We start from the raw sequence: 57671 nt of genomic DNA on the forward strand, positions 1-57671 counted from the left end.
ATAAAAAAACACCCCCTAGTTGAATTTTAGGTATCTAAACCCGAATTCAATCGAAGATGCTTTTTTTATTTGTCTATATTTTTGGGGTCAGTCCCATTAGAGCAAATGCTTTTTATTATTTTGATTCCTGTTCATTTTTTAGGTAATACCACATCAAATTCGCGATTTCGATGGATTCAGCAACATTGGGCGTTTCAGCTAATGAATTACGGAAACCTTTGAGTAATGTTTCGATTACTGCAATGCGCAAGTTTTCCCGTTTAAACTCGTCCAGTAAACTTTCAGTAAATTGCACACCAATACAATCAGCATTTTCATACATTAATCCTTCATGAAAACTCATGAGCTTATCTATTATTTCTTCTATTGGAATCGATTTGCGCTCCACTCGGGATTCGATTAAATACCATAAATCTTGCGTCAATAAAATTTCTTCACTATTCATCACTGGTAAGATTGCTTTAATATTTCTAAAAGCAATCTTCACAATTTTATCTGCTTCAATGGCAATACCGTGCGACGACCGATAAGTCATCGACAAATGCTGAATGATTCCGAAAAATGTAATGGTCAATTCGAACGTAAAGGGCCTTGCCTCTTCGCCAAATACATCAACGAATCGGTTGGATACCCATTCCACTTCATAGAGACGATAACGCGCTAACATGGATCGTAATTCCGTATCATTAGATTGGAAAACCCCTTCAAATAATGGAATTAAATTTTGTTCCTTATTTATTTTCATTAAGACAATAATCTGTTCAATTAATACTTGTTCATCCGCGACATCTTTACCGAGTAGTATTTCATGTCGGCGTAAATTTGCTTCGTAACGGTTTTGCTCTAAGATGGCCATGAAACATTCATTTTTTGAAGAAAAATAATTATAAAATGTCCCTTTTGAAATTTTGGCACGGTCTAAAATTTCTTGAATCGATGTGTTGTGAAAACCTTTTTCGATAAATAGCTGCAAGGCCGAATCAATCACTTGTTTTTTTCGTGGGTTCATAATAACCTCCCGATTGAATAATACGTTAATTTTACTTCTCATATATTAAAATAGCAATCACTTTGGACTTCGCGGTCTAAAAAGTTGATTTTTTTGGACTGTGAGTATAATATAGTCCAAGGATAGTTAATTAAGTGGATAGAAGGAAGGAATAGACAATGGCACAAACAGCACAAACAACTCAGGTTAAAAAGCCACCTTATTTAATGATAGCAATATTATTCGTAGGGGCATTCGTAGCATTTTTAAACAACACGTTATTAAACGTTGCACTCCCAACAATTATGAAATCTTTTAATATTGAAGATTTTTCAACAGTACAGTGGTTATCTACAGGGTACATGCTTGTTGGTGGTGTTTTAGTTCCCGCTTCAGCATACTTAATAACAAAATTTAAAACAAAACCATTATTTATAGTTTCAATGTCAATCTTCGTCGTTGGTACAGCAGTGGCAGCATTTGCGCCAACCTTTGAAATTTTACTTGCTGGGCGTATGGTTCAAGCGGCAGGAGCATCTGCAATTGCACCAATTTTAATGAATGTAATGTTAGTTAGCTTCCCAATAGAGAAACGTGGTTCAGCAATGGGTATTTTCGGTTTAGTTATGGTGTTAGCACCAGCAATTGGACCAACATTATCAGGGTGGATCGTGGAACATTACGACTGGAGCGTACTGTTCAAAATGATTTTACCATTCGCCATCATTGCACTATTATTGGCGATTTGGAAATTAGAAAACGTATTACCAAACCGACCAGCAAGAATTGATATTCTTTCAGTTGTTTTATCAACGATTGGATTCGGTGGATTATTATATGGATTTAGTACAGCGAGTACAGCTGGATGGGGAGCAGTTGAAGTTTGGGGAACAATTTTAGTTGGCGTAATCGGAATCATTTGGTTCGTTGTTCGTCAGCTAAGATTAGAAGAACCTTTACTAGATTTACGAATTTACTCTTATCCAGCTTATGCATTAGCATCGGTAATTTCAATGGTATTATCAGTAGCGATGTTTTCAGGAATGATTTTAACACCTGCATATGTACAAAATGTCCGTGAGATTAGTCCGTTTGACGCGGGATTAATGATGTTACCAGGAGCAATTGTCATGGGGATCATGTCTCCGATAACAGGGAAGTTATTTGATAAATTTGGACCGCGTACCATTGCGCTCGTCGGGTTATTTGTTACAACGGTTTCAACGTTCGGACTCGGTTATTTATCACTAGACTCTTCTTATTTATATATTATTACAGTGTATACAATTCGTATGTTTGGTATTTCATTAGTAATGATGCCGATTATGACGAACGGCTTGAACGCTTTACCGAACCGTCTAAATCCGCATGGTACAGCGATGAACAATACAGCACAGCAAGTGGCGGGGGCAATTGGTACAGCTGTTTTAGTAACAATCTTTAACTCGCACACAAAAACACGTGCAGCGGAAATTGCAGGAGAAATGCAGGCAAATGGAACTGATGCGCAGTTAACAGCTAGTCAAATTGGGCAACAGGCCATGCTTGACGGCATTACGTATTCATTCATGGTTTCTGCAGGAGTAACTGTTGTCGCATTAATTTTGACGATATTTGTAAAACGGGTAGATGTTACAAAACGTGAAGATTTTATGGGTAAGGTAAAAGAAAAATAATAAAAAAGCTGCACCCCAATTGTTAGATGTGTCTATCAATTGGGGTGCATTTCATTTTTCTGTATTTCGTAAAATAAGGCTTTGTTATTTACGAAGAGATTCTTCCAAGAAATCCTTTAAATAAGTAACATCTGTAATTTTTTTATTGCATTCACTACTATTAGTACAAATCAGGTTGCCAATGGATTTATAATAATCGGGATTATTTAGCTTTTTAGCTTTTGTAATAGTAGAAAAATGAGTAACTTCTGCGTGGCTATGGCAAATGGAACAAATATTTTTCTTTGTAGATGGTAAAAATGTACATTCAATTCCAACTAATTGGCCCTCAAGCTCATAAAGTATATGCTTTTTATTGGAGCGACTATCATTCCAACTTAAGTAAGTTACGCGTGTTAAGTCTACATTTGATAAATCAGGTAGCTTTAACTTTTTACTTTTTGGAAATAACTTTCTTAGTTGCTGTTCGTTAATGGTTGGGAAGGGAATCAAATAGTTAGCAAGTTGCTCAAGCTTTTGTTCATACGCTTCAACCGTTATTAGTTTAGAAAAATCCAGGATGTCCTTTTGCTCAGCTGTTAAATTTGGAATACAGTTTAGGATTTTTTCATTGGATAAATCGCACACAGTAGCTAACACATTAGCGGGTAAATGTTGCTTCGTACTATCTTTAATCCAAGCCACCTGTTTGCTAATAAAGTTGAACTGCTCGTTTTTAATAAATCTTTCGGTCATCATATATCGCTCCTAAATTTCTGCAATTGTTTTGGTACACTTATTTTAATAGAAAAAAGGATGTACTACTAGGACGAGAATCATTTAGAACCATTTGATACATAAAACACCCCATGCAACATTTACATGGGGCGGTCAATACTAAGTTTTATTTTTATGTGAATAGACAATTTTTTTGATTGTTTCAACGGAGAGATAATATTCCTGAGCTAGTTTTTCAATAGGAATCCCTTTTGTGAAAGCATCTCGAATAGCAGCATTGCGGTGATCTAAGCGCTGCCTACTGCCACTAGACGTTCCCCATTTTTGATAATTGGTTTCAGGTTTAGGAATATATAGTGTTTCCCCTTGTATATATTTTTGAATTTCTGAGATTAGCTTTTCAGGTAAAACCTTTTGTGCGTTAATATACTTCAATTTTGCTCGCTCCTTATTGTAAATTCGAATAAGTGAGCAAAGCCAATTGTTTAGAAAAGCTTTTTTAGCGATAAAATTAAATTTTTACGCCCCATGCAAAGTATCGCCTTTCTTAATTACTGGCTTTGCATGAGTGTGTGAAGTATCAGACAATCGCATAAGATTCTCCAACTGTAAGCACCTCCCTTAAACTGAAATCTATATGTTGGTAGTACCTTCTTTATTAGTGAAATCTATACTAGACCCGACAGGTAGAGTGTATATTCATTTAGCGCAGGAAAGACGTAACATGTAAATTCTCCATTCTAGTTAACACTATACAGGCTAGTTGCTTGCCTTTCAATGAAAGAGAAGTGTGACGAAGGGGGGATTGTTATGTTTATGAAAGAAGAAACATTATTGGCGCTAATTGATATTCAAGTGAAGCTCACCAAAATTGTTGATCACCACAAACATGCAGGAGTGGCAATTAATATACCAACATAGTTTTGCACTAAGTATAACCTTTCACAACACGCGTGACTAATATAAGTGGCGCCCATAATAACCTGAAAATAGATTAAATAAAGCCTTCTCAATAGCAAATTTGCTCATGCCATTTTTTTTATGTATAGTAGGGAATAATTAGAGAATTAGAAAGGAAGAGCTACATGATTGAACAATTAGGACAAGTAATGCTTTATGTTGATAATCAGGAGCAAGCCAAAACGTTTTGGACAGAAAAAATGGGGTTTGTTGTTATTTCTGACGAGGACAATGGTATGCGAATGATTACGATTGCACCGACAGAAGAGGCTCAAACAAGCATCGTGTTACACGACAAACAGTTAATTGGTAAAATGCAGCCGGAGCTCAATTTAAAAGCGCCTTCGTTATTATTTTATTCAAGCCAATTGGATGAACTGTATGAAAAGGTAAAAGGCTTAAATGTAACGGTTGGTGAAATGGTGTCAATGCCACTTGGAAAAGTATTCAACTTTGCGGATGATGAAGGAAATTACTTCGCTATCGTTGAAAAATAATTCGAAAGGCTGCGAACTTATTTTATTCGCAGCCTTTTTATAATTTATTTAGTTCGAGCGCTTCTTTTGTAAGAGCGTTCTTGCCTTTTCTGTATTAGCAAAATGCCATTTCGTCATGGAACGTAATGTGTCCTCACCGAACTTTAGCCAAATTTTAGCGGCCATTTGGTCCACTTTTCCACTTGCACCTTTTTGAATCGGAAAGCCAACGATTTCTGCTAAACGGTCCATTTCGTTTAAAAAGGCATAGCGCGCTAAAATGGACGCTGTTGCAACTGCGACATGTAAATTTTCGGCCTTTGTTGAAAATAGCACTTGTTCACGAATAATCTCTTTTTCATTTTTGAGGTAATTATAATAAATGCCACGCTCTGCAAATTGATCGATTAAAATATATTCCGGCTTTTCCGGAGCAATTTTATTTAATACATGCTTTAAAGCTTGGTTGTGTAAAAGGGCTTTTATTTTCCCTTGTGAATTGCCCTTCGCTTGAATTTCATTATATTTGTCATTGCGCAAAGTTAAAATGCTGTACGTGCAAACCTTCATTAAATCCGGAGCAATTTTCCTCATATATTCATCTGTTAATTGTTTAGAATCTTTTACGCCAAGCTCTTGAACTAATTCAATCTTATCCGCTGGTACATAAACTGCAGCGACGGTAACAGGTCCAAAATAATCACCTGTCCCTGTTTCATCAGAGCCAATAACGGAAAGGGAAGCGAAATCTTTCGGTAACGTATCGCCTTTTGTATTCGAGCTTTTTTTTGCCGTTGCTGAAACAGTTCCCCATTTTGCTGCTTCGCGTGTAGCACCCGCCCCTTGAAACATCACTTTGCCCGATTTGTAAGCTGTAATGGCTGTATCCGTTAGCTTAATCCCAAAAAGAATACCTGGACCATTCCGATCAATAAGCGATTTGTTATAGAATGTTTTTATTTTTTGTTGTTCTTCACTCGTTAACTGCAATACAATATTTGTCATAATAAACCCTTTCTTAAAAAAACTAATTAATAATTAGTATAACGGGTCGAAGGAAAAAGTGGAAATTTCATTGAAATATCATGTTTCGTCGTGACAAAACGGTGATTGTGTTGCTATGTTTAAATTGGAAATGGTATGATATACAATAAGAAAAAATGTGAAATTAATTAATCAGAATCGGACTGCGTTTTGAAAAGAATGGGAATGCTACTAGTTAAAGGGATGCTGTTTATATTCTTTCTGGAGGGATTATTTTGACTGCACAAGAGAAGAATCGAATTTCAGTAGAAATCTACGGTCATACATATAAAATGGTGGGAACAGAGTCGACAGGACATATGCGGCTGGTCGCTTCAATAGTGGATGAGAAAATGCGTGAAATTAATTCACATAACCCATCATTAGACAGTGCAAAACTTGCAGTGTTGACAGCTGTTAATTCGATTCATGAATTTTTATTATTAAAAGAGCAATGTGAGAAATTAGAAGAACAATTGAAACAATTGAAGGGTTGAAATAAATGTTAGATTTACTTATTTTTATAATACTTATTATTAGTTTGATTATTGGTGCGAAGCGTGGATTCATAGTAGAATTAATTCATATAGGCAGTATTATTATTGCACTACTTCTTGCTGTTTCTTACTACAAGCAACTTGCGGATAAATTCGTTTTGTGGATTCCTTATCCTGGATTTACTGACAATGCAACGGTTGCACTTGCACTGGATTCCTTGGATGTGGACCGTACATTTTATCGCGTCTTTGCTTTTGCGATTATCTTTTTTGTTGCAAAGATTGCATTACAGATTATCGGGTCTATGTTTGATTTTTTAGCATATTTACCTGTGTTTAATTCCTTGAACTTCCTTTTAGGTGCCGTACTATGCTTTATAGAAGCGTATATTGTCATATTTATCGGTCTATATGTAGTAGCACTTATCCCATTAGAGTCGATTCAAAAAATTGTGGATAATTCCATCATAACGGGCATTATGCTCGAACATACACCAGTCATTACGAAATTGTTCCAAAACTGGTGGTATATTTACATGAAATAATTGAAAATCAATGTGAAGCACTTCTCTCGATTTTCGGGGGAAGTTTTTTTCGCTAATTAGGGGGCTTCTATTTACAATGAACAAAAAAATAATCATCCGTACATTAGAGAAAATTGCGCTATATATGGAATTACAAGCAGAAAATCCATTTAAAATTTCGGCATTTCGTAAGGCTGCGGCTGCACTAGAAGCCGATGAGCGCAGTTTAAGTGAAATAGAAGATGTAACTGCGATAAAAGGCATTGGCAAGGGGACAGCAGCGGTTATTTTAGAACTGATCGAAACGGGACAGTCCAGCGTATTAATCGAGCTCGAAACAGTTGTACCAAAGGGCTTGATTCCACTGATGAAATTACCAGGGCTAGGTGGAAAAAAATTAGCGAAACTTTATCAAGAACTACAAATTACGGATGCGGAAACGCTGAAAGTAGCTTGTGAGGAAGGAAAAGTTCGTGAACTCGCAGGCTTTGCTGCCAAAACAGAAGAAAAGATTTTAAAGGAATTAGAAAACTTCGGAAGTCGTGCAGAACGTTTACCGATATGGCAATTAGAGCCGGTAGTCGTTGAAATCAATGAATTGTTGTCGAGTTTACCAGAAGTAGAAAAGTTTTCGGTTGCAGGAAGCTTCCGTCGTGTTGCAGAAACGAGTAAGGATGTTGATTTTATCGTTGCAACTGAAGCGCATGAACTTGTGCGTGACGCGATTTTATCTAAGTTAGTGATTTTAGAAATGGTAGCTGCTGGGGACACGAAGATTTCGGTTATTTTAGACAGAGATGAGCCAGTTAGTGTCGATTTTAGATTGGTGAAACGCTCAGAATATGCAACGGCACTTCATCATTTTACAGGCTCTAAAGATCATAATATCCGCATGCGCCAACTCGCAAAATCGATGGGCAAGAAAATAAGCGAATATGGTGTGGAGCAAGAAGATGGGTCGGTAGTAACATTCGAAACTGAAGAGCAGTTTTTTGCGCACTTCAATTTGCCATTTATACCGCCAACTGTTCGAGAAAGTGGCAAAGAGTTGGATCGTTTAGATGAACTAGATCAGCTTGTCCAGCTTTCAGATATTGTTTCAGATTTACACATGCATACAACTTGGTCAGATGGGGCGCATTCTGTGGCGGAAATGGGAGAAGCTTTAATCGCTCATGGCTATACACATGGTGTCATTACCGACCATTCCCAATATTTAAAAGTAGCAAATGGGTTAACACCAGAACGACTAGACAAGCAAAAGTTAGAAATTATCGCATTCAATGAAGCACATCCGAATTTCCGTTTATACCATGGGACAGAGATGGATATTTTACCTGATGGCTCATTAGATTTTGATGAGGATGTCATGAAGCAATTAGATTTTGTAATTGCATCGATTCACTCTAGCTTTACGCAATCACAAGATAAAATTATGGCCCGTTTAAAAACGGCGATCGAAAATCCGTATGTCCACATGATTGCCCATCCAACAGGGCGCATAGTTGGACAGCGCGGTGGCTATGATCCAGATATTCCATTACTTATTGAATGGGCCGCACAGCATGGCAAAATTTTAGAGCTAAATGCTAATCCATATCGTTTAGATTTATGTGTGGAACATTTGCAATTGGCGATGGAGAAAAACGTCCCGATTGCGATTAATACCGATGCCCATGCGATTGATCAACTACGCTTCATGGATATTGGGACAAAATATGCACAAAAAGCTTGGTTGAAAAAAAGTTTAATCGTCAACACATGGTCAAAAGAGCAGTTTGATACATTTATAAATAAAAATAAAAATTAACTTTAAGTAACAGGAGGTGTTCTCATGATCGAAAAACGAGTACTGAAAACACTAGAATTTGATAAAGTCCGAGAGCAGGTAGCTGCATTTTGTACAAATTCAATTGGTAAAAATGCAATTGATGAATTAGTACCAGAAACGAATTTTGAAACGGTCGTAGAATTACTAGAGGAAATGGATGAAGGTTTAGCCATTTTACGTGTCAAAGGTAGTGCACCAATGGGCGGTATTTTTGATGTACGTCTCCATGCAAGACGTGCTCAAATTGGTGGTACGTTAAGTCCAATCGAACTAATGGAAATCGCCAGTACGATACGAGCAAGCCGAATTTTACGTAATTTTATTGAAGATATTGAATCAGAAAATACGATTACGATTCCACATTTTATTGAACGAAAAGAACAAATGCCTGTATTAACAGCGTTGCAGCATGAAATAAATGACTGCATTGATGATAATGGCGGGGTTTTAGATTCAGCGAGCCCAGCATTACGATCGATTCGTCAAAGTTTACGTGCGGAAGAATCAAAAGTTCGCCAAAAATTAGAAAGTTTAACACGCGGTTCAAATGCGACGAAAATGTTATCTGATACGATTATTACAATTCGTAATGACCGTTTCGTTATCCCGGTAAAACAAGAATATCGTTCGCATTATGGCGGGATTATTCATGATCAATCCGCTTCAGGACAGACGTTATTTATCGAACCGGATGCCGTTGTACAAGCAAATAATGAAGTACAGCGCTTAAAAATGAAGGAAAAGGTTGAAATCGAACGTATTTTATCAGCATTAACAGCAATGGTAGAAGAAGTAGGACATGATTTATTTGTCCTTGTACAGCTACTTGGAGAAATTGATGTGATTTTAGCAAAAGGAAAATACGGACAGGCGAATAAATGCACGATGCCGAAAATGAATAAAGAAGGCTTTACGCGCTTAGTTCGTGCTAGACATCCTTTATTACCAATCGAAAAAGCGGTACCAAACACGATTGAATTTGGCCGTGATATTACAGCGATTGTTATTACAGGCCCAAATACAGGTGGTAAAACCGTTACGTTAAAAACAGTAGGTCTCTGTACAATAATGGCGCAATGTGGTTTACCAGTACCTGCATTAGATGGTTCGGAATTAGCTGTTTTCGATCAAATTTTCACAGATATTGGGGATGAACAGTCCATTGAACAATCGTTATCAACGTTCTCTTCTCACATGGTAAACATTGTTGATATTTTAAGTAAGTTCGATGAAAATTCCCTTGTCCTTTTTGATGAGCTTGGCGCAGGGACAGACCCACAAGAAGGTGCGGCACTAGCCATTTCGATTTTGGATGAGGTGGTTGGTAAAGGCGCGCGTATTATGGCAACAACGCATTACCCTGAATTAAAAGCATACGGCTATAATCGACCATCTGTTGTCAATGCAAGCGTAGAATTTGATGTGGAAACACTGAGCCCAACGTATCGTCTATTAATCGGTGTGCCAGGACGTTCGAATGCATTTGAAATTTCGAAACGACTGGGATTAAATAATGAAGTCATCGACCGTGCGAAATCATTTACGGGAACTGATCGCCATGAAGTAGAGTCAATGATTGCTTCATTAGAAGAAAGTCGATTACGTTCGGAGCGTGAAGCAGACGAGGCGCATGTTTTACTAGAAGATGCACAAAAAATTCGTGCGGACCTTGAAGCGCGCTTAAGAGCATACGATGAAAAGAAAGATAGCTTAGAAAAGAAAGCAAAAGATAAAGCGCATAAAATTGTCGATGAGGCGAAAAAAGAAGCTGAAAAGGTTATTGCAGAATTGCGTGAAATGAAAAAAAATGCTGCCATGTCTGTTAAAGAACATGAAATCATTGATGCGAAAAAACGTTTAGATGAAGCTGCACCAAGGGACAATAAAGTGTTACAAAAGGCTGTTGCTGCACGTGATCGCATTCAAAACCTTCAAGTGGGCGATGAAGTAAAAGTATTAAGTTACGGTCAAAAAGGGGCATTACTTCAAAAAGTAAGTGCAAAAGAATGGGTCGTTCAAATTGGTATATTAAAAATGAAGCTACCAGAAGCGGACTTAGAATATATTAAGCCTGAAAAAGAGCAAGTAACAAGAACGATGACGAATATTAAAAACCGCAATACCATTGTGAAGCTGGAACTTGATTTGCGCGGGGAACGCTATGAAGATGCATTAATCCTTACAGAAAAATATTTAGATGATGCGATTTTAGCCAATTATCCACGTGTTTCTATTATCCACGGCAAAGGAACGGGCGCGCTAAGACAAGGCATTCAGAGCTTTTTAAAGAAAGATAAGCGTATAAAAACATTCCGCTACGGCGAAGCAGGCGAGGGTGGCTTTGGCGTCACTGTGGTAGAATTAAAATAAAGCGTTGCTCCTTTAAGAAATAGAGAAGTTAATTTAGAAGGGGTTGAATGAATTGCTAAGTTCAATTTTTTGGCAACATCCTCTCGTTGAAACAGCAGGTTATTTTAGTGTGGTCGTCCTTTGTCTGTTTGTTTCAATGATTATATTTGAAATCGTAACGAAATACAAAAATTGGGAAGAGATTAAAAAGGGAAATGTTGCAGTTGCTTTAGCGACAGGAGGTAAGATCCTCGGGGTGTGTAATATTTTCCGTTATTCTATTGAGAAACACACTTCGTTGCTTGAAATGTTAGGTTGGGGCTTATTTGGTTTTAGTCTATTAATTTTTGCGTATATATTATTTGAATTTTTAACACCAAAATTTAAAGTAGATGAAGAAATTGCTGCAGATAATCGTTCAGTTGGATTTATTTCGTGTACGATTTCTGTTGGCTTGTCATTCGTAATTGGTGCAAGTATATCTTAGGAGAATATGATGGAAACCTTATCAAAAGTGTTAATTGTCGTCTGTGTGTTGTTCCTGATCGTAGGCGTATACTACATGCTAACGGTGTAAATGTTAAAAACTATCAACCTAGAAATTTTCTAGTTTGATAGTTTTTTTAGTTATGTATTCATTTCAACACCAAAAAAATTTGCAAACGAAAAATATTATTCTTAAAAAGTATATTTGGAAGGGAATGTATATTTTATTGTGCAAACGAATATAAGTATTATTATGAAAAACATAATTTTTTTCAGAAAAAACCCGCACAAAATAGAATATTTGGAAAAATCAAATAAAAATAGTTTGAAAGAAATTCCTTTTTTAATTATAATAAATACAAGTGAATGAAGCTTTTGCAAAGGGGGAGAAGTTTAATGACAGAAAAAGTATGGTTTGCGAGTTACCCAAAGGAAGTTCCGCATACGTTGGATATTCCTGAAATTCCTGTTCAGCAATTTTTAATACAGGCAAATAATGAAGTTCCGTCAAATGTAGCGGTTCATTTTATGGGGAAAGAACTTACTTTCAAGGAACTTTATGAGTCTTCTTTAAAATTTGCAAATTATTTACGTTCTCTAGGAGTAGAAAAAGGGGATCGTGTAGCGGTTATGCTACCGAACTGTCCGCAAGCAGTAATTGCGTACTACGGGATATTGTTTACAGGGGGCATTGTTGTTCAAACAAACCCATTGTATACAGAGCGTGAGTTGCAATATCAAATGGCGGATGCAGGCGTAAAAGTTATTTTAGTAATGGATATATTGTATCCGCGCGCGATGAAAATATTAAAAGAAACGAATATTGAAAATGTCATTGTGACAGGCATTAAAGATTATTTACCATTCCCAAAAAATTTAGTGTATCCATTTATACAAAAGAAGCAATATGGCTTTAGTGTAAAGGTTGAGCACAGTGGGATGAATCACTTATTCACTGAAATTATGCGCACTGAATCTGCAACGCCGATTGAAATCGAATTTGATTTCGAGAATGATTTAGCATTGTTGCAATATACTGGTGGTACGACGGGCTATCCAAAGGGTGTTATGTTAACGCATAAAAATTTAGTGGCGAATACCTCTATGTGTGATGCTTGGATGTATCGTTGTAAAAAACGTGAAGAAATCATTTTAGGTGTTTTACCATTCTTCCATGTATACGGCATGACGACCGTTTTAGTATTATCGGTCATGCAACAGGCTAAAATGGTGTTATTGCCAAAGTTTGATGTGGAGCAAACTTTAAAAACAATCGATAAGCAAAAACCAACATTGTTCCCAGGTGCACCAACAATGTATATTGGTATTTTAAATCATCCAGACTTATCGAAATATGATCTCTCATCCATTAAGGCGTGTATGAGTGGTTCTGCACCGTTGCCAATAGAATTACAGGAAAAGTTTGAAGAGATAACAGGTGGGCGGATTGTAGAAGGATATGGCTTAACAGAAACGTCACCGGTAACACATGTGAACCCGATTTGGGAGAAACGAATTAACGGTTCGGTTGGCTTGCCATGGCCGAATACAGATGCCGCCATCTTACGTTCAGGGGATACTGAACTATTACCTCCAGGGGAAATTGGTGAAATTGCGATTAAAGGTCCACAAGTGATGAAAGGCTATTGGAACCGTCCAGAAGATACGGCCATGACATTTGCTGATGGTTGGTTTTTAACAGGGGATTTAGGTTATATGGATGAAGAAGGCTACTTTTATGTTGTTGACCGTAAGAAGGACATGATTATTGCGGGTGGTTTTAATATTTATCCACGTGAAGTTGAAGAAGTGCTATATGAACATGAAGCAATTCAAGAATGTGTCGTTGCGGGAATACCTGATCCATATCGTGGTGAAACCGTAAAAGCTTATATCGTGTTAAAAGAAGGAAAATCTGTGACGGAAAACGAATTAAATACGTATTGCCGTCAAAATCTAGCAGCCTATAAAGTGCCGCGCTTTTATGATTTCCGTGATGAGCTACCAAAAACGGCAGTAGGTAAAATATTACGTCGCACATTAATTGAAGAAGAAAAGCTAAAAATGGAAGAACAAGAAGCAAAATAATTCAGCAGTAAACTATTGACAGAAACTTCGATAAATTATAAGATAAAAACATGAATGAATGGTCATTCATGTTTTTATCTTTTTTAATGCAAATAAGAGATCTTAGTTTTCTTTATTGCAAAAGTAAGGACATCTTTTTACGCTTTTCGGCAAAAAAATGTGTCATTTAATTGGTGGTGAACAACTTGAAACGAAATAAACCCAAGTATATGCAAATAGTGGATGCAGCTGTAATTGCAATCGCAGAAAATGGCTATCATCAAGCGCAGGTAGCTAAAATTGCCAAACAGGCTGGGGTAGCAGACGGTACCATTTATTTATACTTCAAAAACAAAGAAGATATATTAATCTCGGTATTTAACGAAAAAATGGGTATATTTGTAGAGAACTTACAGGATATAATAAAAAATGGAAACACTTCTTCAGAAAAGTTATGTAGTATGATCGAGAATCACTTAAGTGTCCTTTCGAGCGATCGTCATTTAGCGACGGTTACACAGCTTGAATTGAGACAGTCGAATAGAGAACTCCGATTGAAGATTAATTCTATCTTAAAAGAATACTTGGCATTACTTGATCAAATTTTGGTTGAAGGCATGGTAAGTGGAGAATTTAATCCAACGATGGATGTTCGGATTGCCCGCCAAATGGTGTTTGGTACAATCGATGAAATTTCGACAACTTGGGTGATGTCAGATTATCGTTATAACTTATTGGAGCAGTCTCCAAAAATTCAACAATTGCTGTTGAATGCACTAAAAGCATAAAAAAGGATGTGGGGAAATGGAGTTTCTTAGTTGGCAAGTAGAAGAAGGCGTAGCGGTTGTTACAATTTCGAGACCACCAGCAAATGCTTTATCACAAGGGTTAATTAAAGATGTAAATTCCTTTTTAGATGCAGTGGAGCAAGACGAGGCGGTACGTGTCATTGTCTTACATGGTGATGGACGATTCTTCTCTGCGGGTGCGGACATTAAAGAATTTACGAGCGTTCAAACGGGTGAAGAATTTACTGTCCTTGCACAAAATGGACAGCAAGTTTTTGAACGATTAGAAAATTTCTCGAAACCCGTCATTGCGGCCATTCATGGTGCAGCATTAGGTGGTGGATTGGAGCTAGCAATGGGCTGCCATATTCGTTATGTGACAGAATCAGCAAAGTTAGGATTGCCTGAACTATCATTAGGACTAATCCCTGGTTTTGCAGGTACACAGCGCTTACCACGTTATGTCGGTGTGGCAAAAGCAGCTGAAATGATGTTTACAAGCGAGCCGATTTCTGGCACAGAAGCTGTTCAGTGGGGATTAGCAAATCGTGCTTTTTCAGAGGACGAACTGTTGCCAAAAACACTGGAATTGGCAAAGAAAATGGCAAAGAAAAGTCCGATTGCGTTAAGAGCGACGATTCAAATGCTCAATCATTCTAAAACACCATCTTTTTATGAAGGTGTGCTAGCAGAGGCGACAAGCTTTGGTGAAGTTTTTGTCTCAGAAGATGCAAAAGAAGGTATTCAAGCATTTATTGAAAAACGTGAACCAATGTTTACTGGCAAATAAAAAATAGAAGCTTTTAGGAGGTCTGAATAATGAATATTTTTGTATTAGTAAAACGTACTTTTGACACGGAAGAAAAGATCGTCATTTCTGGCGGTAAAATTCAAGAGGATGGTGCAGAATTCATCATCAATCCATACGATGAATATGCGATTGAAGAAGCCATTCAAAAACGCGACGCTTTAGGTGGTAAAGTTACAGTTTTAACAATCGGCGGTGAGGATGCTGAAAAGCAACTTCGTACAGCACTTGCAATGGGTGCAGATGAAGCCGTATTAATTAATACAGAAGATGATCTAGATGAGTTAGATCAATATTCTGCAGCTTACATATTGGCTGAATATTTAAAAGACAAAGAAGCGGATTTAATTATAGCTGGTAATGTTGCCATTGATGGAGGGTCTGGTCAAGTAGGTCCTCGTTTAGCAGACTTATTAGGAATCAATTACGTAACAACAATTACAAGTCTTGAAATTGAAGGGACGACAGCAAAAATCGTTCGTGATATTGAAGGGGACGCTGAAATATTAGAAACTTCATTACCATTATTAGTAACGGCACAGCAAGGTTTAAATGAACCACGCTATCCATCTTTACCGGGAATTATGAAGGCGAAAAAGAAGCCACTTGCTGAGCTTGAGTTAGATGATTTAGATATCGATGAAGATGATGTGGCAGTGAAAATCGAGACAATCGAAATTTATTTACCACCTCAAAAAGCAGCAGGTCGCGTTTTAGCTGGCGATCTTTCTGATCAAGTTAAAGAGCTAGTAAGCTTACTTCATAACGAAGCAAAAGTAGTTTAACTTGATTCAGCAGATGTCCCCTACTTCTATAAGTTGGGGATGAATGCTAAATATGCAATTCTATTAGGGGTTCAACCCCAGGCTTAATCAAGTTAATGCCCCGGCGGATGTCACAGATTTTTTAGGGGAGTTTTTCGAGAGAGCTCGAAAAAAATCTGGACGCAATTACGCCGAGGCGTAATTGATATGGTAAACAATAATTTTACGAAGATGGTAATGGAGGGATATACATGTCAAAGAAAGTATTAGTATTAGGTGAAGTTCGTGAAGGAAGCTTACGTAACGTTTCATTTGAGGCAATTGCTGCAGGTACACAAATTGCTGATGGTGGCGAAGTAGTAGGTCTTATCGTAGGAGATTCAGTTGCTGGGGTAGCATCTGAATTAGTTGAGTACGGTGCAAACCGTGTTGTAACGGTGGAACATCCACATTTAAAAACATATACTTCTGATGGGTATAGCCAAGCCATTTTAGCGGTTATTGAGCAAGAAAAACCAGATGCTATTGTATTTGGTCATACATCTTTAGGTAAAGATTTATCACCTAAAATTGCATCTCGCTTAAATGCTGGTTTAGTATCAGATGTAACAGAAATTCAAGGTGCTGGAGACGATGTTGTGTTCATTCGTCCTATCTATTCTGGAAAAGCTTTCGAAAAAGTGAAGGTAAAAGAAGGCGTTATTTTCGCAACAATTCGTCCAAATAACATCGCACCACTTGCAAAAGCAGCAGGTCGCGCGGGTGATGTATCTTCAGTGTCGGTGGACATTACAAATTTACGTACAATCATTAAAGAAGTTGTTCGTAAATCAACGGAAGGCGTCGATTTATCTGAGGCAAAAGTAGTTGTAGCAGGAGGGCGTGGTGTAAAATCTGAAGACGGCTTCGCACCATTATATGAGCTTGCTAAATTACTAGGTGGTGCAGTTGGTGCTTCTCGTGGTGCATGTGATGCAGATTACTGTGACTACTCATTACAAATCGGACAAACAGGTAAAGTAGTAACACCTGATCTTTATATCGCAGCAGGTATTTCGGGGGCAATCCAGCATGTAGCGGGGATGTCGAACTCGAAAGTAATTGTTGCAATTAACAAAGATCCAGAAGCGAATATTTTCAAAATAGCAGACTACGGAATTGTGGGCGATTTATTCGAAGTTATTCCGATGCTAATTGAAGAGTTTAAAGCGTTAAAAGTAGGAGCATAATAACGACAGCTTCCTCACCTTATTATGAGGGAGCTGTTATTTTTTCTATGTTCAAGGGATTTTTTTACGTAAATATACCTCCCCGAGCATATTATTTTTAGCCAATTGGCAAATCATGCTATACTACAAACAGATGTTAGATAAGGAGGCTATTTAATTATGGCAATTGTACACGGTACAGATCAAACTTTTGGGCAAGAAATTTCAAATGGTGTCGTTTTAGTAGACTTTTGGGCTGCATGGTGTGGTCCATGTAAAATGATCGCTCCAGTTCTTGAAGAGCTAGATACAGAAATCGGTAACGATGTGAAAATCGTGAAGGTAGACGTTGATAACAACCAAGGAACAGCGGCTGAATACCAAATCATGTCGATTCCATCATTATTATTATTCGTTGATGGCGAGCTAAAAGCAAAAACTGCTGGCTTCATGCCAAAAGAAGCGTTAATCGATTTCATTAACGACAACAAATAATCCAATTCAAAAAGTCGTATGCCCGTAGCGGGTGTACGACTTTTTTTCGTCTATATAAGTTTAATCAAAGAATCTATTCTTATGATATAAGTGTTCTAATAAAGTATTTGCTATTTTGGGCTGGCTAAGCACATGAGGCGCACAGCTTTGTTGCACAAATCTATACGACTCATCTCTGTGCTTTGTGCAAGGCCAGCCTTTAAAACATTTTGCCTACTGAAACTTTCTGGATTTATTGCGCCGCTTCCGTGGGAGGCGGCGTTATCCTCAATCGATTTTTATTCCATTAGGAAAAATCTATCCTATTTTTTTGCTATTGAAGAGCAAAAATCATACAACCTTTGTGCAAAGCTGAACCTTTTAAGTGGAAAAATACTCCATGAAAGTGGGAGACAACGGCATGTTTTGCAGTCTCGACGGATTTTATTGTGGGGCTCATCTCATATTTCAATAAAAATATTGAGTAACTGAAACTAACTTCATATCCCAAAAAATGATTAGAATTTGTATTAGGACAAACTTGAATAGAAGGATTTGATTGGAATGAAGGGGAGGCGACTCCAGCGGGAACAGCACGTGCGGAAAATCCACTTGTTTCGAGATGTATCGAGAAACAAGTTAGTTGGAGCCGTGCCCGCGGAAAGCGTCCGACCCGGAATGGAAATCAACTCCCCCCTTTTTAGAATGGCTATTAATTATATTGAAACGAATAAAGCACTAGCTCTTGCCTTTCAAAATCACCTGAACTTAGGGTAAACTAAAGGGAAACGACGGAAATTTAAGGTGATGGAATGAATGCAAATATTAAGGCGAAACTAGAAATTTTACCGGGTGATCCAGGTTGTTATTTGATGAAAGATCACCAAGGGACGATTATTTATGTTGGGAAGGCCAAATCATTAAAAAATCGGGTACGTTCATATTTTACAAGTAGCCATGATGGGAAGACCGCCCGCTTAGTAAGTGAAATTGTGGACCTCGAATATATCGTGACTTCAAGTGATTTAGAAGCGCTAATTTTAGAACTGAATTTAATTAAGCTTCATGATCCGAAATATAATATTAAACTAACGGATGATAAAACATATCCATATATAAAAATAACAAATGAAAAGTATCCGCGTATTTTAACGACACGCAAAATTAAAAAAGATAAGGCCAAATACTTCGGTCCGTATCCGAATTCGTTCGCAGCAAATGAAACAAGAAAATTATTAGACCGACTTTACCCATTGAGGAAATGTGCCGTTATTCCGAAGCAAGTATGCCTTTATTATCATTTAGATCAATGCTTGGCACCATGTGTGAAGGAAATTGACAACGAAGTGTATCGCGAAATGGTCGATGAAATTGCGAAGTTTTTAAATGGTGGCTATGAAGAAGTAAAGCAGGATTTAGAACAAAAAATGTTGGATGCAGCTGAAAAATTAGAATTTGAACGAGCGAAAGAATATCGAGATTTAATGGCGCATATCGAAAAGATTATGCAAAAGCAAAAAATGGTGACAGGTGATTTAAGCAATCGCGATGTATTCGGTTATGCTGTGGAAAAAGGCTGGATGTGTGTGCAAGTTTTCTTTGTACGACAAGGAAAGTTAATCGAACGAGATGTTTCCGTTTTTCCGATATATAATGAACCAGAAGAAGAGTTTTTAACATTTGTCGGGCGTTTTTATGAAGAACCAAACCATATGCTGCCAAAAGAAATTTTCATTCCTACACAGGTGGATGGCGCTTTATTAGAAGAGCTTTTGAAGGTGAAAATTGTTATTCCTAAAAAAGGTTCGAAAAAGGAATTAGTTGATTTAGCTACGAAAAATGCAGATATTGCGATTCATGAGAAATTCCAACTAATTGAGCGGCAAGAGGAACGTACGATTGGTGCGTGTGAAGCATTAGGTGAGGCAATGAATATTCCCGTTCCGATGCGCATTGAAGCATTTGATAATAGTCATATGCACGGCACGGATCCGGTTTCAGCAATGGTTGTTTTTGTGGACGGCAAGCCACTGAAAAAAGAGTATCGTAAATATAAAACGAAGGAAGCCGCGAAACATGATGATTACGGCGCGATGCAAGAAGTCATTCGACGTCGATACACACGTGTGTTGCGAGAAAATTTACCGCTTCCCGATTTAATCGTTATTGATGGTGGGAAAGGGCAAATGGAAGTTGCGCGTGAAGTCATTGAAGATGAGTTAGGTCTTTATATTCCGATTGCTGGATTAGCAAAAGATGATAAGCATAATACGTCTCAATTATTATTCGGTGACCCAGTAGAGCCTATTTCACTAAAAAGAACGAGTGATGCGTTTTATTTATTGCAGCGTATTCAAGACGAGGTACACCGTTTTGCGATTACATTTTTACGACAGCAGCGACAGGCGAATACGATTGTTTCGGCGTTGGACGGTATTGAAGGTATTGGTCCGAAGCGTAAACAACAGCTCATGAAGCATTTTGGTTCAGTGAAAAAAATACGTGAAGCATCCGTTGTCCAGTTGATTGAGGCGGGCATATCACAGAAACTTGCTGAAACGATTCATCACCATTTTCAGGAACAATCATTGAAAAAGGATTTATAGTGTGCTAGAGTGAAACATAATTGAATAATTCAATCGATAGAGGCGCAGTAGTCAAAAGTAAGATGCATGAGGAAGGACAATTCCGTTGAATGCATTTGAAAGGGGAAACTGCCGAAGTGAATTGTGTATTGTTCGCACAAATTGCTGGTTTTGCATTTAAGAGATGTAAAATTGTCAGAGCGCATGTTCTGGAGAGCTATCCAAAGAGCACATCTAACTTTTATTATTTGTCTTGACGGCGACTTTCCCTATACGTGGAAGGTCGTTTTTTTTCGTGTATGACAAAACTGAAATTTTGTTTTTGAGTGCTAATATAAAGGGGTTGCAAACAATGGGGAATAATTTAACGGTGCGCGAGGTATTTTATGAAGCGGATGTCATTCGACTAACAATTGGCTATGATTTTTATGAAACAGCATCACTTTCGGAAGTATTTAGTATTTTAGCAGAAAATAATATCAATGTGGATATGATTGTGCAGTCGGTAATGGATGGTGTCAAACCAACCGTGTCATTTACAATTACGAAGGAGAAATTTGCTGAAAGCTTACGAATATTGGAGTCGAGTAAAGTTGCTTTAGGTTTTCGATTTGCTGATTTTGAAGTAGGGTTGGCTAAAATTTCGATTACGGGATCAGGTATGATTTTTGGTCCAGGCGTAGCAGCACGAATCTTTGCGCGGTTAGGGAAGGGGCATATTCCTGTTAAAATGGTCAGTGCATCGGAAGTTAAAGTATCGGTTATTGTGCCACAAGACGAGATGATGCAAGCAGCTAATATGTTGCATGACGAGTTTGCCTTAATTCAGTAAAATCATTCATTTCTATAAAAAGGCGAGGTGCTACGGATTGTAGGCTTCCTAAATGAATAAAAGCCTCAAGCTACTTTCTAAAGTAGCTTGAAGCTTTATCAATAGATGGTGAATAATTAACTGGTTGGCTCTTTTAAATCCCATTTTAAAGTGAATTTAACATAATTGTGCTTCACATTTTTTTCCTCGTAACATTCCGTTAAATAGCCAAACGTTTTTTGTTTTTGCTCTGCTAGAAATCCAGCTTCTAATCGAAAACAGCGCTGCTCAATATTGAGAGTGTCAGGATCTTCGGTAGTGAGTATGTAATGTATCTCATCTTTCAGCTCTTTTTCTAAAGTGAGTTGTCCCCAACCCGCCTCCATGAAAAATGATGATGCTTCTTCCATTGAAAATAATGGGAATTGACGAGCGACTTCTTTACCACCCCAATAAAGGACATCTGCTTCATGTTTTCCTAAAATGGATGAAAGTAAATGATCGCGAACGATTTCATAGCCAAAAGTTGGAATCGTTTTCATTTTATGCGGTTCCATTGAAAAAAACCTCTTTCCTAAATTTTCTTGTAATTTAATTCGATATATAGAAAGTCGAACTATAAGTAGAATAATAGTGACTTTAAACAGCGTAATACCGTCTTTAAAAGGGGTATGAAATGTTCGATGTTATCTTGACGCTAGTATCTGTGGAGAGTACAATGGACATGTCATAATATTGTACCATGATGAGATACGCAGTCAATAATCAACATTTACAAAATGGTGACTTTATAGATGCGAATTTCAAGTACTTAAGGGGGGTAACAGTTTTGTCGAAAGATCGTGAATTTTTATGGCGCCGCTTACATTCGTTATTAGGTGTAGTTCCAGTAGGATTGTTCTTGGCGTTCCACTTATCTTTAAACTTCACTGCTGTAGGCGGTGAAGAGTCTTACAATACCGCAACAGGAATGATGGAATTAGTTCCGCATTCATTATTGTTAGCAATGGAATGGATTATTATCTATATTCCACTTATGTTCCATGCATTCTACGGAGTGTATATTGCATTTACTGCTACGAACAACGTAAAACGCTTCAGCACATTCCGTAACTGGATGTTCGCATTACAACGCTTTACAGGTATATTCCTTGTAATCTTTATTGCATGGCATATTTTCCAAACACGTGTTCAAAAAGCGTTCGGTGAAGAAGTTAACTTTGATATGATGGCTGAAATCGTAGCGAATCCAGTAATGTTAGGATTCTACATCGTAGGTATCTTATCTGCAACTTTCCACTTAGCGAACGGCTTATGGTCATTCCTAGTAAGCTGGGGTATTACGCAATCTAAAAAGTCTCAACAAATCGCAACTTATATTACATTATTAGTATTTGTAATTTTAAGTATTATGGGTGTTGCGGCAATCTTAGCATTCGTTTAATTTTTCAAACTGTAACACTGATACAAAGTAAGAAATTGATGATGAATGAATTGTGAGTAAAAGTAATTAGCAATTATATATGAGGAGTAAGAAATTGATGATGAATGAATTGTGAGTAAAAGTAATTAGCAATTATATATGAGGAGTGAGAAATAATCATGGCGAAAAGTAAAATCATCGTCGTTGGCGGCGGTCTTGCTGGCTTAATGGCTACGATTAAAGCAGCTGAAGAAGGCACAGCAGTTGAATTATTCTCGTTAGTTCCTGTTAAACGTTCACACTCTGTATGTGCACAAGGCGGAATTAATGGCGCAGTAAATACAAAAGGTGAAGGGGATTCTCCATGGATCCACTTTGACGATACAGTATACGGTGGGGATTTCTTAGCAAACCAACCACCAGTTAAGGGTATGTGTGATGCAGCCCCTGGAATTATCCACTTAATGGACCGTATGGGTGTAATGTTCAACCGTACGCCAGAAGGATTACTTGATTTCCGTCGTTTCGGTGGTACATTAATGCACCGTACAGCATTCTCAGGTGCAACTACGGGTCAACAATTATTATACGCACTAGATGAGCAAGTTCGTGCACACGAAGTAGCTGGTTTAGTTACAAAATTCGAACACTGGGAATTCCTTGGTGCGGTTCTGGATGACGAAGGCGTATGCCGCGGTATCGTAGGACAAGACTTACGCACTGAAGAAATTAAATCATTCCGTTCTGATGCTGTGATTATGGCAACAGGTGGTCCTGGTATTATCTTTGGTAAAACAACGAACTCTGTTATCAATACAGGTTCTGCGGCATCAATTGTTTATCAACAAGGTGCTACATATTCAAACGGTGAAATGATTCAAATTCACCCAACAGCGATTCCTGGAGACGACAAAAACCGTCTAATGTCAGAATCTGCTCGTGGTGAAGGTGGACGTGTATGGACTTATAAAGACGGTAAGCCTTGGTACTTCCTAGAAGAAAAATACCCAGCTTACGGTAACCTAGTACCACGTGATATCGCAACACGCGAAATTTTCGACGTATGTGTAAACCAAAAGCTTGGTATTAACGGCGAAAACATGGTATACCTAGATCTTTCTCATAAAGATCCACATGAATTAGACATCAAATTAGGTGGTATTATCGAAATCTACGAAAAATTCGTAGGGGATGACCCACGTAAATTACCAATGAAAATTTTCCCAGCAGTTCACTACTCAATGGGTGGATTATGGGTTGACTATGACCAAATGACTGAAATTCCAGGCTTATTTGCTGCAGGTGAATGTGATTTCTCACAACACGGAGCAAACCGCTTAGGAGCGAACTCATTATTATCTGCTATTTATGGTGGTATGATTGCTGGTCCAAACGCAGTAGCATACGCAAAATCGCTTAAAAAGCACGCAGAAGACTTACCAGAAGATATTTTCACAGCTCGTGAAGAGGAAGAAAAAGCGAAATGGGAAGCAATCCTTTCTATGGATGGCACAGAAAACGCTTACTTACTACACAAAGAGCTTGGTGAATGGATGACTGACAATATGACGGTAGTACGTCATAATGACCGTCTAGAAAAAACATATGATAAATTAAATGAATTGCTAGAGCGTTGGGAAAAAATTAACATCAATGACACACAAAAATGGTCAAACCAAGGTGCTCACTTTACGCGTCAATTAAAAAATATGTTATACCTAGCTAAAGTAATGACAAAGGGTGCATTATTACGTGATGAATCTCGTGGTGCTCACTATAAACCAGATTTCCCAGAACGTGATGATGAGAAATTCTTAAAAACGACAATGGCGAAGTTTGATCCAGCAACTGGTGAACCAATTATTACCTATGGAGAAGTCGACGTTTCGTTAATTCCACCACGTAAACGTGACTACTCGGCCTAAGGGGGGAAATAAACAATGGAAACAGTAAATACTGGAAGAACAGTTAAGTTAGAAATCGTTCGTCAAGATACAGAAAATGGCTCAACACGCGTTGAAAAATTCGAAGTACCTTACCGTCCAGGTATGAACGTTATCTCGGCATTAATGCATATTCAAAAATATCCTGTAACTGCTGAAGGTCAAAATACGACGCCAGTATCTTGGGATATGAGTTGTTTAGAGGAAGTTTGTGGTGCTTGTTCGATGGTCATCAATGGCCGTCCACAACAATCATGTTCAGCATTAGTTGACAAACTAACTCAACCAATTCGCTTAGAGCCAATGAAAACTTTCCCAGTTGTACGTGACTTACAGGTTGACCGTAGCCGTATGTTCAATGCACTGAAGAAAGTAAAAGCATGGGTTCCAATCGATGGTACGTACGATTTAGGTGAAGGTCCTCGTATGCCAGAGCGCAAACGTCAATGGGCTTATGAATTATCTAAATGTATGACTTGTGGTGTATGTATGGAAGCATGTCCAAACGTGTCTGAATCAGCTTCATTCATGGGACCAGCACCATTATCACAAGTACGTTTATTCAACACTCACCCAACTGGTGCGATGAACAAAGATGAGCGTTTAGCTGCAATTATGGGCGACGGTGGTCTTGCGAACTGTGGTAACTCACAAAACTGTGTAGCTGCTTGTCCAAAAGGGATTCCTTTAACAACTTCTATCGCTGCGCTTAACCGTGCAACAACAGTTCAAATGTTCAAGAACTTCTTCGGTTCTGACCACATGGTTGACTAATAATAAATTTAGGGGCCCTCACATTTGTGGGGGCCTTTTTTATGGGGAAGAATCCTCTCTGTAAATTATTATTACCCAAGTTTTTTTATGTTTTCGGGTTAATTGAAAATAAAATCATGATATAATGAATGGGCATTCATTATATCAATGGGGAATTTTCAGTGAAAAGGGAGGAATTGTGATGCGTGCTACATATATTCAGGATGTACAACAATGGGTTGCGGGTTTTAATTTTTCGACAGAGGTGCAGGTTCGTTTTTCGGAAACAGATATGTATGGTCATGTGAACAATACGAAGGTACTGACTTATTTTGAATATGCTCGAATCGAATATTTAAAGGCGTTAGGATTTCAATTTAATCCAGCATCAGGTAGTAAGAACATGCTTGTCGTAGCAGACATACAATGTGATTATTTGAAAGAAGCGTTTTTTGATGAAGTGTTGACCGTTTTTGTGAAAACAGCCTCGATTGGTACGTCATCTATGGATATACATTATTTAGTGAAAAATGCGAAGGGTGAAAATTGTTATACTGGACGCGGTACGTTAGTGCAGTTAAATTCTGAGACGGGTAAAGGTGCCCCGATTTTAGAAGAGCAGAAAAAAATATTAATGGAGAAATAGTTAAATGCCCTCACCCGCTTTGGAGTATTGACATACTTTACAAAGAAGAGGATAGGAGGGTGTTGCAAAATGACGAGTTCGCAGCATCGTTCGCTGTTAACAAAGCGAGAACGAGAAATTTTTGAACTATTGATAAAAGACTATTCGACGCGAGATATTTCAAATAAACTTGGCATTAGCGAAAAAACGGTTCGTAACCATATTTCAAATACAATTCAAAAACTAGGGGTTTCCAGTAGAACACAAGCATTAATCGAATTACTGCGATTGCAAGAATTATCTATAAACTAAGTGTATACTTGCTATTTTACGCAAAAAACTTCAAAATAGGGTTATGAAAAGTTTTGGGGAGTGAATGAACTAGATGACAGGTCAAAGCAGACATAGTTCTGAATCTGTAGCAATCCTAGAAAAAGAATTAAGATATATTTCACACTTAATTAAGCAAAAAGGTCGCGAAATTTTAAGTAATTATACAATTACACCTCCACAGTTTGTTGCGCTTCAATGGTTACATGAGTCAGGTGATATGACGATTGGAGATTTGTCGACAAAGATGTATTTAGCGTTTAGCACGACAACGGATTTAGTTGATCGTATGGAAAAGAATGAGTTAGTGCAACGTGTTCGTGACGAAAAGGATCGCCGAGTTGTACGTATTCACCTTTTACCAGAAGGAGAACGCATTATTGCAGAGGTAATATTGAAACGACAAAATTATTTACATGATATTATGGGTGAATTTGATGAAGCGGAATTTGAACAATTATCAAAGAACTTACAAAAGTTACATTTATTAATGAAATAGGATAGAGGCGGTAGTAGTGAATGCCCCAATTGGTGTAATCGATTCTGGAGTTGGCGGGTTAACAGTTGCAAAAGCGATAATGGAGCTTTTGCCGAACGAAACAATTTATTATATTGGTGATACAGCACGTTGTCCATACGGGCCACGTACGATACAAGAAGTACGAAATTTTACTTGGCAAATGGCAAAGGCACTTGAAAAAATGAATATTAAACTGCTTGTCATTGCTTGCAATACAGCGACAGCAGTAGCGTTAGAAAGTTTACAAAAACATATGCCATTTCCGGTTATAGGTGTCATAAATGCAGGGGCAAGAGCTGCAGTTAAAAAGACAAAACGCAATGAAATCGTCGTATTAGCAACAGAGGGTACGATAAAAAGTGGAGCATATGAGGAAGCGTTAAATTCGCTTGCAACAAAGGCGAAGGTTATTTCGCTTGCATGTCCTACGTTTGTTCCACTTGTCGAAAGTGGCGAATATGAAGGCAAGTTTTCGTATGATTTAGTTGCAAATGGTTTAAATCCATTGGAAAATGAACGTTTTGATACGGTTATTTTAGGCTGTACTCATTATCCGATTTTACAAAAACAAATCGAGGCCGCAGTTGGTACGGGGGTTAATGTATTATCCTCTGCTGAAGAAACGGCCAAGGATGTTGAAGCGATTTTAAGCTTTAAAAATCAGTTGCGTACAGACAAAGAATCACCGCAACATATTTTTCATGCATCGGGTTCAGTACCGATTTTCAGGTCTATTGCTGAACGCTGGCTGGATCAAGGTGAATTAACAATTCGACGTATTTCGTTTTAAAACGATAAAATAAAACAAAAAGCTTAAGTAGATGTATTATTGTCTATTTGAGTCTTTTTGTGTTTTTTAGAAGCTATGCAAAAAATGATTTGTACGTAGCTAAGGGGCAAACTTAAGCTAAAGTGAAATGGATTGTTGTAATGTAATTTCAAGTAATCCGGCATTAATCCTTTAGGCAGTAAAAGAAGTATGTTAAAATTAGTGCGCGAATCTATTTAGGAGGTCAAACATGACTAGACATGACTTACGAGCTGTGAATGAATTACGCCCAGTTCGAATTGAAAATAATTATTTAATGCACCCAGAAGGCTCTGTATTAATTGAAGTAGGGAATACAAAAGTAATTTGTACGGCAACGATTGAAGAGAAAGTACCAGGCTTTTTACGTGGACAAGGAAAAGGGTGGATTACTGCAGAGTATTCGATGCTACCACGCGCTACAGAGCAACGTACACGCCGTGAATCATCAGCAGGTAAGGTGACAGGTCGTACAATGGAAATCCAACGCCTAATTGGACGTGCTTTACGTGCGGTTGTCGATTTGGAGGCACTAGGAGAAAAAACGATTTGGATCGATTGTGATGTCATTCAAGCGGATGGCGGCACGCGTACAGCATCGATTACAGGAGCATTTGTTGCGATGACACAAGCAATCGCAAAATTAGCTGCGGACAAACCATTTGAGAAATTCCCAGTGACAGATTATTTAGCAGCGACAAGTGTAGGAAAGCTTTCAGAAATCGGTGCTGTTTTAGATTTAAACTATATAGAAGATTCTTCTGCGGATGTGGATATGAACGTGATCATGACAGGTGCAGGTCAATTTGTCGAACTACAAGGTACTGGCGAAGAAGCGACATTTTCACGTGCAGAGTTAAATGAATTATTGGATTTAGGGGAAGTAGGAATTGCCCAATTAATCGATATTCAAAAAGCTGCACTAGGCGAGTTAGCAAGCTATGTTGGAAAGGTAGATGCTGAATGAAACAAGTAGTCATTGCCACGAAAAACAAAGGTAAGGCAAAGGATTTTGAAGCATTATTTCAACCATTTGGCTTTGAAGTTGTAACAATGTTTGATGTAGCACCTGATTTAGAAATTGAAGAAACGGGTACTACATTTGAAGAAAATGCGATTTTAAAGGCAGAAACATTAGCCAATTTACTTGGCAAAATCGTCATTGCAGATGATAGTGGTTTAGCGATTGATGCGTTAAACGGCGAACCAGGCGTCTATTCAGCGCGCTATGCAGGCGATCATGATGATGAAGCGAACATGGTGAAAGTGTTAGCGAACATGAAAGATGTCCCAGAAGAAGAGCGTACAGCCCGTTTTTGCTGTGCACTAGCGATTGCAGGTCCAAATATGGAAACAAAAACGGTATTTGGTACATGTGAAGGGGTTATTGCAGAGCAAAAGCGCGGAACAAATGGCTTTGGATATGATCCAATTTTCTACGTGCCAGCTTTGCAACGTCATATGGCCGAACTAACAGCAGATGAAAAAGGCGCCATTTCACACCGCGGTAACGCCATTCGTGAATTAGCCTTCCAGTTAGCTGAAATTTTAAAATAAAATCAATTGTGGGGTGATGGTAATGAAACTAGTCGTAATGAGTGATACACATGGCGATGCGGAGGTAATTGAACGGGTAAAAAACTATCATACGGATGCACAAACGGTCATTCATTGCGGAGACAGTGAGTTACCATTCGCCCATCCTTATTTACAAGGTATCGAGCGGGTGAAAGGTAATTGTGATGCAGATCCGAACTTTTTAAATGAGCTAATATTTCAAGTAGCAGACGAGCGCATTTATGTGACGCATGGCCATTTATATGATGTGAAAAATTCACCGATGAAGCTCGTATACCGTGCAAAGGAAGTCGGGGCGACAATCGTATGCTTCGGTCACTCTCACGTGTTAGGCGCGGAAATGATTGACGATATTCTATTTGTGAATCCAGGAAGTCTTTTAAAGCCACGCCGTCTGAAAGAAAAAACATTCATGACGATTACGATTTCTGAAATGCATTATACTGTTGATTGCTATGAGGACAATAATACTTTGTTGGAGCAAATGGTTTTGAAAAATCAAAAGTGGAGTAGTTATATTCGATGAACTATTAACGTATATTAATAGGAGATTCATAATGTAGGGGCTATTTGTAGGGAATTGAAATAAAAAATAACTTTTTTTGAATATCGTGTTGACTTTCTATTATTTGTAGCCTATAATAAAAAATGTCGCAATTACCAAATGGTGATTAAAACATGTCTCAGTAGCTCAGCTGGATAGAGCAACGCCCTTCTAAGGCGTCGGTCGGGGGTTCGAATCCCTCCTGGGACGTACAGTTTTATAGCGTTATACTTAGAGAAATAAGCACTTTCGCTTATGATTCAATTTTACAGTACTCGGTCAGTCGAGTTTTTGTACTAATGAATTGTAGGAGGAGGTGCTTTTTTCTTTGTCTAAAAAGAAAGGGATATTCTATATTCAAATTGAACAACCGCTATTTCAAGTTAGAAAGCATGAAGAAAAACGAAATGATTTAACAAATAAAAAAGCGTTATCTGTAATATCAAATGACTTACTGTTGGACTCAAAGGCATTAGGACATAATGATTTGTCGGTGACTACAAAGTATTTACATACAGAATTAACTGATATAGCAGATAAGTTGAAAGATTATTTTTAGTGATAAGCTACAGCACTTTGCATTAAGTTATTGTAAGGCAATTTTTTAGATATTACATAGGTAAGGTTTACCAATGGATAAAGTTGGTTTTTAATGGTTTAATATTCAGTATATTCAAACGAAAAGGGGTGTTGTTATTGGAGACTTATGATTCATTACCACTTGAAATTTTAGTGGAGTTTTATTATTACATAATCAAAAACATAGAAGAAGGAATTCTTTCTCACGCCATGTATTACGAATTGAATCTTATTAAACAAGTAGCCGAGAAAAAGGGGATCTCATTGATTTACTTATATAATCAAGGTTCACGTATGAAATGATATACATAAAGATACTGCATCAGTCTCTCACATACATACACATAGCACATGCTGAGATGACTCACATGTCTATACAGTGCCATATTGCAGGGGAGTATGGAGTATGGAAAGGTAAAAGTAAGATAAGGTCACAGTGCACCTGGTACTCGCTGAAGCTATCACAACCCATCATTTATGCAAGCGACTTAGCGGGATGATAACTCCAGGCTTAATTGACTCGCATAACTCACTAATATAGAGGTACCGTACCTGGAAAATTGAAACAGATGAAAAAGAAACGAAACAAACGGGCGGATGCAACAGGAATCTTTCTTGATAAATGTCCTTGGAGGGTATGGAGAGGAGATGGCCTAATTGCGGGGATCGTCTACCCAATTATTTGTACGCGTAGTAGTTTGAAAATACGACTTACAATAAATACCGATATGCATATAAAGTCAATAGTACCATCGGATTAGAGAACTCTCAAACGCAGTGAAATTTGATTAGGTGTAACGGGTATCATCTAATTAACCTCAATGAGGTTTTAAGGGAAGGGGTGGTTACAGATTTCAATAATTAGTGGCAGCTGTTTCAGAAAATTAATTTTTCGGCGGAAATTTCTCTAACTTTTCTGCCCACCAATAAAGGAAGGAATAGTTACTCAACGATGCTTTGGGTGCATTTGTTAGTGATGAAATTAGTATAAGAAGGGGGAAGGAAAAAATGATGATTATGGTTTTCCTTTTAAGCGGTTGGATATTGAGTTGGTTTAAGTTTGATAGGTTGTTTATTCAGGCATTTAAAGAGCTATTTAACAAGGAAATAACAATTGCAAGTTATTATTTTATTTTCTTTTGCGTTGGTACAATAGGTGATTTAGTTTTATTTTTTAATGGAGAATATATAAATCGCTTATTCAGCTAGCGGGCGCGATTGTTTAATAAGAGTTTTTATTTTTATTAAATTCCAGATTACTTTAGTTAATTAAAGATTTATAAAGTATACAAAATAAACGTTAATAACGTACCCAAATGCAAGTTTGGGGAGACTCCATTAAGCCACAAGTGTTGTTTTTGGCGGGTGATTATTTTCATAGTTTTTGTCTATTATTTGTAGGCATCTCTTCGGTGTGGTAGTGATTTTTCGTTAATCTCACTATAACAAAAAAGAGGTGTCTTTTTTGCTTATTAAATTGACAATGAATCTATTAAATAAGTCGAAAAGGTGGTACGGGCAACTGATTACCCTGTTATATTGGATGCGAAAGTGGAATCATTAGTTAATCTTATTCTTAAATAGTTTTAAAGGTACATATTATAATATTGGTTATTTTGATAATTTTCCGAAAAAACAGAAGACATTGTTTTTTAATTGTGCTAATATTATCAATTAACGGAAGGTTAAAGGTTAATAGCCTTAAATAATGAATGTCAGCTTAAAATCAATTAGTAGTATGTGATTGTAAAATGCTCGATATGGAAAGGGGAAATTTGGGGAGGATTCTATCAGTCACTGTAAGCGCTTCAATCTCTACAGGGGTGTGAGAATTACATGAAAACTTAACTAGTGAGTTCATTAGAAAAATTGAATAATCTAGTAATCAATTTAGAAAGAGGGTGCTGTCACTTGTATTTTGTTAAACGCTTTTTGGCAATGTTTTTAACCGTTTGGATTATTGCAACGCTAACTTTTATAGTCATGAAATTTATTCCTGGAGATCCTTTTGCTACAGATGCAGACGTGTTTCCGGAGGAAGTCCTGGAAAATCTAAGAGCTGCTTATAATTTAGATAAGCCAGTACCAGTTCAATATTTTTTGTATATGAAGGATTTAGTTACGTTTGATTTGGGAACTTCGATTGTTTCGAATACTCGCTCAGTGAATCAAATTATCGGTGATGGTCTACCTGCATCGGCAATACTAGGTTTCTTGTCGATGGCGATTGCAATATTCTTCGGAGTGATATTGGGAGTAATTGCTGCTCTTAATCATAATAAAGCGATTGATCACATTTCAATGGTTATTGCGATTATTGGTATTTCAATACCTAACTTTATATTAGCACCACTTCTTATTAAGTACTTTGCGGTCGATTGGCGAATATTGCCGGTCGCGTCATGGGGAACTTGGCAACATACGATTCTGCCAGCACTTGCGCTATCAACAACTCCTCTTGCTGTTGTGGCACGTTATATGCGCTCTAGTATGTTGGATGTGATGAATCAAAACTATATGAAAACAGCGGAGGCCAAAGGGCTATCTACATATAGACTCGTTGTTCAACATGGTATTCGAAACGCGATTCTACCAATTATTACATTTATTGGACCACTATTTGTTTCATTGATAACTGGAACCTTTGTTATTGAAAAAATCTTTGCAATTCCAGGGATGGGTCGTTACTTTGTAGATAGTATTTTCAATAGGGATTACCCAGTTATTATGGGAACAACAGTATTTTACAGTTTAATCTTGGTTGTCACGTTGTTCTTAATAGATATGTCCTATCGTTTCATTGACCCAAGAATTAAGTTGACGAGCAAGGGAGGGTGACATGATGAATAAACAAGCAGAGCAAGACTTATTCATCCCGGTGGATCGTAGTCAATATGATAAAGAGGTAGCATTACGACCGAGTTTAGGTGTTTGGAAGGAAACTATTCTAAATATATTAAAGAACAAATTAGCGTTAACAGGTTTAACACTATTAATACTTATCATAACTTTAGCAGTTGTAGGACCAATGTTGGCTCCTTACTCAGGATCAGAGCAAGATTTAAACAATACGAATATAAAGCCATCAGCTCAACATTGGTTTGGAACAGATGACTTAGGAAGAGATGTATGGGTACGTACTTGGTTAGGGGCAAGGGTATCCTTAACAATTGGTATTGTGGCGGCGCTTATTGACTTAGTACTTGGTTTAGTCGTAGGCGGAGTATCTGGATATATGGCTGGTAGAGGTAAAAAAGGGGACCGGATTGACGGACTACTCATGAGATTAGTGGAAATTCTATACGGCATTCCTTATCTACTGCTTGTTATATTATTAATGGTCGTTATGGAACCGGGAATTAAGTCGATTATTATTGCTCTGTCCGTAACAGGTTGGGTCGGAATGGCACGTATCGTTCGTGGACAAGTTTTACAACTGAAATCACAAGAATATATAAAAGCTGCAGAAAAGTTGGGAACGAGTACATCAAAAATAATTGTCCGTCATTTACTGCCGAATACGATGGGGATCATTATCGTTAACCTAACATTTACGATTCCATCGGCGATATTTGCGGAATCATTCCTAAGCTTTATTGGTCTAGGCGTGCAGGCACCCCTCGCGAGTTGGGGAACGATGGCGAATGATTCGTTGGGCGTTATTCTAAGCGGGCAATGGTGGCGCTTATTTTTCCCAGGCGTAATGATTGCTCTTACAATGTTTGCATTCAATGCGTTTGGTGACGGATTGCAAGATGCTCTCGATCCACGTGTGCGTAAATAATGTTCGATAAATAAAGTAAGGATTGCAAATATAATAAACTGGTAGGTGATTATGTGACTCATTTATTAGAAGTGAGAAACTTGGGAGTGAATTTCAAAACTTATGGTGGAGAAGTTAAAGCTGTTCGGGATGTATCTTTCCATGTAAACAAAGGGGAAATCGTTGCTATTGTAGGTGAAAGTGGTAGTGGTAAAAGTGTAACGGTTCAAACGATTATGGGACTAATTCCAAAACCACCTGCAATTATTAATGCAGGAAACATTTATTTCCAAGGACAAGACCTTTTGACTTTGTCGAAAAAACAAATGAGGAAAGTAAACGGTTCCAAAATAAGTATGGTGTTTCAAGATCCGATGACATCACTCAATCCAACGATGAAAATTGGCAAGCAAATTGCCGAAGCGTTGATTGTCCATAATAATTTAAGCAAGGCAGAAGCAAAAGAAAAAGCGATTGAAATGATACGACTCGTTGGTATTCCGAATCCAGAAGAAAGATACGAACAATATCCACATGAATTTAGTGGTGGAATGAGACAAAGAGCAATGATTTCAATTGCTCTTGCATGTAGTCCAGAACTACTTATTGCAGATGAACCAACAACAGCATTAGATGTAACGATTCAAGCACAAGTTCTTGAACTCATGAAGGATTTAAAAGAAAAAATAAACACAGCAATCATATTAATCACGCATGATTTAGGTGTAGTAGCGGAAACGGCTGAACGTGTCATTGTAATGTACGCTGGAATGATTGTAGAAATAAGTTCTGTGGAAGATATTTTTAATAATCCGAAACACCCATATACATGGGGATTACTTGAATCCATTCCGGATATTACTGCAACGAGTGAAAAGAAGCGACTGATTCCAATAGAAGGAACTCCGCCAGATTTATTTTCTCCACCAAAAGGTTGTCCATTCGCTCCAAGATGTAAATTTGCGATGGAAATTTGTATGGACCAGATGCCACCTGAAATGGAAATCAGTGAAGGGCATTCTGCGAGATGTTGGCTGAATGATCCACGTTCGCCTGCTCCAGAAGAAGTCATTCAACAAGGGAGGAAGAGTTCTTGAGTGATAAACTCCTTCGAATCGAAAACTTAAAGAAGTACTTTCATATAGGACAAGACCGAGTTATTAAATCTGTAGATGATATTTCATTTGATATTTATAGAGGAGAAACCTTTGGACTTGTTGGAGAGAGTGGAAGTGGAAAATCAACACTTGGCCTCACTGTTGCGGGTTTACATGAAAAAACGGATGGCAATATCTTTTACAATGATGAAAACCTGTCAGATATGAAAGGGAAGAAAAAAGTAATCGTAAATCGTGAAATGCAAATAGTATTCCAAGATCCCCAAAGCTCACTTAACCCAAGAATGTTAGTTGGCGATATTATTGCTGAAGGAATTGATGCGCATAAGCTTGTTAAAGGAAAAGAACGACAAGCTCGAATTTATGAGTTATTAGAAAAAGTAGGGCTTAGAGCAGAACATGCGAAACGATATCCACATGAGTTTAGTGGGGGACAGCGGCAGCGTATAGGGATTGCCCGAGCATTGGCCGTCAATCCTAAATTTATTGTTGCAGATGAGCCGATATCAGCATTGGATGTTTCTATACAAGCGCAGGTTATTAACTTATTGGAAGATTTGAAGGAATCTGAAGGGTTAACGTATTTATTTATCGCCCATGATCTAGGCATGGTGAAACATATAAGCGACCGAATAGGGGTTATGTATTTAGGGAATATGATGGAATTAGCGAGCAGTGATGATTTATTTTCGGAAGCATTGCATCCATACACACAAGCCCTATTATCAGCAATCCCAGTAGCTGACCCGAGCGCATCAAGAAAAGAACGCATTGTACTTCTCGGAGATCCACCAAGTCCAGTTAATCCACCAAGTGGGTGCCGCTTTAGAACGAGATGTCCACATGCAATGGACATATGTAGTCAAGAAATCCCGGAATGGAAAGAAGTTAGATCAGCCCATTTTGTTGCGTGCCATTTATATAATAATGAAGGAGTGGATGAAGTGTGAAGAAGTGGATGTTATTATTCATACTCTTATTGTCAGTATCAACAGTGCTAGGAGCTTGTGGCGGTGATAAAGAAGGGGAAATAGGTGTAGACGGTAACGGTGTGAATCAAGAAATCACACTAAATATTAAGACTGAACCGCCTAGTTTAGACCCTGGTCTTTCAACGGATACAACATCCGCATGGGTGCTCGATCATGTATTTGAGGGTTTATATACAACGGATGAAGACGGTAATCCAATACTTGGAGCGGCAGAAAGTGTGGATGTCACAGAAGGAGGCGCAGTCCACACATTTACAATTCGTGACGATGCAAATTGGACAGACGGTACACCAGTAACTGCTGCTGATTTTGAGTATGCGTGGAAACGTGTATTGAATCCGGAAGTAGGTTCAAGATTTGCGTTCTACCTTTATTATATTAAGGGTGCAGAAGAATATAATACGGGTAACGGAACAGTAGAAGAAGTTGGTGTAGAGGCAGTAGATGAAAAAACATTAAAAGTGACGTTGAACGCTCCTCTTGGCTACTTCGACAAACTTCTTACAATGTGGACGTATTATCCAGTTAAAAAAGAACTAGTAGAAGGCAATAAAGATTGGTCAACGGATCCAGAAACATACATTAGTAACGGTCCATTTAAAATGACAAAATGGGCACATGATAGCGAAATAGTTATCGAAAAAAACAAAGATTATTATGATGAATCAACAGTGAAATTAAATAAAGTTACATTTAAGATGGTGAACGAGGCAACGACGTTTTACCAAATGTATAAGACTGGAGAGCTGGATTTAATCTCCACTCTACCTACCGATGTATTAGAAGCAGAACGAGATAGCGATGAATACCTAGTTGTACCTCGTTACGGAACGTATATGTATATTTTTAACGTAACGAAAGAGCCGTTTACAAACGCAAAAGTTCGCAAAGCATTTTCACTTAGTGTAAATCGTGATCTTGTTGTTGATAACATTAACAAAGCGGGAGAGATACCAGCATATGGAATGGTTCCACCAGGTGTGGCAACTCCTGATGGTGATTTCCGTGAAGTTGGCGGAAAGCACTTTGAAGAAGACGCAGATGAAGCAAAGAAACTATTAGCCGAAGGTATGAAAGAAGAAGGTTGGGACACGCTTCCGCAAGTAGAACTTCTTTATACAACATCTGAAGGCAATAAAAAAATTGCTGAAGCAGTTCAAGAGATGATAAAGAAAAACTTAGACATAGATCTTAAGTTAGTCAATCAAGAATCAAAAACACAGTTGGCAACAGTTAATCAAGGGAATTTCCAAATGTCTAGAATGGGGTGGGTCGGAACATTTGTTGACCCAGTAATCAATCTAGATTACTTCTTAGGTGGTAGTCCGAATAATCGTACCGGATGGGTTAATGATGAATATGACTCACTTCTAGAGCAATCGAAAATTGAACAAGATGATAAAAAACGATATGATTTACTTCACCAAGCTGAAGCTGTTTTAATGGAAGATATGCCTTTCATCCCAATGTATTATAACTCAAACACATACTTAACATCTCCAAAACTTGAGAATGTAGCATATTATGTGAATCGTCAACCGTTCTTGAAATGGGCAGAAAAAGTCAAGTAATAAACCAATTTAAGAATATAGGTTTTTAACAATTGATAAATAGATTCTGTCTTGTTAATCCCTTTACTTTGGAGTTGTATAGGGATGCCTGTACAAGCCAAAGGTAAAGGGATTTTCTTACGAATAGAACTAGAAAATTCATTAAGAGGTGTAAAAATGGACAGTCAATTATCTCATTTTTTAAATGTATTCACAGGATTCGGTTCTGCTGTAATTCCAGGGAAAAATAAGTTTACGTTTTTGAGTAAAAAGACAGGCATTCCTCAGGTGTATCTTTGGAATGGAGAAAATGAAGATATTACACCTTTTGGAAAGTTTGAAGACAGGATCATCTCGGTTTTTCATTCCCCATCCGGAAAAAACTCAATCGTTGGAATGGATTATGAAGGAAATGAAAAACAACAATTTTACTTGTTGGATGAGAATGGGGATTACGAAGACCTTGTGGTGTCTCCTGATCATTTCCATAATTTTGGCGGTTGGTCTACAGATGAAATGAAAATTATGTATTCTAGTAATCGACGCAATAGCGGATGCTTTGATATTTTTACATTGGATATGGTAACAAGAGAAGAAAAAGTAGTATTTGAATATGACGGCATTTGCGCCCCAATCAGCTGGGTGACGAATAGTAATAATCAAGTTATAATTAGTATACAAGAAACAAATATTGACAATTCGTTGTATCTTCTTAATATCGAAACAGGTGAAAAGAAAAAAATAGGACCTAAAAATATATCTGCAAGGTATAAATCTGTCGTGTTGTCGAAAGACGGAAAAACAGTTTACGTTTTATCGGATTTTGAAAATGACACAATGGCAATTTATAGTTTTACGATCGATGAGCCTGGAAATTTGGAGGGAATTCTGACTGAAGCGATGTGGGATATAGAAGAACTTTCACTTGCTCCGAATCAAGAAACATTAATCTATAGTGTGAATGAAGGCGGTTCGTCAATTTTAAAAACATATGATTTTGTGACAAAAAGGATTTCGAACCTGGAAAATATACCAAAGGGTGTCATCAATTCGATTTCTTGGTTGGATGACAGGCGTTTTGTATTTGCTATAAAAAGTCCTGTTATACCAGGTGATATCTTCATGTATACTACAAATGAAAAAGTAGCAACTCGTGTTACATACCTCGGTGTATCAGAAGAAATTGAATACCTTTGGACTCGACCGGAGTTATGCAAATTTAATTCATTTGATGGGGTAGAAGTTCCATATTTTTATTATGCGAAAGAGAAAAAAACTAAATCGACAGTTGTTTATGTACATGGTGGACCTGAGAGCCAGATTAAAGAAGATTTTAACCCTGTCATTCAGTATTTAGTTTCCCAAGGATTTGCAGTAGTAGCGCCAAACGTAAGAGGGAGTATGGGTTATGGTCGTAAATATTTACAGTTAGATGATCGAAGAAATCGTATGAATTCTGTTGCTGATCTTGCGAGCTTAGTAGATAATTTGATACAAAATAAAGGAATTGAAAGCAATAATATTGGAATTATAGGGAGAAGTTATGGTGGATTTATGGTGTTGGCAGCACTTACGCATTATCCAGACTTATGGGCAGCGGGCGTTAATATTGTTGGAATTTCTCACTTTAAATCGTTCTTGGAAAACACTGGACCTTGGCGTAGAAGATTAAGAGAATGTGAATACGGGTACCTAGGAAAAGATGATGATTTCTTTGAAGAAATTTCGCCATTGAATCATTTAGATAAAATTCAAGCTCCACTATTGGTATTTCATGGTCGGAACGATACGAGAGTTCCGGTAAGTGAAGCAGAACAACTAACAAAAGAAATGCTAGAAATGAAAAAAGATGTTGAACTCTTTATATTTGAAGATGAAGGGCACCAAACAGATAAATTAGAAAATCATATTACCTTGAATACAAAGGTTGTTGAATTTTTCAAGAAAAACTTATTGGTAAATAGCTAAGATTTATATAATGAAAGGTGGGCCTGCATGATTCGAGTTATATTTTTATCTATAGTCTTTATTTTGATGTGGTTCGTCAGTAATTTTGGCTATAATTGGAGCAAGATAGAATGGGTGAATATGTCGTTTTTTGTTGGACTCATTTCTTTTATGGCTCTAGCTATTATTTATATTATAAAAAGTGAGTTATTTAATTTATTTTTTAAAGGATTTAAACTTATTGGACAAATGATTTATCCAAAATCGAGAGCGATGCAACGAGTTGATGAGATGATGGGGAAGAATGAAGGTTCACCCCTCATCGATGCGAAATATCAAATCATCTTTTTCCAAACGCTTCTTTCGATTGCGATATCGTCTATGATTATATCTATGTACGCATTAATTAACCTTTGATGACAGTGGATGAAGAGAAGAGGGCAGTGAATGGATAAGGTACTAAAAAACATTAATGTAGATTCCTTTATTAATGAAATTACGCCTCAGCTCATACAATGGCGTCGAAGTTTTCATAGTTACCCAGAAGTAGGATGGACTGAATATGTAACAACGTATCGTATAATGCGTGTACTGGAGAAGTTAAATTTTACACTCCACATTGGAGAAGATGCTTATTCTTCCGTCGATCGAATTGGCGTACCTGATGAAGCAATTTTATGCCAGGCAGAGCAAAGTGCATTGAAAGCTGGTGTTCTAGAAGAGTGGATTGAGAAAATGGCTGGCGGACATACAGGTCTTGTAGCAACTTGGGATTCTGGAAAACGAGGAAAGCATATTGCTTTAAGGTTTGATATCGATGCATTGCCGATAGAAGAATCCATGGATATCGAACATTTTCCATGGAAAAACGATTTTCGTTCAGTAAATCAGGGAACGATGCATGCCTGTGGTCATGATGGGCATATAGCAACCGGGTTAGGAGTTGCGCACTTTATTGCAGAACATTCAGATGTATTGACCGGGAAATACACGCTCTTTTTTCAACCTGCTGAGGAAGGTGGTCGTGGCGCGTTTGCTATGTCAAAGAGAGGTTGGCTAGACGATGTAACCGAATTTCTGTCGGGACATATTGGAATTAATCCTCTTAATATTGGAACAGTAGCAGCGACGACGACAAAGTTTTTGGCATCAACAAAAATAGACATTACGTATAAAGGGCGTTCTGCTCATGCGGGTATTGACCCGGAAAAAGGTCGAAATGCCCTCCTTGCATGTGCGGCGGCAACGATGCATCTTCAGGGGATTACGCGAAACTCAGGTGGCGCAACTAGAATCAATATTGGGAAGATAAACGCGGGATCGGGACGGAATATCGTTGCTGATTTGGGCCGATTAGAAGTGGAAACACGTGGTGAGACGGATGTTTTGAATGACTATATGTTTGAAGAGGCTAAGCGAATTATCAATGCAAGTGGAAAGTTATATGATGTTCAAGTTCATATGGATGTTGTTGGGCATGCAACGGATATAACTTGCGATGAAGAATGGATTGACTACACAAAAGAAGTTTGTAAAGACAGTAAGACCATCACTAACGTTTTATCAGAAAGCGCACTTGGTGGATCTGAAGATGTGACCTATTTAATGAAGGAAGTCCAAAAAAATGGCGGGAAAGTAACATACTTTATCTTCGGTACTCCACTTGCAAATGGGCACCATCATCCTGCATTTGATTTCGATGAAAAAGTATTGCCTATTGCCGTTGAACTTTATGCGAGGATGATTGTTTCTTTAAATATGGGGGCGAAATAGCATTGAAAATACGATTAGGGTTAATTGGACCAGCAGACTCATTAGAAAACATGATGAAAGTGTCAAGTGAATTTGAAGATATTGAAATGATTCCGTTTCCATATCAACAGATTGAAGAGTCACGTTCAATATTAGAAAAGAACAATCACGAGATTGATCAGTGGTTGTTTTCAGGGCAGGCACCTTATCATTACGCACTTGGTGAAGGTATCATTACAGCTAGTCAAGCGAGTTATCCTGCACTACATGGGGCTAGTTTTTTAGGAACTTTACTTGAGGCGTTGATTTCTGAACAAAAAATGATCTACCGCTTTTCCGTTGATACAATTGAAGAATCAGAAATAGAGACAGGGCAGTTACAGGATAAATTGCAACATATGCAATTTTATTATTATTCTTATAAAGGATATATTCCCTATGAAAAGCTCATTGCTTTTCATAGGGAACTTTATGACTCTGGAAAGATAGACGCTGTCATTACTTGTTTAGGAGCGGTTTATTCAGGATTAAAGGAACTGGATATTCCGTGTTACCGAGTAAGGCCGTACGACATTTCGATAAAGCAAAGTCTTGAGTTTTTGACCGAGCGGGGTAAGTCAGGGAAATATAGATTGTCGCAATTAGCTGTACTTGGAATTGAAAATATCAATTTTGAAAACGCAGGTGAAAGTAAGTATTTATCTTACCGGGAAAAACACCAAAAGCTCGATATGGCGAGAGTATTGCTCGATTTCTCCGAAAGCATAAAGGGTTCATTTGTACAAATGGGTGATGATTTGTCGTTTATTTATACAACTAGGGGCGAGTTAGATCTAACGATGAATCGAGTAGTAATTCATTCATTAATTGATAATATTAAAATGCAAAGTGGACTCGTGGTTCGAATAGCGCTTGGTTATGGATTGACCGTGTTAGATGCGGAACAAAATCTTCGTCATGCATTTAAAAATGCACGGGATTATCCGGAAGTAGTAGTTGTTGTGAACGAAAATAGGGAAGTAACAGAATATCGGCAAGATGATGTAGCCATTCATTTTCAGCAAAGAAAATGGGGGGAAGAGTGGGAGAGACATTTTAAAGATGCTTCAATTTCTCCGGCGGTCGTATCAAAAATTCAAGTATTTGCTACTCACTATAAAAAAACACAAATCACGTCAAGTGACATCGCTACATGGCTGAAGAGTACGGAGAGAAATGGACGAAGAATCATATCTGAATTAGAAAAGATGGGACTCGCGGAAGTAATTGGTGAAGAACAATCGGGACACCGAGGAAGACCGAGAAAATTATACAAATTGAATTATTAATGAGAAAAAAGTCAGTGAGATCAATTGAGGGCACTGAAAAAATTAAATTTCATAAAAGATTTATACATGAAAATCACATTTTTCAGCCAATTCATTGAATGTAGTGATAGCATATAATTTGTGTCATAAATGGAAATGAAACATACTCAAATTCCCGCATTTTTATTCATACATCAAGTCGCTTGACATGAAGCCTCTATCGATATGATTTCTGCTAATAAAACCCAGAAGAATAGCATATCATATCGACTTTTTTTTGTTAAATTCATTTTAATCACCACACTTATAGATTATGTGAGGAAAATTAAATATTAAGTACCCATAAATATGAAATTAAACCTTTACATAAATTATACACAATGACCCCGGAATCCTTGATAAACAAAGGATTTCAGGGACGTTTAAAAGTCTACTTTGGACGTATCGAGGTTCGAATAGAATAAGTGGTGGGCATTTTAATGCATTGAATATTTACTACATATTGATTTATAGGGATAACAATGTAAAGTGAGTTCTTCAGTGCTGGTTATTAAAACGATAATAAAGGAAAAATGTAGCATGGGGGTTTCTGTTTATTACACTTGTACGAGAAATCATCACCTTACCAACAGTGAAGAGCAAGTGATAACGGCCATCATTGATAAATACAATGCGGATTTTGAAATGAAGGATATTGGAGAGACGTTTTGTGTTTATGACTATGATAAGGATGAACCAACAGTGGTCTTTACTGGTTCAACAAAACTACCCCTTTCATATGATTTTGAAGATGCATTGCATGCGCTGTTTTATTGGTTATCCTGTTTGACGGATATTATGAGAAATATTTCTAATGGGGATTGGCATGTGCATCTGGATGATACGGATGCTATTTGGGATGAGGAAAATGGTTGGCAAATGGCGGAAGGTTAATATTCATTTTCCCAACAATGTACTAGAAATATCGAGTAGTACGCTGGAAAATACATAATTAGTTTTTGTAAAAATTAAATTAAGCAAAGATGGAATGGATCGTCTCTAGATGATCTTTTCCTTTTTTTTATGGGACAATATTTATTGCAACAAGGGACTAAGGAGGTAGTTTATCTTGGTAAGGTATAATAATTTTTGTGAGTGTTTTTTACAATATAATTTAGATGGTGTTAGTGGGTGTACCAGGTACACGAATAAAATTTAACTTGAAAGCACTTTATGCCCAATTTGCATTGCTACAATAATTCACAAAAGTTTAACTAATTACTAACAAATAGTAGTGAAATATTTACATTTTAGGTATTTATCCTTACAATCAAAAAAGTGGTTTTATTATAATTAAGTAGGTACATTAATTGAAATTGTATCGGGAGTTAGTACTTATGGTTACTCTTTTATTAGTTGGTTCGTTAGGTATTGTGTCATTTTTTGGCTATCAATTAACTAAAAATTAATGGTTGATAATTTTACGATACAAGCGAATGGGCAACTTGAGGCCATTACAAACAATATTGATCTTTGGATAGAAGGAAAACAAAACCTTCAACAGTCCGCAGCTGAACTTGATATTGTGAAAGAACAAAACATCGAAGCAATATTGGAATTTAATAGTCGCTTAGAGTCGGTTTTACCGAATACGGAAACAGCATTTGCCTTTATCGACGCGGAAGGTTTCGTTCATTTACCAGGGGGGTTAACCGTCCCTATCCAAGATGCTGAACATACGCAACGAGGGTTAAACGGAGAAATTACAACGATAGGACCTTATCCTTCAGCGAGAGATGGTAAACCGATTGCATTAACAGTTGCACCTGTACGCGATGCACAAGGAAAAGTCATTGGTGTAATCAATGGTGGTAATTACATGGATGACTTAGTTGAGATTATTTCAAGCGTAAAAGTTGGTCAAACAGGTCAAGCCGTTGTATTCGTAAGAGATGGTGCGATTGTTGCTCATCAAGACAATGATCTCATTTTAACAAAAAATATCGCTGATTTAGGTGAAGATGTGCTTGTTGATGTGTTAAATAAAGTGATGAATGAAGAATTTGCATCGATTCTTTTATTCTTCCTCATTAAAAAGATGCTTAAGCCATTTGATGCCATCAATGAAAAACTAGATGTGTTAGCTTCTAGTGAAGGTGATTTAACGACAAGAATCCCAGTTACAACTCGTGATGAATTTGGAGAAATGTCTACTCGATTTAATTTAATGTTAGAAAATCTACAAGGGATCATTTCAGGTGTGCTGCATAAAGGAGACGAAGTAAGTCATTCTAGTACTTTACTACGAGAGCAATTTGATGACATGTCCATTGTCTCGAAAGAAATTACAGAAACCATTCAAGAAGCAGCTACCTTATCCGAAAGTCAAATGGAAAGTTATCAGAAGAGTTTATCGTACATGGAAGACATCAGTAATAACGTTTTATCCATTTCTGATATTTCATCGATCGCTTCTAGTGGTGCTTCTGCCGCTTCACAAAACGCAGTGGACGGTAGCGAAAAAATTCATAGTTTAAACAAGCAAATGGACTTCATTCGACAATCTGTACATGAGTCCTCGACAATGATTAAAAATTTAGAAGCTCGGTCAAAAGAAATCGGTCAAATTTCCGAAATGATCACACATATTGCTACCCAAACAAACTTGCTTTCATTGAATGCCTCCATCGAAGCTGCACGTGCAGGTGAACATGGGCAAGGATTCAAAGTTGTGGCAGATGAAGTGAAAAAACTTGCTGAGCAATCAGGAGAATCGGCTCGACAAATCTCGGATATCATTCAGGAAATACAACAAGACACGGAGAAAACGAATCACAAAATGGACATTGGTATTGAAAATGTCCGTATTGGGATGGAACGTACACTTGAAGTGAATGATACGTTTGAAAATATCGTAAATTCTACAAAAACGGTTGCGCATCAAATCGAAGAAAACTTTAGTTCGATTGAATCTCTTGCCAATCACATTAAAGAAGTCGAAAAAATGATTAATAATAATGTGACGATCTCACATGAAGTGGCATAAAACTATAACACGGTTGCTTCTTCTTCTGAGGAACAATTATCTTCTATTTTAGAAGTGCAACAATCGGTCAAACATTTATCTGCATCTGCGGAAGCGTTACAAAAAATCTTAGGCGATTTTAAAGTGTAACGAAAAATAAATTAAAGCATGTTTAAGACCGCTAATTCGAAATTGAATTAGCGGTTTTGAACGTTTCTATATAATAGCATTCGGACTTGTTTTGAAAATCTGTGTATTTAGTTGATTGTAGTAAATGGAAAGAATTCTTCTACTTTTGCTATTAGTTTTCATCCAATAACCATGCTTAGCGGAGGTTATTGTGTGCAAGAAAAGCTCATGCATTTTTATAAAATGAAGTGAATTGACAGAATTGCGTTTGCACCCGGTGCACGATATTTTATTAATCAATGATACATTAACAATTAATTAAAAGAGCACTCCTTAATAAAACTCTCAAAAAAGACAGAGTGATTTACTTTGTTTCTTTGCATCATCTCAGGGTGCCATTGAACACCAACTATAAATCTCTCACCAGGAATTTCAATAGCCTCAATAACACCATCTTCAGCTTTTGCAGCTACTACTAAATTTTTCCCTAACTCTTTAACTGCTTGATGATGGAAACTATTGATTCCTATACTTTTACTTCCGAAAATTTTTGCAAGTCTACTGTTTGTCTCAATATTTGCTATTTGAGAAATATTTTCGATAGGGTATGACAATAAGAAGTGCTCATTCTTAGTAACACCATCTTTAGCAAGATCTTGATGTATAGTGCCACCAAGTGCCACGTTCAGAATTTGACAACCTCTGCAAATCCCTAATATCGGAATTTGATAGTTTTCTAATGCAGATTTGATTAGTGTCAAATCTACATTATCCCTTTTCACAGAAACTTCTCCAACAGCACTTGAAGGTATTTCATTATAACAAAGTGGGCTAACATCATTTCCACCAGTAAAAATAATTCCATCTAGCTTCCCAAGAATCGGGAGGATTGTTTCTGGATTTTCAACGACTGGCAAAATCACTGGAATCCCTCCAGCTTTCTCAATTGCTTGAATGTAGTCGTTTGCAAGAAGTTGCCATTCCTGGCTTGGTGCACCAAGGTGAGATACAACTCCTATCTGTCCATTTGGACTAAAGCTACAAGAAATTCCAATAATAGGTTTTTTCATAAAAATTCCTTCTTTCAATTCGTGTAATTTATGCTGCAATAGTATTGCTAGGCTTTTTATCGACTAGTTTATAAATGATAGTTCCTACAATAAAACCGACGATCGCAGGTATCAACCATGTGAAACCTTGAGAGCTGAATGGTATCTTTGCCACAAAGGAGTTAATGGCATCTGATTTAATACCTATTGCATTAAAAGCATCATTTAAACTAAAGGCGAATGTAAAACATGCTGTTCCAATATAAGATCCTCTATTTGGTATATACTTAGTAAACAATCCTAAAATAACAAGTGTAATCGAAATTGGATACAAAGCAAGGAATATAGGTGCAGCAGCTGAAATAATTGTATCGACTTTAACATTTGCAAAAATTGCACTTATTATTACGTTAATAGCAACCCAAATAGTATAAGGAATTTTATTCTTTGTTAGGTCTGTCAAGAAGTCACTACACGCACTTGTTAATCCGATTGCTGTAACCAAGCAAGCAAGTAAAACACTTAGTGCAAGTAGTGTCAGGCCGCCTTGCCCTAGTAATTTATTCATCAATTCTACTAACAAACTAGTTCTTTCGATGTTATTGTTTGAAATTACTTGGCTACCGGATGCTCCAAGATAGAGCAATCCTCCGTAAATTATGAAAAGACCAAGACCAGCAATGGCAGAAACATAGATTGCAACTTTCTTCAATTCTTTTCCAGCGTATCCTTTGGCACGGATCGCTGCGATGATAATATTTGCAATGAGCAGCCCAGTCAATACATCGGCTGTTTGATAGGATTGAACAAAGGCATTCAAAAATGGTTGCGATAAATTTGTTGAAATTGGATTCCCAATAGGAGAAAAAATGGCAACAACAACGATAACTAGTAGCAATCCAAATTTAAAAGGAGTGAAGAACTTTCCAATTATATCAATAACCTTTGCTTTGTTAGCAGAAACTAAAAACACAATAGCAAAGAAAATGATGCTGAACAAGTATATAGGGAAATTAGGGAAAAATGGTTTAATAGCTATTTCATAACTAGTTCCAGCAGTTCGCGGAACATTGATGAAAGTTCCAATTACTATCATGATGAGTGTACAAAACACTTTATAAAACCAAGGTGCTATCGGCTTAGTTAAGTCAGCAAATGTTCCTCCGCTGTTAGATACAGCGACGATCCCTAATACTGGTAAAATTACACCTGTAAATGTCATACCAAGTAACGCGGGTACCCATTCTGTTCCCGATGTAAATCCGATAAAGGGTGGGAAAATAAGATTTCCTGCTCCAAAGAATATTGAAAATGTGGCAAATCCAATAATAATACTGTCGATTAAAGTTTTATTCTTCATATTATTTCCTCCTAGGTTAACGCATTCTAAAAAAATATCTGACTATTGGAAATTTATCCGTTTATAATGTGTGTTTCTAACTCTTTAATCGCTTGGTTAATGTCTTTAGATTTAATTGCCTCCATTATTTGTTCATGTTCCTTTATATATCTAGAAATTTGATAATCTTTTCTTCTGTAGAAATATATGTTACTGAATAATCTTTCTACCATATTAGAAAGTGTTTGCACGAATAAGGAGTTTCCGTAAACTTCAATAAGTTGAAGATGAAAGGCAGAGTCCAATTTTAAAAATTGAAATAAATCATTGTTTTCAATACACTTTTTCTGTTCTTGAATGATTTCTTCAAGTATCTCAATTTGTTCGGAAGTCACCAATTTAACTATTTTAGGAATGGTAAAAACCTCCACCGCCAATCTCAGTTCATATATTTCTTCTAACTCCTGAACATTCAGTCCTAAAATTTGAATGCCATGTTTTGGAATGATTTTTACAAGCCCTTCATGTTCTAACCTTTGTAAAGCAGTCATTATTGGTGTTCTACTTATTCCAAGCTCAGCCGCTAACTGATTTTGGGAAGTGAAACCGCTTTCTAAAAAATCTCCCCTAATAATTTTGTTTTTAATTTCATCATACGCTGTTTCTTGAAGTGTTTTTCCTTTCAAGAAAATCCCTCCCTACGTTACATTCAACTTACATGTAAGTTGAATGTAAGATAAAATTTATATTACTCTGAATATTATGGAATGTAAATGTTTTTTTAGTGGATATTTGTTTGCACCTGATGCAAGGGATTGAAACCCAGTAAATGCAGTTCGATTAAGTCTGATTTATCAAGGTTTTAAGCAATCCCCAAATTAACTCAAAAAAATAATGATGGAGCATATGTGTGAATATTTTGGAGAGTATGTGATCTGTTTCTTAAAGCCTAAAGCAAATTGGATTTGATTTTCATATTTTCTAAAAAGGATTAGTTTGGAAATAAGAACGATATTTCAACACAATACCTTATTCCATTATTTAGAAAATCGGTCATTGAAAATACAAAATAATTCCGTTATAATGACTTTGTGTCTGAATAATCAGAATTTATAGAGCTGAGAGGTGGAAAAATAGGGACCTTAAATGGTTTGAAAAAAGAAGCTTTAAAAAGAGAAGTAAATAAAAACTTTTAAAGAAAAAACATTGAATGAATGGAATAGTGTTCTTGAAGATGGCAAATCACTTAAAGGAAAATATGTTTTCGGTTCGATTAAACAAATAGAGAGATAGATATAACAAAATAGTCTACTAAAGGGGAGTTGGTTAGAATGTTTACTGCATTAACACCATTGGATTGGAAAAGAAGAGCGATTAAGTATTACCCACAAAAAGTAGCGGTTATTGACGGAGAAAAACAGTTTACATATAAAGAATTTGGACAACGAGCTGACAAGTTATCTGCGGCACTATTAAAAGCTGGTATTCAAAAAGGCGATCATGTCGCAGTCATGCTCCCAAACACTCATTATATGCTAGAAAGCTTTTATGGAATTTGCCAAATAGGTGCTGTACTTGTACCTCTTAATTACCGACTAAGTGCAGACGATTTGGAGTATATCATTAAGCATAGTGACTCCAAAATGCTGATAGTGGATGAAGAATTTACAAGTCCTATTGAGGAAATTGAGAATCGTTTACCTTTTGAACAAGTTATCGTTGTTTCTGTAGAAGGCGAAACAAATTCATTGAATGCTGTAGATTTTGAAACATTTATCGAACAAGATTCCGATGATTTTACGCTACCAAAAATGGAAATTGATGAAAACCAACTTCTGACATTGAATTATACGAGTGGTACGACATCTAAACCTAAGGGTGTTATGCTAACGCATCGAGGGAACTACATGAATGCGGCCAATTTCTTGTATCATTTGAGTGTAAAGTATGATGATGTATATCTTCATACTTTACCAATGTTCCATGCTAATGGTTGGGGTGGAGTATGGGCAATTACAGCGGCTGGTGCAACGCATGTATGTTTAAGAAAAGTGGAACCGCAAGTTATTTTGAATTTATTTACAGAACATCAAATATCTTTATTATGTGGTGCACCGACAGTTGTTAATTTATTGGTGAATGAACCATTGGCTAAAGAAATGAAAATTACTACAAATCCGCGAATGGCAACTGCAGGATCCCCTCCAGCAGCCGCACTTATTGCAAAAGCACAAGTAATTTTAGGATTAAATATGATTCATGTGTATGGGTTGACTGAAACTTCACCATTCATTTTATACAATGAATGGAAAAATGAATTCGATGAGAAGTCACTTGATGAACAAGCTACAATTAAAGCGAGACAAGGAATTGAACTTGCTTTTAATGGGGAAACGAAAGTAGTTAACCAAGAAGATGGACAAGAAGTTGCATGGAATGGGAAAGAACTTGGTGAAATTGTCACTCGTGGAAATGTAGTCATGGATGGTTATTACAAAGATCCAGAGAGAACTGCTGAAGTGGTTAAAGACGGTTGGTTCTATACAGGAGACTTAGCTGTAACGTATCCTGATGGTTACATCGAAATTCAAGATAGAATAAAAGATATGATTATTTCTGGGGGAGAAAATATTTCATCCACAGAAATTGAGGGTGTATTATATAAACATCCCGATATTTTAGAGGTTGCAGTTATTGCGATACCTGATGAAAATTGGGGGGAAGTTCCAAAGGCAATTATCGTACTTCATAAAGGAAGAACAGTTACAGAAAAAGAAGTAATTGACTACTGTCGTTCGAATATGTCTCATTTCAAAGCGCCAAAATCAATTGAATTTGTAGAGGCATTACCAAAAACAGCTACAGGAAAATTGCAAAAATTCCGTTTACGTGAAATGAACTGGAATAGCCCTAGCAAAGTAAATTAACTAAAAAACTCACTCTGGTAGTTTAAAAAAACACATCAAAAGGACTTGTATATATGAAATTTAATCATATATGCAAGCCCTCTTTAGTGAAATAGGTAACTCAAATGTATGTAAAGTTACACCAGTTAAAAATGTACTGACTCAAGCTTATTTAACCAGTTATGAACTAATGCATTAAATACATCGGTTTGTTCAATTTGCAGGTTGTGACCAGCCATATCTAGCACTGCAAAGGTTGCTCTTGGATAATCTTCAATGAGTCGCCACACATCATGGTATCCGACTACATTGTCTTGACGGCCTGTGATAATTAATGTGGGATATTCAAGATTAGATGAAATATCGAATGTAAAACCATATCCATTTTGACGGATTTGGTTTAAGAATTCATGATTTGTTTGTTTGGAAGGAATTAAAATTTCATTTTGAAACCTCTCCCATTCATTTTGACCTTGCACGACCCCCATGGAGCAAAATTCATTCGCATCCTCTGGAGATAAATGTGATATTAAGTTGCTATCTCTTTTTAGAACGGTTTGTAGTGGTACTTCCCGTTCATCAAATTCAGGTATCGTCATCGGTGCCATTAGCAGTAACCCACGAACTGTGTCTTGCCGTGAATGGATTATTCCTCTAGCCATGTACCCGCCATATGAATTACCACAAATAATAAACGGTTGATCAGGGATAAGCTCGTCCAAAAGATGCAATATTGCTTCCAACATATCATCAGAGTTTTGAATAGAAGGTTGTGACTCGGAAAGCCCCATGCCAGGTAAGTCTATGTATATTCTTTTCCAGCCGCTACGATTTTCGAATAATGGTTCCATTGCGTGTAATATAACTTGATGGTCAAGTGTCCAACCGTGCAACAGGACGATGGGATATCCTTCGCCGATTATTTTATAGTGAATGGTCATATATTTGTTTCCCCTTTTCCTGTGAACGGTTTTACAGCTACTAGTTTGTTTGCAGCATGACAGTGATGAATATTATTTTCGTGCTCATCTTCAAACGTATAAGAACGGTATAAAGATATCGTCCAATCTTTATATAAATCTTGTAACTCTCCATCTTTAAAAATGCCATGAACAAATGGGGCTAAGTCATCAGGAATAGGAACTTCATCAGTGAAAACTGTGATAATATTACAACCTTTTTCATTTGTATGCTTCTTCATTTGATGAATTAAATGTACCCAATCAATGCGCGGCATAAAATGAAAGACACCATGCGAAATAATTAGATCAAACTTTTTTTCAAATGGGTAAGTTGCAGCGTCTTGTACATACGCTTTTAAATTATGTAGTTGATGGAGCTCTTTATAACGATTAATTTTAGCAATTCCTGATTCTGAAACATCAATTGCCTCCACGTTAAATCCTAATTTAGCTAAATAAATAGCATGTCTTCCATCTCCGCAACCAATATCTAATACGGTAGCATTAGGAGTTAATTTTTTAGTTTGCTCGATCACTTCCATGCTTGGATTACCAAAAGCGTAATACCCGTCTTCTTTATAATCTTTTTCCCAAAACGGTTGCATAAGTATAGCCCCTTTTCTTAATTAACTGTAAACTCTCTTAGCAAAAAAATTATAACATGGTAAAATATATATTGGTATATATATGGTAAATGACGTAATGAAGAAAATTTAAAAATCCAATATAAGGAGCGAAAATACATATGGCGAGAAAGAGAAAAACGTTACCGAAAAATTTTAATGAACTTATTGAGGCGGGCGATATTGTAGCATTACAAGAGGTATTTGCAAAGTGCGAGCTTGAAGCATATGGCGGTTATAGTAAAACAACAGCCTTAAGTTTTTTCAAAGTACCGGATAAATTTGTTCGCTGGCTCGTGGAACAAGGTGCAGATATAAATGCGAGAGACAATTACAAAAGAACGGCTTTACATAATCAGGCGATAAGTTGGCACGGGAATATTGAATTGCTTCTGGAGTTAAGTGCAGATATAGAAGCGTTGGATTATCAAAACGAGACACCTTTATTTGCCGCGGCTGCTTTTTTTAAACCAAATGCGGTGCGCACGCTCGTTGCTAAAGGCGCGAATATTAGCGCGGTCAATAGGATGAATCAGACGCCTTTAGATAAAGCGTTAACAGTATGTCGAAATATTGATATTGTCCATATAGTGGAAATTGCCGATATTTTATTGAATGCTGGGGTAACAATCACACCAAAAATGCAAGATTCCGTTAAGCGAATTGGAGAAAATTTTGAATTCCATAGAGAAGGTTTTAATAAAGAATATTTGAACGAAACGGATGTGGCACTTTCTTGTCTTTATGTGCTATTTGATGTTCCGCCAGTGGAAAAGCGAAAAACGCATGATGGTACGTCTCCAATAACGGTTAATTCAAAGGGCTGGCAGGCGCAACATAATGAGCTTTGGAGTTTACTAATTCCTTCACAAGGATCTGCACAAACCGTACAGGGTGAAGTTATCCGTATTACTGGCAAAGTTTCATACGAAATTTTAGATAATGGTGGCATGAACTGGGATAATGATTTCCGTAAAATGCTCAAAAGTTTGAACGAATATTTTAGCTTAGGTACGCCATTACATTCCGATGCACTTCAGGAGGCAGCCACTTTAGTGAAAGAGCTTAGCAAAGGCGATGGAGATGAAGGAACTGCGAGGCTATGCGAGTTGGCAGTGCAATGGGTACTTAGCAATCCCAATCCGATTACTTTAGAACAGCCTGAATATACGCGTTAATAGATTCCCTTATGCACTTACCACTTAAGAAAAGGGAATATTATTCTATAGGAACACGATAAACACATTTAAAGGGGATGAATTTTACAATGAGTTATGATGTTCAAATTGGAAGACTAATCAGTGGACGAAGAGAATTAGAAGGCAGGGGGACTTACCTTCAATGCACAACAGATCAAACGATTCTGGAAATCTCGACATTTGGTCCTGAGGATGGGATATTTATTAGCAGAAACGATATAGAGAATGCACTATACGACTTCTGTAAATCTGCTATAAGTAACTATATAGAAGAAGAGAGCAACGAGGATGTGTATACCTTCTCTATTTATACCGATAGTTATCATGGCAGCTATTTAGTGTACATAAACGATCAGGCTTCTTTAGAGGAAATTGCGGATGATTATTACACAAGTTATCAAGAAAATTACTTGAAAACGGGTAAGGAAATTTTTAAAGAAACAAGAGAGCAAGTATATAATTCTTGTAAATTTAGTGAAGGTGATTATTCCTTTATGTTTGACGAGATGCCTGATCGACTAGAAAGTTATCTTGAAACGATCGGTTGCGTTATCCAGGATACGCCTGACTATTTAAGGAATGAGAAGAACAACATTTTCGAGAAAACGATCATAGATTCGGAACTATTTTTAATTGCGATTGATGTGATTCATCGATTACAAAACGACCTAAAACAATTAAATCAAACGGATGATTTCATAGCCTACGTTTCAGCTGCGGATGGTGTTGGAGGGGATTATTTAACTTTAAGCCAGCTCATAAGGCAATGTGTGCCCGAAGATCAATTGTATAAAGCGATGCTAGACTTAAAGGATAAAGACCTGGAATTTCAGGCGGCTGTTGAAGCTACACAAAAACTCACCCTTGTTCAGCAAGTGGAACATTGGGTGACAGTTATAGATCGAGGAGAGTTTGGTAAAGGCAGCATGAGGAGCTTTTGGCGAACGGACTATGACGCCTACGAACAACTTGTGAAGCTTGGGAATCAAGTCATCCCACATATTCAAGAGCATCTGAACGGTGATCTTAAAAATGAGAGCAAGGAAATTCTCATGTTAGTATTGTCAAATCAGGGAGAACAAACAGACATCTTATAATCTCGTTACAAAACGATTATGGAGGTTATTCAAAAATGGCGGAACGAATACCATGTAAGACAGAGGGGTGTAGCGCAACAATTTTGCCAAGTACCGTAGCGAAAACGGGTGGAATTTGTATGCCTTGCTTTCAGGAGCGAGAACGAAAAAAGCGACGAGCTTATATAAAGCGGCATCGTATAGAAGTGAATCTTTATGAAGAATTAACAAATCGCATAGACATACTTAAAGTGATGCATGCACCGAGAAAACATGACCCGTTAATCCAATATATACCTTATCCATTATCTAAAGAGCAAATATACACATCATTATCAAAAGAAGAAGCAGATTGTATGCTGAAATATGCAATGAAATTACTTGCTTTACATAATGAAAGTGAAGCAGAAGAAATTTTATTATCTTTAGTGTGCTACCGGGATGGTTATGTATTAGATACTTTACCGATGCTTATACAGCACGGCTTGTTTTATAATCCGATTCTTTTTAAAGATGCACAACAAGACATTCAAAACCACATTCTAGAACGGGTGATGTGGGATGATGACAACCGAAATCACCTTCTACTTGCACTCGGCTGGATTGGAAATGCTGGCGTTATTGAGCAGTTTCGTGAATGGCAAATGCGGCCACCGAAATGGGTAGAGCAATTGCATGTAACACCTGAAACTTATGCACTTTACGGAGGGTGGGAGCTTACCGCTGACGGGAAAAGGCGTAACCTAAATAGTCAATTATGCTATGCCATTAGGAAAGCAGATCATCAAAATGGCAACTTAAATGAAAAACAGGATGCCCATTTTCTTAAGACAAGCGATTCTACATGTCCATGGTGCAAAAGGAAGTTAACGAAATTGATGGACGTAGCTACCTCTCATCCATCTTTGCAATACCTTGACTTAAAGATGGACAATTTGCAAGTAATGACTTGTGATTTGTGTGGAAGCTATAGCATGATTTATATGGAGCTCGGCAATAATGGAGTGCCTGTTTGGAGTCGCTATAATGAGCAACCTAATTATTTTCCTAATATTGATGATGTAAACAGCGAATCGGATCTGTCACCTCATTTAGTCCTTTCACATGAGCCACAATCACCGTATTTTGCCGCTGTTTGGACCATGTCACAATTGAATTCACAGATTGGCGGTTATCCGAGTTGGGTACAAGAACCAGAGTATCCAGTATGTCCTTTTTGTGAACGAAAAATGCGGTTTATCGGACAGATTGATTATGCAGAATTTGAAGAATATGCGGAAGGTATCTTTTATATGTTTTTATGTTCAACAGATAGCATTACTGCAACTGTTTACCAGCAAAGTTAAGGCTGTTCGTTTTGTCACGATATGGTGTATCACATAATAAATTTAACCTATACGACTTGGAGGGGAAACCATGACCGAGGAAGTAAAGACAACTGGATGGGATGCAATTGAAAAATCATTAACAAAGCTATACGGGGAGCAGGAGCCGAAACATTTTGGTACTATAATTTCTTATATGCTCGGTGGTCAAGATCCATTAGATGGCCTGAGTGCTTATAAAGCGGAAACACCTTCTCCGCACTGGCATATTGTAACTTTTGGTTTCTCGGAGCTTTATGAGAAGGAAATGAAAGATCCTGAATATAGTGGCTATGGGTTTGAGCTATCCTTTCGAGTGAGCCGTAGTCAGGATGAAGAAGAGCCACCTGCATGGGCATTGAATTTGCTTCAAAACATGGGAAGATATGTGTTTGGCAGCAACAATATTTTCGCATCAGGTGATTATTTAGATGCTAATGGTCCAATTTGCTTGGGAGCCGATACACAGTTAACTGCTCTTGCTTTCATACCTGATCCAGAATTGGATACACTGCATACACCTAATGGACGCGTGGAGTTTCTTCAAATGGTTGGGATTACTGAAGACGAGTTAGAGGCTATGAAAATATGGAATACAAGAGGTTTACTTGAAGCTGGAAAAGCAGAAGTTCCAGGCTATATTACAGATTTATCTCGAAACTGTATGCTGCAAGTCCCTGCTATTCAGGAAAGTGTTCAAAACGGAATAGATCGTGACGGTTCGAACACGGGCTATTTATTTGTGGATCAATTGGCTTGGGAACCCGGTAAAAATGGTTTGTTCAAGAAGAAACCATCTGTGCTCACATTAGGAGCGAAGCAAGCAAGTACGGTCGGAAATCTACTACGAGGTCGATTGCTGAAGGGAAAAGATTTGAGGTTAGTGAGCAAAGACATAAATGTAACGTTGGAGCATGATTTAACGACTGAAATCGAAATAAATGAGGGCACGGTCCATTTAAAACTGGATGAAGCGGTAATTAATGAACTCATGCACAAACTGCTGCCTAAAGAAGGAGAAATTCGATTGTGTTCTTCTAAAGACTTCATCGTACAAGTTGTGAAAACTTACATTAAAGATCAAGATGGAAATGTGACATCTATTATTGGATAAATAAGCGGGTTACTAGACAATAATGGCGATTTATTTGTTCTACTTCAAACCAAATATGGATTTCAAAAATTATTATAGATTTACTAAAAGAAGAAAGTTTAGGGCCTTGGTTGAAGGGTTTTGAACGTTTTTCTTTTTTTCTTTTTGAAAAAATCTGGATGCAATTACGTCGATGTGTAATTGATGAAACCCATTTCCTTTTCTAAAGAAAAAATATCCATGCAATCTGTAAGTAATAAACTGTCGATCTCTTCAATATTCAATTCATCGATTGTAGTATCAGCTATGCAAGTTAGACCAGATTCTCCCTTAATAGGTTCATTATTAATCCCTTAAGTGCTT

General features: G+C 37.3%; 54 protein-coding genes, 1 tRNA gene and 1 riboswitch. Of the genes, 45 read left to right on the forward strand and 10 right to left on the reverse strand.

Annotation, left to right across the window (positions count from 1 at the left end):
• Positions 1–115: 115 nt before the first annotated feature.
• A complete protein-coding gene (locus ACQKIH_RS03280) occupies positions 116–1009 on the reverse strand; it encodes a TetR/AcrR family transcriptional regulator (protein WP_427763438.1) in 894 nt (297 codons plus the stop codon).
• A gap of 158 nt (positions 1010–1167) precedes the next feature.
• Here ACQKIH_RS03280 and ACQKIH_RS03285 point away from each other — a divergent pair, with 158 nt between their 5' ends.
• Positions 1168–2664 (forward strand): DHA2 family efflux MFS transporter permease subunit, encoded by a 1497-nt coding sequence (locus ACQKIH_RS03285; protein ID WP_057989842.1) that lies wholly within the window; start codon positions 1168–1170, stop codon positions 2662–2664.
• Positions 2665–2748: 84 nt separating this feature from the next.
• Here the strand turns inward: ACQKIH_RS03285 and ACQKIH_RS03290 are convergent, their stop codons facing one another.
• Positions 2749–3399: a FusB/FusC family EF-G-binding protein gene (locus ACQKIH_RS03290; protein WP_427763440.1), complete on the reverse strand. Its 651-nt coding sequence runs from the start codon at positions 3397–3399 to the stop codon at positions 2749–2751.
• 141 nt (positions 3400–3540) lie between these two features.
• The gene (locus ACQKIH_RS03295) at positions 3541–3816 is read right to left on the reverse strand and encodes a CD3324 family protein (protein WP_427763442.1); all 276 of its coding nucleotides are present in this window, start codon (positions 3814–3816) and stop codon (positions 3541–3543) included.
• Positions 3817–4466: 650 nt separating this feature from the next.
• Between ACQKIH_RS03295 and ACQKIH_RS03300 the strand changes: the two genes are divergently transcribed.
• Complete coding sequence (locus ACQKIH_RS03300) at positions 4467–4838, forward strand: VOC family protein (RefSeq protein WP_427763444.1); 372 nt, start codon at positions 4467–4469, stop codon at positions 4836–4838.
• Positions 4839–4886: 48 nt separating this feature from the next.
• Here the strand turns inward: ACQKIH_RS03300 and rnhC are convergent, their stop codons facing one another.
• Positions 4887–5822 carry a ribonuclease HIII gene (rnhC, locus tag ACQKIH_RS03305; protein WP_427763445.1) on the reverse strand — a complete coding sequence of 312 codons (936 nt, stop codon included), beginning with the start codon at positions 5820–5822 and terminating at the stop codon, positions 4887–4889.
• 254 nt (positions 5823–6076) lie between these two features.
• On the opposite strand from rnhC, the gene zapA reads away from it, so the two are divergent.
• The 13 genes from zapA (at position 6077) to ACQKIH_RS03370 (ending at position 21053) form a co-directional block, all read left to right on the forward strand.
• A complete protein-coding gene (gene zapA, locus ACQKIH_RS03310) occupies positions 6077–6337 on the forward strand; it encodes a cell division protein ZapA (protein WP_057989847.1) in 261 nt (86 codons plus the stop codon).
• Between the two features lie 5 nt (positions 6338–6342).
• Positions 6343–6882, forward strand: a complete 540-nt coding sequence (locus ACQKIH_RS03315) for a CvpA family protein (protein WP_427763447.1) — start codon at positions 6343–6345, stop codon at positions 6880–6882.
• 76 nt (positions 6883–6958) lie between these two features.
• Positions 6959–8671 carry a DNA polymerase/3'-5' exonuclease PolX gene (gene polX, locus ACQKIH_RS03320; protein WP_427763448.1) on the forward strand — a complete coding sequence of 571 codons (1713 nt, stop codon included), beginning with the start codon at positions 6959–6961 and terminating at the stop codon, positions 8669–8671.
• A 24-nt stretch (positions 8672–8695) separates the two neighbouring features.
• Positions 8696–11062, forward strand: a complete 2367-nt coding sequence (locus ACQKIH_RS03325) for an endonuclease MutS2 (protein ID WP_427763450.1) — start codon at positions 8696–8698, stop codon at positions 11060–11062.
• Positions 11063–11114: 52 nt separating this feature from the next.
• Complete coding sequence (locus ACQKIH_RS03330; RefSeq protein ID WP_427763451.1) at positions 11115–11528, forward strand: DUF350 domain-containing protein; 414 nt, start codon at positions 11115–11117, stop codon at positions 11526–11528.
• Between the two features lie 395 nt (positions 11529–11923).
• Entirely contained in the window at positions 11924–13615 is a 1692-nt protein-coding gene (locus tag ACQKIH_RS03335; RefSeq protein ID WP_427763452.1) for a long-chain-fatty-acid--CoA ligase, read from the forward strand.
• A 185-nt stretch (positions 13616–13800) separates the two neighbouring features.
• Positions 13801–14382, forward strand: coding sequence for a fatty acid metabolism transcriptional regulator FadR (gene fadR / locus ACQKIH_RS03340; protein ID WP_057989853.1), 582 nt, complete (start codon positions 13801–13803; stop codon positions 14380–14382).
• A gap of 16 nt (positions 14383–14398) precedes the next feature.
• Complete coding sequence (locus ACQKIH_RS03345) at positions 14399–15172, forward strand: enoyl-CoA hydratase (RefSeq protein ID WP_427763454.1); 774 nt, start codon at positions 14399–14401, stop codon at positions 15170–15172.
• Positions 15173–15201: 29 nt separating this feature from the next.
• Positions 15202–15975: an electron transfer flavoprotein subunit beta/FixA family protein gene (locus ACQKIH_RS03350; RefSeq protein WP_057989855.1), complete on the forward strand. Its 774-nt coding sequence runs from the start codon at positions 15202–15204 to the stop codon at positions 15973–15975.
• A gap of 230 nt (positions 15976–16205) precedes the next feature.
• Positions 16206–17183: an electron transfer flavoprotein subunit alpha/FixB family protein gene (locus ACQKIH_RS03355; RefSeq protein WP_057989856.1), complete on the forward strand. Its 978-nt coding sequence runs from the start codon at positions 16206–16208 to the stop codon at positions 17181–17183.
• 159 nt (positions 17184–17342) lie between these two features.
• A complete protein-coding gene (gene trxA / locus ACQKIH_RS03360; protein ID WP_057989857.1) occupies positions 17343–17657 on the forward strand; it encodes a thioredoxin in 315 nt (104 codons plus the stop codon).
• Between the two features lie 791 nt (positions 17658–18448).
• Positions 18449–20242 (forward strand): excinuclease ABC subunit UvrC, encoded by a 1794-nt coding sequence (gene uvrC / locus ACQKIH_RS03365; protein WP_427763457.1) that lies wholly within the window; start codon positions 18449–18451, stop codon positions 20240–20242.
• 29 nt (positions 20243–20271) lie between these two features.
• A riboswitch (Lysine riboswitch) is annotated at positions 20272–20449 on the forward strand.
• A 124-nt stretch (positions 20450–20573) separates the two neighbouring features.
• A complete protein-coding gene (locus tag ACQKIH_RS03370) occupies positions 20574–21053 on the forward strand; it encodes an ACT domain-containing protein (protein ID WP_083493791.1) in 480 nt (159 codons plus the stop codon).
• Between the two features lie 116 nt (positions 21054–21169).
• Here ACQKIH_RS03370 and ACQKIH_RS03375 read toward each other — a convergent pair whose 3' ends face one another.
• Entirely contained in the window at positions 21170–21589 is a 420-nt protein-coding gene (locus ACQKIH_RS03375; RefSeq protein ID WP_057989859.1) for a YslB family protein, read from the reverse strand.
• Between the two features lie 272 nt (positions 21590–21861).
• On the opposite strand from ACQKIH_RS03375, the gene ACQKIH_RS03380 reads away from it, so the two are divergent.
• The 25 genes from ACQKIH_RS03380 (at position 21862) to ACQKIH_RS03500 (ending at position 45589) form a co-directional block, all read left to right on the forward strand.
• Entirely contained in the window at positions 21862–22476 is a 615-nt protein-coding gene (locus tag ACQKIH_RS03380) for a succinate dehydrogenase cytochrome b558 subunit (RefSeq protein ID WP_057989860.1), read from the forward strand.
• A gap of 158 nt (positions 22477–22634) precedes the next feature.
• Positions 22635–24380 carry a succinate dehydrogenase flavoprotein subunit gene (gene sdhA, locus ACQKIH_RS03385; protein ID WP_057989861.1) on the forward strand — a complete coding sequence of 582 codons (1746 nt, stop codon included), beginning with the start codon at positions 22635–22637 and terminating at the stop codon, positions 24378–24380.
• Between the two features lie 15 nt (positions 24381–24395).
• Entirely contained in the window at positions 24396–25172 is a 777-nt protein-coding gene (gene sdhB / locus ACQKIH_RS03390) for a succinate dehydrogenase iron-sulfur subunit (RefSeq protein ID WP_057989862.1), read from the forward strand.
• Between the two features lie 181 nt (positions 25173–25353).
• Positions 25354–25797, forward strand: a complete 444-nt coding sequence (locus tag ACQKIH_RS03395; RefSeq protein ID WP_057989863.1) for an acyl-CoA thioesterase — start codon at positions 25354–25356, stop codon at positions 25795–25797.
• Between the two features lie 69 nt (positions 25798–25866).
• Positions 25867–26088, forward strand: coding sequence for a helix-turn-helix domain-containing protein (locus tag ACQKIH_RS03400; protein ID WP_057989864.1), 222 nt, complete (start codon positions 25867–25869; stop codon positions 26086–26088).
• A 73-nt stretch (positions 26089–26161) separates the two neighbouring features.
• A complete protein-coding gene (locus ACQKIH_RS03405) occupies positions 26162–26605 on the forward strand; it encodes a MarR family winged helix-turn-helix transcriptional regulator (protein WP_057989865.1) in 444 nt (147 codons plus the stop codon).
• Between the two features lie 16 nt (positions 26606–26621).
• Positions 26622–27416, forward strand: a complete 795-nt coding sequence (racE, locus tag ACQKIH_RS03410) for a glutamate racemase (protein ID WP_057989866.1) — start codon at positions 26622–26624, stop codon at positions 27414–27416.
• A gap of 229 nt (positions 27417–27645) precedes the next feature.
• On the forward strand, positions 27646–28401 hold the full coding sequence (gene rph, locus ACQKIH_RS03415) for a ribonuclease PH (protein ID WP_427763461.1): 756 nt from the start codon (positions 27646–27648) through the stop codon (positions 28399–28401).
• The gene (locus ACQKIH_RS03420) at positions 28398–28991 is read left to right on the forward strand and encodes an XTP/dITP diphosphatase (protein WP_427763462.1); all 594 of its coding nucleotides are present in this window, start codon (positions 28398–28400) and stop codon (positions 28989–28991) included. Before rph ends, ACQKIH_RS03420 begins: the two co-directional genes overlap by 4 nt.
• A 22-nt stretch (positions 28992–29013) precedes the next feature.
• On the forward strand, positions 29014–29538 hold the full coding sequence (locus ACQKIH_RS03425) for a metallophosphoesterase (RefSeq protein WP_427763463.1): 525 nt from the start codon (positions 29014–29016) through the stop codon (positions 29536–29538).
• A 154-nt stretch (positions 29539–29692) separates the two neighbouring features.
• A tRNA-Arg gene (locus ACQKIH_RS03430) sits at positions 29693–29766 on the forward strand.
• Between the two features lie 118 nt (positions 29767–29884).
• Positions 29885–30115 carry a hypothetical protein gene (locus ACQKIH_RS03435; protein WP_427763464.1) on the forward strand — a complete coding sequence of 77 codons (231 nt, stop codon included), beginning with the start codon at positions 29885–29887 and terminating at the stop codon, positions 30113–30115.
• Between the two features lie 137 nt (positions 30116–30252).
• Positions 30253–30438, forward strand: coding sequence for a hypothetical protein (locus tag ACQKIH_RS03440; RefSeq protein WP_427763465.1), 186 nt, complete (start codon positions 30253–30255; stop codon positions 30436–30438).
• Between the two features lie 705 nt (positions 30439–31143).
• Positions 31144–31344, forward strand: a complete 201-nt coding sequence (locus ACQKIH_RS03445; RefSeq protein WP_427763467.1) for a hypothetical protein — start codon at positions 31144–31146, stop codon at positions 31342–31344.
• 702 nt (positions 31345–32046) lie between these two features.
• Positions 32047–32973 (forward strand): ABC transporter permease, encoded by a 927-nt coding sequence (locus tag ACQKIH_RS03450; RefSeq protein ID WP_427763468.1) that lies wholly within the window; start codon positions 32047–32049, stop codon positions 32971–32973.
• A 4-nt stretch (positions 32974–32977) separates the two neighbouring features.
• Positions 32978–33919 carry an ABC transporter permease gene (locus ACQKIH_RS03455; RefSeq protein WP_057987640.1) on the forward strand — a complete coding sequence of 314 codons (942 nt, stop codon included), beginning with the start codon at positions 32978–32980 and terminating at the stop codon, positions 33917–33919.
• A 53-nt stretch (positions 33920–33972) separates the two neighbouring features.
• On the forward strand, positions 33973–34995 hold the full coding sequence (locus ACQKIH_RS03460; RefSeq protein WP_057987609.1) for an ABC transporter ATP-binding protein: 1023 nt from the start codon (positions 33973–33975) through the stop codon (positions 34993–34995).
• On the forward strand, positions 34992–35966 hold the full coding sequence (locus ACQKIH_RS03465) for an ABC transporter ATP-binding protein (protein WP_057987605.1): 975 nt from the start codon (positions 34992–34994) through the stop codon (positions 35964–35966). Before ACQKIH_RS03460 ends, ACQKIH_RS03465 begins: the two co-directional genes overlap by 4 nt.
• Complete coding sequence (locus ACQKIH_RS03470; protein ID WP_427763469.1) at positions 35963–37579, forward strand: peptide ABC transporter substrate-binding protein; 1617 nt, start codon at positions 35963–35965, stop codon at positions 37577–37579. The genes ACQKIH_RS03465 and ACQKIH_RS03470 overlap by 4 nt, the downstream gene beginning before the upstream one ends.
• 240 nt (positions 37580–37819) lie before the next feature.
• Entirely contained in the window at positions 37820–39526 is a 1707-nt protein-coding gene (locus ACQKIH_RS03475) for a S9 family peptidase (RefSeq protein WP_427763470.1), read from the forward strand.
• 27 nt (positions 39527–39553) lie between these two features.
• A complete protein-coding gene (locus ACQKIH_RS03480) occupies positions 39554–39922 on the forward strand; it encodes a DUF3899 domain-containing protein (RefSeq protein WP_057987595.1) in 369 nt (122 codons plus the stop codon).
• A gap of 30 nt (positions 39923–39952) precedes the next feature.
• Entirely contained in the window at positions 39953–41278 is a 1326-nt protein-coding gene (locus tag ACQKIH_RS03485; protein WP_427763472.1) for an amidohydrolase, read from the forward strand.
• Between the two features lie 2 nt (positions 41279–41280).
• A complete protein-coding gene (locus tag ACQKIH_RS03490) occupies positions 41281–42585 on the forward strand; it encodes a hypothetical protein (protein WP_427763473.1) in 1305 nt (434 codons plus the stop codon).
• A 558-nt stretch (positions 42586–43143) separates the two neighbouring features.
• Positions 43144–43497 (forward strand): hypothetical protein, encoded by a 354-nt coding sequence (locus ACQKIH_RS03495; protein WP_427763475.1) that lies wholly within the window; start codon positions 43144–43146, stop codon positions 43495–43497.
• Between the two features lie 514 nt (positions 43498–44011).
• Positions 44012–45589, forward strand: a complete 1578-nt coding sequence (locus ACQKIH_RS03500) for a methyl-accepting chemotaxis protein (RefSeq protein WP_427763477.1) — start codon at positions 44012–44014, stop codon at positions 45587–45589.
• A 422-nt stretch (positions 45590–46011) separates the two neighbouring features.
• Here the strand turns inward: ACQKIH_RS03500 and ACQKIH_RS03505 are convergent, their stop codons facing one another.
• From ACQKIH_RS03505 to ACQKIH_RS03515, 3 genes are read right to left on the reverse strand one after another with little or no spacing between them, the layout of a single operon-like run.
• Positions 46012–46767, reverse strand: a complete 756-nt coding sequence (locus ACQKIH_RS03505) for a gamma-glutamyl-gamma-aminobutyrate hydrolase family protein (RefSeq protein WP_427763479.1) — start codon at positions 46765–46767, stop codon at positions 46012–46014.
• A gap of 28 nt (positions 46768–46795) precedes the next feature.
• Positions 46796–48106, reverse strand: a complete 1311-nt coding sequence (gene brnQ, locus ACQKIH_RS03510; protein ID WP_427763480.1) for a branched-chain amino acid transport system II carrier protein — start codon at positions 48104–48106, stop codon at positions 46796–46798.
• A gap of 53 nt (positions 48107–48159) precedes the next feature.
• On the reverse strand, positions 48160–48771 hold the full coding sequence (locus ACQKIH_RS03515) for a GntR family transcriptional regulator (RefSeq protein WP_427763481.1): 612 nt from the start codon (positions 48769–48771) through the stop codon (positions 48160–48162).
• A gap of 645 nt (positions 48772–49416) precedes the next feature.
• Between ACQKIH_RS03515 and ACQKIH_RS03520 the strand changes: the two genes are divergently transcribed.
• On the forward strand, positions 49417–51012 hold the full coding sequence (locus ACQKIH_RS03520; RefSeq protein ID WP_427763482.1) for a long-chain-fatty-acid--CoA ligase: 1596 nt from the start codon (positions 49417–49419) through the stop codon (positions 51010–51012).
• A gap of 125 nt (positions 51013–51137) precedes the next feature.
• On the opposite strand, the gene ACQKIH_RS03525 is transcribed toward ACQKIH_RS03520, so the two are convergent.
• Positions 51138–51932 carry an alpha/beta fold hydrolase gene (locus tag ACQKIH_RS03525; RefSeq protein WP_057987580.1) on the reverse strand — a complete coding sequence of 265 codons (795 nt, stop codon included), beginning with the start codon at positions 51930–51932 and terminating at the stop codon, positions 51138–51140.
• Complete coding sequence (locus tag ACQKIH_RS03530; protein ID WP_057987578.1) at positions 51929–52558, reverse strand: methyltransferase domain-containing protein; 630 nt, start codon at positions 52556–52558, stop codon at positions 51929–51931. Before ACQKIH_RS03530 ends, ACQKIH_RS03525 begins: the two co-directional genes overlap by 4 nt.
• A 140-nt stretch (positions 52559–52698) precedes the next feature.
• Here ACQKIH_RS03530 and ACQKIH_RS03535 point away from each other — a divergent pair, with 140 nt between their 5' ends.
• From ACQKIH_RS03535 to ACQKIH_RS03550, 4 genes are all read left to right on the forward strand, one after another.
• A complete protein-coding gene (locus ACQKIH_RS03535; RefSeq protein ID WP_427763483.1) occupies positions 52699–53754 on the forward strand; it encodes an ankyrin repeat domain-containing protein in 1056 nt (351 codons plus the stop codon).
• Positions 53755–53843: 89 nt separating this feature from the next.
• Positions 53844–54872, forward strand: coding sequence for a DUF4303 domain-containing protein (locus ACQKIH_RS03540; RefSeq protein ID WP_427763484.1), 1029 nt, complete (start codon positions 53844–53846; stop codon positions 54870–54872).
• Positions 54873–54907: 35 nt separating this feature from the next.
• Positions 54908–56197, forward strand: a complete 1290-nt coding sequence (locus ACQKIH_RS03545) for a DUF1963 domain-containing protein (RefSeq protein WP_427763486.1) — start codon at positions 54908–54910, stop codon at positions 56195–56197.
• 70 nt (positions 56198–56267) lie between these two features.
• On the forward strand, positions 56268–57329 hold the full coding sequence (locus ACQKIH_RS03550) for a suppressor of fused domain protein (protein ID WP_427763487.1): 1062 nt from the start codon (positions 56268–56270) through the stop codon (positions 57327–57329).
• Positions 57330–57671 lie beyond the last annotated feature (342 nt).

The organism is Solibacillus cecembensis (genome assembly GCF_050272495.1).
Classification (GTDB): Bacteria; Bacillota; Bacilli; order Bacillales_A; family Planococcaceae; genus Solibacillus; species Solibacillus cecembensis.

What these genes read in the sequence shown, in the direction of transcription:
- ACQKIH_RS03280 (WP_427763438.1), bottom strand. Translation starts at nt 1,009, where the DNA reads ATGAACCCACGAAAAAAACAAGTGATTGATTCGGCCTTGCAGCTATTT.
- ACQKIH_RS03285 (WP_057989842.1), top strand. Translation starts at nt 1,168, where the DNA reads ATGGCACAAACAGCACAAACAACTCAGGTTAAAAAGCCACCTTATTTA.
- ACQKIH_RS03290 (WP_427763440.1), bottom strand. Translation starts at nt 3,399, where the DNA reads ATGACCGAAAGATTTATTAAAAACGAGCAGTTCAACTTTATTAGCAAA.
- ACQKIH_RS03300 (WP_427763444.1), top strand. Translation starts at nt 4,467, where the DNA reads ATGATTGAACAATTAGGACAAGTAATGCTTTATGTTGATAATCAGGAG.
- rnhC (WP_427763445.1), bottom strand. Translation starts at nt 5,822, where the DNA reads ATGACAAATATTGTATTGCAGTTAACGAGTGAAGAACAACAAAAAATA.
- ACQKIH_RS03315 (WP_427763447.1), top strand. Translation starts at nt 6,343, where the DNA reads ATGTTAGATTTACTTATTTTTATAATACTTATTATTAGTTTGATTATT.
- polX (WP_427763448.1), top strand. Translation starts at nt 6,959, where the DNA reads ATGAACAAAAAAATAATCATCCGTACATTAGAGAAAATTGCGCTATAT.
- ACQKIH_RS03325 (WP_427763450.1), top strand. Translation starts at nt 8,696, where the DNA reads ATGATCGAAAAACGAGTACTGAAAACACTAGAATTTGATAAAGTCCGA.
- ACQKIH_RS03335 (WP_427763452.1), top strand. Translation starts at nt 11,924, where the DNA reads ATGACAGAAAAAGTATGGTTTGCGAGTTACCCAAAGGAAGTTCCGCAT.
- ACQKIH_RS03345 (WP_427763454.1), top strand. Translation starts at nt 14,399, where the DNA reads ATGGAGTTTCTTAGTTGGCAAGTAGAAGAAGGCGTAGCGGTTGTTACA.
- ACQKIH_RS03350 (WP_057989855.1), top strand. Translation starts at nt 15,202, where the DNA reads ATGAATATTTTTGTATTAGTAAAACGTACTTTTGACACGGAAGAAAAG.
- ACQKIH_RS03355 (WP_057989856.1), top strand. Translation starts at nt 16,206, where the DNA reads ATGTCAAAGAAAGTATTAGTATTAGGTGAAGTTCGTGAAGGAAGCTTA.
- trxA (WP_057989857.1), top strand. Translation starts at nt 17,343, where the DNA reads ATGGCAATTGTACACGGTACAGATCAAACTTTTGGGCAAGAAATTTCA.
- uvrC (WP_427763457.1), top strand. Translation starts at nt 18,449, where the DNA reads ATGAATGCAAATATTAAGGCGAAACTAGAAATTTTACCGGGTGATCCA.
- ACQKIH_RS03370 (WP_083493791.1), top strand. Translation starts at nt 20,574, where the DNA reads ATGGGGAATAATTTAACGGTGCGCGAGGTATTTTATGAAGCGGATGTC.
- ACQKIH_RS03375 (WP_057989859.1), bottom strand. Translation starts at nt 21,589, where the DNA reads ATGGAACCGCATAAAATGAAAACGATTCCAACTTTTGGCTATGAAATC.
- sdhA (WP_057989861.1), top strand. Translation starts at nt 22,635, where the DNA reads ATGGCGAAAAGTAAAATCATCGTCGTTGGCGGCGGTCTTGCTGGCTTA.
- sdhB (WP_057989862.1), top strand. Translation starts at nt 24,396, where the DNA reads ATGGAAACAGTAAATACTGGAAGAACAGTTAAGTTAGAAATCGTTCGT.
- ACQKIH_RS03395 (WP_057989863.1), top strand. Translation starts at nt 25,354, where the DNA reads ATGCGTGCTACATATATTCAGGATGTACAACAATGGGTTGCGGGTTTT.
- ACQKIH_RS03400 (WP_057989864.1), top strand. Translation starts at nt 25,867, where the DNA reads ATGACGAGTTCGCAGCATCGTTCGCTGTTAACAAAGCGAGAACGAGAA.
- ACQKIH_RS03405 (WP_057989865.1), top strand. Translation starts at nt 26,162, where the DNA reads ATGACAGGTCAAAGCAGACATAGTTCTGAATCTGTAGCAATCCTAGAA.
- rph (WP_427763461.1), top strand. Translation starts at nt 27,646, where the DNA reads ATGACTAGACATGACTTACGAGCTGTGAATGAATTACGCCCAGTTCGA.
- ACQKIH_RS03420 (WP_427763462.1), top strand. Translation starts at nt 28,398, where the DNA reads ATGAAACAAGTAGTCATTGCCACGAAAAACAAAGGTAAGGCAAAGGAT.
- ACQKIH_RS03425 (WP_427763463.1), top strand. Translation starts at nt 29,014, where the DNA reads ATGAAACTAGTCGTAATGAGTGATACACATGGCGATGCGGAGGTAATT.
- ACQKIH_RS03445 (WP_427763467.1), top strand. Translation starts at nt 31,144, where the DNA reads ATGATGATTATGGTTTTCCTTTTAAGCGGTTGGATATTGAGTTGGTTT.
- ACQKIH_RS03455 (WP_057987640.1), top strand. Translation starts at nt 32,978, where the DNA reads ATGAATAAACAAGCAGAGCAAGACTTATTCATCCCGGTGGATCGTAGT.
- ACQKIH_RS03480 (WP_057987595.1), top strand. Translation starts at nt 39,554, where the DNA reads ATGATTCGAGTTATATTTTTATCTATAGTCTTTATTTTGATGTGGTTC.
- ACQKIH_RS03485 (WP_427763472.1), top strand. Translation starts at nt 39,953, where the DNA reads ATGGATAAGGTACTAAAAAACATTAATGTAGATTCCTTTATTAATGAA.
- ACQKIH_RS03495 (WP_427763475.1), top strand. Translation starts at nt 43,144, where the DNA reads ATGGGGGTTTCTGTTTATTACACTTGTACGAGAAATCATCACCTTACC.
- ACQKIH_RS03500 (WP_427763477.1), top strand. Translation starts at nt 44,012, where the DNA reads ATGGTTGATAATTTTACGATACAAGCGAATGGGCAACTTGAGGCCATT.
- ACQKIH_RS03505 (WP_427763479.1), bottom strand. Translation starts at nt 46,767, where the DNA reads ATGAAAAAACCTATTATTGGAATTTCTTGTAGCTTTAGTCCAAATGGA.
- brnQ (WP_427763480.1), bottom strand. Translation starts at nt 48,106, where the DNA reads ATGAAGAATAAAACTTTAATCGACAGTATTATTATTGGATTTGCCACA.
- ACQKIH_RS03520 (WP_427763482.1), top strand. Translation starts at nt 49,417, where the DNA reads ATGTTTACTGCATTAACACCATTGGATTGGAAAAGAAGAGCGATTAAG.
- ACQKIH_RS03525 (WP_057987580.1), bottom strand. Translation starts at nt 51,932, where the DNA reads ATGACCATTCACTATAAAATAATCGGCGAAGGATATCCCATCGTCCTG.
- ACQKIH_RS03530 (WP_057987578.1), bottom strand. Translation starts at nt 52,558, where the DNA reads ATGCAACCGTTTTGGGAAAAAGATTATAAAGAAGACGGGTATTACGCT.
- ACQKIH_RS03535 (WP_427763483.1), top strand. Translation starts at nt 52,699, where the DNA reads ATGGCGAGAAAGAGAAAAACGTTACCGAAAAATTTTAATGAACTTATT.
- ACQKIH_RS03540 (WP_427763484.1), top strand. Translation starts at nt 53,844, where the DNA reads ATGAGTTATGATGTTCAAATTGGAAGACTAATCAGTGGACGAAGAGAA.
- ACQKIH_RS03545 (WP_427763486.1), top strand. Translation starts at nt 54,908, where the DNA reads ATGGCGGAACGAATACCATGTAAGACAGAGGGGTGTAGCGCAACAATT.
- ACQKIH_RS03550 (WP_427763487.1), top strand. Translation starts at nt 56,268, where the DNA reads ATGACCGAGGAAGTAAAGACAACTGGATGGGATGCAATTGAAAAATCA.